The following is a 55,548-nucleotide window of genomic DNA, read 5'->3' as shown; positions in this document are numbered from 1 at the left end:
GAACTGGTACGCCGCCAACGCCGTCAATCACGCACTGCACAAACAACTTAAGGAATCCGTATGGCCGTCAAGAAACGGGGTCTCGGACGTGGGTTGGATGCACTGCTCAGTGGTCCTTCCGTCAGCGCGCTCGAAGAGCAGGCTGTGAAGATCGACCAGAAAGAACTGCAACACCTGCCGGTCGAGCTGATCCAGCGTGGCAAGTACCAGCCGCGCCGGGACATGGACCCGGAGGCGCTGGAAGAGCTTGCGCACTCGATTCGCAACCATGGCGTGATGCAGCCGATCGTGGTGCGCCCGATCGGCGACAACCGCTACGAGATCATCGCCGGTGAGCGCCGCTGGCGCGCCACGCAGCAGGCCGGCCTGGACACGATCCCGGCCATGGTCCGCGAAGTGGCCGATGAGGCGGCCATTGCCATGGCGCTGATCGAGAACATCCAGCGTGAAGACCTCAACCCGCTGGAAGAGGCCCTGGCCCTTCAGCGCCTGCAGCAGGAATTCGAGCTCACCCAGCAGCAGGTGGCCGACGCCGTAGGCAAGTCGCGGGTGACCGTGGCCAACCTGCTGCGTCTGATCACGCTGCCTGAGGCGATCAAGACCATGCTCGCCCACGGTGACCTGGAGATGGGTCACGCCCGCGCATTGCTCGGTCTGGAAGAAAACCGTCAGGAGGAGGGGGCGCGTCATGTTGTCGCACGTGGCCTCACCGTGCGCCAAACTGAGGCACTGGTGCGTCAGTGGCTCAGTGACAAGCCTGATCCGGTCGAACCGAGCAAACCTGATCCGGATATCGCACGCCTTGAACAGCGGCTCGCAGAGCGCCTGGGCTCGGCTGTCCAGATCCGTCATGGCAACAAGGGCAAAGGCCAGTTGGTTATTCGTTACAACTCCCTTGACGAGTTGCAAGGCGTGCTTGCTCACATCCGCTGAAACAATTCCTGTTGTAGCGCGCAGTCGGAAATCACTACCGAAGAGTTGAATAGGGGTTAATCCACCCCTATACTCTGCGCGCATTTTGTCGGCACAAATTATGCCAAGTCATAACTGACTTGTTGGTCGACTTCCGAGGAGCAGTTGTGATGGAAATCCGCACGCCAAACCGCCTGCCTTTCCATCGCTGGGCGGTTTTTCCGGTACTGCTGGCTCAATTCGTCGTACTACTGCTGGCAACCTTGGTGTTGTGGCAGTGGAAAGGGGTGGTCAGTGGATATTCAGGCCTTTGCGGAGGTTTGATTGCCTGGCTGCCCAATGTGTATTTCGCCTGGAAGGCTTTTCGCTTCAGCGGAGCTCGGGCGGCACAAGCCATCGTCAAGTCGTTTTACGCTGGCGAGGCAGGCAAGATGATTTTGACGGCAGTGCTTTTTGCACTGACCTTTGCAGGAGTGAAGCCATTGGCGCCGTTAGCAGTATTCGGCGTCTTCGTGCTGACCCTTTTGGTCAGCTGGTTCGCGCCCCTGCTGATGAATAAAAGACTTTCGAGACCTTAGGGCGTTTGAGGCAACCATGGCAGCAGAAACCGCTTCGGGCTATATCCAGCACCACTTGCAGAACCTGACCTACGGTCAACTACCAGACGGCAGCTGGGGCTTCGCCCATTCGGCTGCAGAAGCCAAGGCAATGGGCTTCTGGGCGTTCCACCTGGACACCCTGGGTTGGTCCGTCGCGCTGGGTCTGATCTTCCTGTTCATCTTCCGCATGGCGGCCAAGAAGGCGACTTCCGGCCAACCTGGCGGTCTGCAGAACTTCGTTGAAGTGATGGTCGACTTCGTCAACGGCAGCGTGAAGGACTCCTTCCACGGCCGTAGCCCGGTAATCGCTCCGCTGGCGCTGACCATTTTCGTCTGGGTATTCCTGATGAACGCCGTCGACCTGGTTCCGGTCGACTGGATTCCTCAGCTGGCCATCCTGATTTCCGGTGACCCGCACATTCCGTTCCGCGCCGTGTCGACCACCGACCCGAACGCGACCCTGGCCATGGCCTTCTGCGTGTTCGCTCTGATCATCTTCTACAGCATCAAGGTCAAGGGCCTGGGCGGCTTCATCGGTGAGCTGACCCTGCACCCGTTTGGCAGCAAGAACATCTTCGTTCAGATCCTGCTGATTCCGGTCAACTTCCTGCTGGAATTCGTCACCCTGATCGCCAAGCCGATCTCGCTGGCACTGCGTCTGTTCGGCAACATGTATGCCGGCGAACTGGTGTTCATCCTGATCGCTGTCATGTTCGGCTCCGGCCTGCTGTGGCTCAGCGGCCTGGGTGTGGTGCTGCAATGGGCGTGGGCTGTGTTCCACATCCTGATCATCACCCTGCAAGCTTTCATCTTCATGATGCTGACCATCGTCTACCTGTCGATGGCGCACGAAGATAACCATTAAGACCGCCTGGCGTGTCTGATAGCCTTCCTCGCCTGTTCGGGGGGAGGGCTTAAAAAGTCCGCAAGGGCAGCTGTACTCACGATTTGTTTTACCGCTTCAAACTAAAAACCTAACCAATACGACGTAAAAGTCGGGAGGAAAGATGGAAACTGTAGTTGGTCTGACCGCTATCGCTGTTGCTCTGCTGATCGGCCTGGGTGCTCTGGGTACCGCCATTGGTTTCGGCCTGCTGGGCGGCAAATTCCTGGAAGGCGCTGCTCGTCAACCAGAAATGGTTCCGATGCTGCAGGTTAAAATGTTCATCGTTGCCGGTCTGCTCGACGCCGTAACCATGATCGGTGTTGGTATCGCTCTGTTCTTCACCTTCGCGAATCCGTTCGTTGGTCAGATCGCCGGCTAATCACTCGTCACCACGAGTTGATGGCTGTATGAATTAAGACCGAGCGAGGTGTTGGCGTGAACATTAATGCAACCCTGATTGGCCAATCCGTTGCTTTTCTGATTTTTGTACTCTTCTGCATGAAGTACGTATGGCCTCCGGTCATCACTGCCCTGCAAGAGCGCCAAAAGAAGATTGCCGACGGCTTGGACGCTGCCAACCGCGCAGCTCGCGACCTGGAGCTGGCCCAAGAGAAAGCGGGTCAGCAACTGCGTGAAGCTAAAGCACAGGCAGCCGAAATCATTGAGCAAAGCAAGAAACGCGCTGCTCAGCTTGTCGAGGAAGCCCGTGAACAGGCCCGCGTCGAAGCTGACCGTGTGAAGGCTCAGGCTCTGGCCGAGATCGAACAGGAACTGAACAGCGCTAAAGACGCCCTGCGTGCCCAAGTGGGTGCCCTGGCCGTTGGCGGTGCCGAAAAGATCCTTGGCGCCACAATCGATCAAAACGCGCATGCGGAGCTGGTTAACAAACTGGCCGCTGAAATTTAAGCGAGGGCGATCATGGCAGAACTGACCACGTTGGCCCGACCTTACGCTAAGGCTGCCTTTGAGCATGCCCAGGCCCATCAGCAACTGGCCAATTGGTCAGCCATGCTCGGCCTGGCTGCTGCGGTGTCGCAAGACGACACCATGCAGCGCCTGCTCAAGGCCCCGCGACTGACGAGCGCAGAAAAGGCCGCCACGTTCATTGACGTGTGCGGTGACAAGTTCAATGCACAGGCACAGAATTTCATTCATGTTGCCGCGGAAAACGACCGTCTCCTGCTTCTGCCGGAGATTGCCGCCCTGTTCGACCTGTACAAGGCCGAGCAAGAAAAATCCGTGGACGTGGAAGTCACCAGTGCCTTCGCGTTGAACCAAGAACAGCAAGACAAACTCGCCAAGGTTCTCAGTGCACGGTTAGGCCAGGAAGTGCGCCTGCACGCGTCGGAGGATGCCAGCCTGATTGGCGGCGTCGTCATCCGCGCTGGTGACCTGGTAATCGATGGCTCTGTTCGCGGCAAAATCGCGAAACTGGCCGAAGCATTGAAATCTTGAGTTTGAAGGGGCAGCAGAGCAATGCAGCAACTCAATCCTTCCGAAATTAGTGAAATCATCAAGGGCCGCATCGACAACCTCGATGTGAGCTCCCAAGCCCGTAACGAAGGTACCGTTGTTTCGGTATCCGACGGTATCGTGCGGATCCACGGTCTGGCCGACGTCATGTACGGCGAAATGATCGAGTTCCCTGGCAGCGTATTCGGCATGGCCCTGAACCTGGAGCAAGACTCCGTAGGTGCAGTGATCCTGGGTGCATACGACACCCTCGCCGAAGGCATGAGCGCCAAGTGCACCGGCCGCATCCTGGAAGTTCCGGTTGGTAAGGAACTGCTGGGTCGCGTCGTTGACGCACTGGGCAACCCGATCGACGGCAAAGGTCCTCTGGGCAACACCCAGACCGACGCAGTCGAGAAAGTGGCTCCAGGCGTGATCTGGCGTAAGTCGGTAGACCAGCCTGTACAGACTGGCTACAAGTCCGTCGACGCCATGATCCCTGTCGGCCGTGGCCAGCGCGAGCTGATCATCGGTGACCGTCAGATCGGTAAGACCGCCATGGCCATCGACGCCATCATCAACCAGAAAGACTCCGGTATTTTCTGTGTTTATGTTGCTGTCGGCCAGAAGCGTTCCACCGTTGCCAACATCGTTCGCAAGCTGGAAGAAGCCGGCGCCCTGGCCAACACCATCGTGGTCGTTGCCAGTGCTTCGGAATCCGCCGCACTGCAGTTCCTGGCGCCATACGCCGGCTGCACCATGGGCGAGTTCTTCCGTGACCGCGGTGAAGACGCCCTGATCGTTTACGATGACCTGTCCAAGCAGGCCGTTGCTTACCGTCAGATCTCCCTGCTGCTGCGCCGTCCACCAGGACGTGAAGCGTACCCAGGCGACGTGTTCTATCTCCACTCCCGTCTGCTGGAGCGTGCTTCGCGCGTTTCGGAAGAGTACGTCGAGAAGTTCACCAACGGCGCAGTCACTGGCAAAACCGGTTCCCTGACCGCTCTGCCGATCATCGAAACCCAGGCTGGCGACGTTTCCGCGTTCGTTCCGACCAACGTGATTTCCATCACCGACGGTCAGATCTTCCTGGAATCGGCCATGTTCAACTCGGGCATCCGCCCTGCAGTGAACGCCGGTGTTTCGGTATCCCGCGTAGGTGGTGCCGCTCAGACCAAGATCATCAAGAAGCTGTCCGGTGGTATTCGTACCGCGCTGGCTCAGTACCGTGAACTGGCTGCATTCGCCCAGTTCGCGTCCGATCTGGACGAAGCGACCCGCAAGCAGCTGGAGCATGGTCAGCGCGTTACCGAGCTGATGAAGCAGAAGCAGTACGCGCCAATGTCCATCGCAGACATGGCCCTGTCGCTGTACGCCGCTGAGCGTGGCTTCCTGACTGACGTAGAAGTCTCCAAGATCGGCAGCTTCGAGCAAGCACTGATCGCCTTCTTCAACCGTGATCACGCCGAACTGATGGCGAAGATCAACGTGAAGGGTGACTTCAACGACGAAATCGACGCTGGCCTGAAAGCCGGTATCGAGAAGTTCAAGGCCACCCAGACCTGGTAAGCCGCAGCGGGGGCCGTGGCCCCCGCTTGCTAACCTGATAGGTGATACATGGCAGGCGCAAAAGAGATTCGCAGTAAGATTGCGAGCATCAAAAGCACGCAAAAAATTACCAGCGCCATGGAGAAAGTGGCGGTCAGCAAAATGCGCAAGGCACAAATGCGCATGGCTGCTAGCCGTCCTTACGCGGAGCGTATCCGCCAGGTGATCGGTCATCTGGCCAACGCCAACCCGGAATACCGCCACCCGTTCATGATCGAGCGCCCTGTAAAGCGCGCCGGTTATATCGTGGTGAGCAGTGACCGTGGTCTGTGCGGTGGCTTGAACACCAACCTGTTCAAGGCCCTGGTCAAGGACATGAGCGCAAACCGCGAACAGGGCGTGGAAATCGACCTGTGCGTGATCGGCAGCAAGGGTGCGACTTTCTTCCGCATCTTTGGCGGCAACGTCGTAGCCGCGATCAGCCACTTGGGCGAAGAGCCATCGATCAACGATCTGATCGGCTCCGTCAAAGTGATGCTGGACGCCTACCTGGACGGCCGTATCGATCGCCTCTCGGTGGTTTCGAACAAGTTCATCAACACCATGACCCAGAAGCCAACGGTCGAGCAATTGGTACCGTTGGTGGCAACCCCGGATCAGGATCTCAAGCACCACTGGGACTACCTGTACGAACCCGACGCAAAAGAGCTGCTGGACGGCTTGATGGTGCGTTACGTGGAGTCGCAGGTGTACCAGGCGGTGGTCGAGAACAACGCTGCTGAACAAGCGGCCCGGATGATCGCCATGAAGAACGCCACAGACAACGCCGGTGATTTGATCAAAGAGCTTCAGTTGATCTACAACAAGGCGCGTCAGGCTGCGATCACCCAGGAGATCTCGGAAATCGTCGGCGGCGCTGCCGCGGTTTAACGGTTCACATATTCAGAGGATCCAGCTATGAGTAGCGGACGTATCGTTCAAATCATCGGCGCCGTCATCGACGTGGAATTCCCACGTGACGTCGTGCCGAGTGTTTACAACGCGCTGAAAGTACAAGGCGCGGAAACCACCCTGGAAGTTCAGCAGCAGCTGGGCGACGGCGTGGTTCGTACCATTGCGATGGGCTCGACCGAAGGCCTGAAGCGCGGTCTGGAAGTCGTTGACTCCGGCGCTGCCATTTCCGTTCCTGTTGGTAAGGCCACCCTGGGCCGTATCATGGACGTACTGGGCAACCCGATCGACGAAGCCGGCCCGATCGGCGAAGAAGAGCGTCGCGGTATCCACCAGCCAGCGCCATCGTTCGCTGACCAGGCAGGCGGCAACGACCTGCTGGAAACCGGCATCAAGGTTATCGACCTGGTTTGCCCGTTCGCCAAGGGTGGTAAGGTTGGTCTGTTCGGTGGTGCCGGTGTTGGCAAGACCGTAAACATGATGGAACTGATCCGTAACATCGCCATGGAACACAGCGGTTACTCCGTGTTCGCTGGTGTGGGTGAGCGTACTCGTGAGGGTAACGACTTCTACCACGAGATGAAGGACTCCAACGTTCTCGACAAGGTAGCGCTGGTCTACGGTCAGATGAACGAGCCACCAGGAAACCGTCTGCGCGTAGCGCTGACTGGCCTGACCATGGCTGAGAAGTTCCGTGACGAAGGTAACGACGTTCTGCTGTTCGTCGACAACATCTATCGTTACACCCTGGCCGGTACCGAAGTATCCGCACTGCTGGGCCGTATGCCTTCGGCAGTAGGTTACCAGCCGACCCTGGCTGAAGAGATGGGCGTTCTGCAAGAGCGCATCACCTCCACCAAGGAAGGTTCGATCACCTCCGTTCAGGCCGTATACGTACCTGCGGACGACTTGACCGACCCGTCGCCAGCGACCACCTTCGCCCACTTGGACGCCACCGTCGTTCTGTCCCGTGACATCGCCTCCCTGGGTATCTACCCAGCGGTCGACCCACTGGACTCGACTTCGCGCCAGCTGGACCCGAACGTGATCGGCAACGAGCACTACGAGACCGCTCGTGGCGTTCAGTATGTTCTGCAGCGCTACAAAGAGCTGAAAGACATCATCGCGATCCTGGGTATGGACGAACTGTCCGAGACCGACAAGCAACTGGTAGCCCGCGCTCGTAAGATCCAGCGCTTCCTGTCGCAGCCGTTCTTCGTGGCCGAAGTCTTCACCGGTTCGCCAGGCAAGTACGTTTCCCTGAAAGACACCATCGCTGGCTTCAGCGGCATCCTCAAAGGTGACTACGACCACCTGCCAGAACAAGCGTTCTACATGGTCGGCAGCATCGACGAAGCGATCGAGAAAGCCAAGAAACTGTAATTCCTGCGCCCCGCAAGGGGCGCTATCAGGTTGAGGCAAGCAGATGGCTATGACAGTCCATTGCGATATCGTCAGCGCGGAAGGAGAGATTTTCTCCGGCCTGGTCGAGATGGTAGTTGCGCACGGTAACCTGGGTGATCTTGGTATCGCTCCAGGCCACGCGCCGCTGATCACCAATCTCAAGCCTGGTCCGATCACGCTGACCAAGCAGGGTGGCGCCCATGAGGTGTTCTACATCTCTGGTGGCTTCCTCGAGGTTCAGCCAAACATGGTCAAGGTGCTTGCCGATACCGTGCAACGTGCTGCAGACCTGGATGAAGCTCAGGCTCAGGAAGCCCTCAAGGCTGCTGAGAACGCCCTGAATCTGAAAGGCGCGGACTTCGACTACGGTGCCGCCGCCGCACGTCTGGCCGAGGCCGCAGCCCAGCTGCGTACCGTCCAGCAAATGCGCAAAGGCAAGTAATCGGCCTTTGGCTGATAACTTCTGTTGCGATTGAGTAAAAGGGTAGCCTCGGCTACCCTTTTTCTTTTTCTGATTTTTCCCCCCGGTCATTTCACTGACCGCCCAGGATTGGTAGCCAGTAATGTCACTCGATATCGTTATTCTCGCCGCCGGCCAAGGCACCCGCATGCGCTCGGCGCTGCCCAAGGTGCTGCACCCGGTAGCCGGCAACTCCATGCTCGGCCATGTTATCCACAGTGCGCGCCAACTGCAGCCGCAAGGTATTCATGTTGTGATTGGCCATGGTGCCGAGCTGGTTCGCGAGCGCCTGGCCGCTGACGACCTGAACTTCGTCATGCAGGATAAGCAGCTGGGTACCGGCCATGCTGTTGCCCAGGCTCTGCCGGCGCTGACTGCCGACACCGTGCTGGTGTTGTACGGTGACGTGCCATTGATCGAAGTGGAGACCCTGCAGCGCCTGTTGGCCAAGGCCAACGACCAGCAGCTGGGCCTGCTCACTGTTACCCTGGACGACCCGACAGGTTATGGCCGTATCGTCCGTGACGAGCAGGGCAAGGTAACTGCCATCGTTGAGCACAAGGACGCCAACGACGTGCAGAAAGCGATCAAGGAAGGCAACACCGGTATCTTGGCATTGCCAGCTGCGCGCCTGGCTGACTGGATGGGCCGTCTGTCGAACAACAACGCCCAGGGCGAGTATTACCTGACCGACGTCATCGCCATGGCAGTGGCCGATGGCCTGGTAGTGGCTACCGAACAGCCGCACGACCCGATGGAAGTGCAGGGCGCCAATGACCGCCGCCAGCTGTCCGAGCTGGAGCGTCACTACCAGCTGCGTGAAGGCCGCCGCCTGATGGCCCAAGGTGTAACCCTGCGCGACCCGGCACGTTTCGATGTACGAGGCGAAGTGACCGTTGGCCGTGACGTGCTGATCGACATCAACGTGATTCTCGAAGGCAAGGTGGTCATTGAGGACGATGTGCAGATCGGCCCTAACTGCGTGATCAAGAACACCACCCTGCGCAAAGGCGCGGTGGTCAAGGCTAACAGCCACCTTGAAGGCGCCGTGATGGGCGAGGGTAGCGATGCTGGCCCGTTCGCCCGCCTGCGCCCAGGTAGCGTGCTGGATGCCAAAGCCCATGTGGGTAACTTCGTGGAACTGAAAAACGCCCACTTGGGCGAAGGCGCCAAGGCCGGTCACCTGACCTACCTGGGCGATGCCGAAATCGGTGCGCGCACCAATATTGGCGCCGGTACTATCACCTGCAACTACGATGGCGCGAACAAGTTCAAGACCGTGATGGGGGAGGACGTGTTCATCGGTTCGAACAACTCGCTGGTAGCGCCTGTGGAAATTCAGGCTGGCGCGACCACCGCAGCCGGTTCGACCATTACTCAGGCCGTCGAAGCCGGTGACCTGGCGGTGGCCCGTGCGCGCCAGCGCAACATCTCGGGCTGGAAGCGCCCGGAGAAGATCAAGAAGAGCTGATTTGTTCACAGCTGTTTCGATAGAAAGCCGACTTATGTGAGTAAGTCGGCTTTTTTATTGGCTTTTTGCGGTGCCTGTAGGGCTGCAGCGAACCGGTAAAAACTATCCACAGGGCAGCGACAGCTTGACGAATCGTTCATCTTAGGTTTTGATTGCAACCATTATCTTTCGAAACGAAACTTAAGCACTCATGTCGAAACGAAATACCCCGCAGCGGCGGCACAACATCCTGGCGTTGCTCAGTGAGCAGGGCGAGGTGAGCGTGGACGCTTTGGCTAAACGTTTCGAGACTTCGGAAGTAACCATTCGCAAAGATCTCGCCGCCCTCGAAACCAACGGCCTGCTGCTCCGCCGCTACGGTGGTGCGGTACCCGTGCCTCAAGAACTGCTCGGTGAGCCGGCCCAGCCTGTGTCTTCCTACAAGAAGGCCATCGCCCGTGCCGCTGTTGGTCGAATCCGCGAACATGCGCGCATCATCATCGACAGCGGCAGCACCACGGCAGCCATGATCCCCGAGCTGGGGCGTCAGCCTGGCCTGGTGGTGATGACCAATTCGCTGAATGTGGCCCGTGCCATCAGCGACCTTGAACACGAGCCGGTGCTGCTGATGACCGGCGGTACCTGGGACCCGCATTCCGAGTCGTTCCAGGGCCAGGTGGCCGAGCAGGTTTTGCGCTCTTACGATTTCGACCAGCTGTTCATCGGTGCTGATGGCATTGACCTCGGCCGGGGTACCACCACCTTCAACGAACTGCTCGGGCTTAGCCGGGTCATGGCTGAAGTTGCCCGCGAAGTGATCGTGATGGTCGAGTCGGACAAGGTGGGGCGCAAGATCCCCAACCTTGAGCTGCCCTGGAGCAGCGTGCACACCCTTATTACAGACGAACGACTGCCCGCAGCGGCACGTGAACAAATTCAAGCCCGCGGCATCAATCTGATCTGCGCCGCGATCAGCCAGGAGCAATAAAACATGTGTGGAATCGTTGGTGCCATCGCCGAGCGCAATATCACTGCCATCCTGATCGAAGGCCTCAAGCGTCTGGAGTACCGCGGGTACGACAGCGCAGGCCTGGCCGTCCTTACCCAAAGCGGTGAATTGCAGCGCCGTCGCCGCATCGGCAAGGTCAGTGAGCTGCAAGCCGCTGTAGCGGCTGACCCACTGGCTGGCCAGCTGGGTATCGCCCATACCCGTTGGGCTACCCACGGTGCGCCGACCGAAGGCAACGCCCACCCGCACTTCTCGGGCAATGAAGTGGCGGTGGTGCACAACGGTATCATCGAGAACCACGAAGAGCTGCGTGAAGAGCTGAAAGGCCTGGGCTACACCTTCACTTCGCAGACCGACACCGAAGTGATCGTCCACCTTATCCACAACACCCTGAAGAGCACTCCAGACCTGGCCGATGCGCTGAAAGCCGCCGTCAAGCGTCTGCATGGCGCTTATGGCCTGGCACTGGTCAGCGCCAAGCAGCCCGACCGACTGGTAGCAGCACGCAGCGGCAGCCCTCTGGTCATCGGTCTGGGCCTTGGCGAAAACTTCCTGGCGTCCGACCAGTTGGCCCTGCGCCAGGTCACTGACCGCTTCATGTACCTGGAAGAAGGCGACATCGCTGAAATTCGCCGTGATCAGGTCACCATCTGGGACGAGAACGGCCACAAGGTCCAGCGCGAAACCGTGCAGTACCATGAAGGTGCCGAGGCTGCTGACAAGGGCAACTATCGCCACTTCATGCTCAAGGAAATCCACGAGCAGCCAAGCGTCGTTCAGCGCACCCTGGAAGGCCGCCTGGGTAAGGACAACGTGATGGTCCAGGCTTTCGGTCCGAAGGCTGCCGAACTGTTCGCCAAGGTGCGCAATGTGCAGATCGTTGCCTGCGGCACCAGCTACCACGCAGGCATGGTCGCCCGTTACTGGCTGGAAAGCCTGGCCGGCATCCCGTGCCAGGTGGAAGTGGCCAGCGAGTTCCGTTACCGCAAGGTGGTGGTGCAACCGGATACCCTGTTCGTCTCGATCTCGCAGTCCGGTGAAACCGCCGATACCTTGGCCGCACTGCGCAACGCCAAAGAGCTGGGTTTCCTCGGCAGCCTGGCAATTTGCAACGTGGGCATCAGCTCGCTGGTGCGTGAGTCGGACCTGACCCTGTTGACCTTGGCCGGCCCGGAAATCGGCGTGGCCTCGACCAAAGCCTTCACCACCCAGCTGGTGTCACTGATGCTGCTGACTTTGGCCCTTGGCCAGGTGCGCGGTACTTTGGAAGCGGGTGTCGAAGCCGAGCTGGTTGAAGAACTGCGTCGCTTGCCGACCCGTCTGGGCGAAGCGCTGGCCATGGATGCCACGGTCGAAAAAATCGCTGAGTTGTTCGCCGACAAGCACCACACCCTGTTCCTCGGCCGTGGTGCACAGTACCCGGTGGCGATGGAAGGTGCGCTGAAGCTCAAGGAGATTTCCTACATCCACGCCGAAGCCTACCCGGCAGGCGAGCTGAAGCACGGCCCGCTGGCACTGGTGGACAACGACATGCCGGTGGTTACCGTTGCGCCGAACAACGAACTGCTGGAGAAGTTGAAGTCCAACCTGCAGGAAGTGCGTGCCCGTGGTGGCGAGTTGGTGGTGTTCGCCGACGAGCAGGCTGGCATGACCAATGGTGAAGGCACTCATGTGATCAAGGTGCCGCACATCGCCGATGCGCTGGCGCCGATCCTGTACACCATTCCACTGCAGCTGCTGTCGTACTATGTGGCCGTGCTCAAGGGCACCGACGTAGACCAGCCGCGTAACTTGGCCAAGTCGGTGACGGTCGAGTAAGTAGCCGTCATTTGCTGGTTAAAAGCCCTCCACATGGAGGGCTTTTTTCTTTCTGAATATTAGGAAATAGCTCACCAGAACATCCGATCCAGATCATGTTTCACAGTCGATGGCTGCACTAACTTGACCGCTCTGATCCTGATCTTGAGTGGTATGAGTGATGCAAGAACATCAACGCAAATACGACATCCAGCCCATCGCGCAAGGGCAACTGACCCTGTATCTGAATGACCGGGCTGTCGCTGCTGCTGCTGGCGAAACTGTCCTGAGTGTGATGAACGCCGTGGGGCTGCGCCAGCTTGCCCGCAATGATCACGGCCAGCTTTCTGGCTCGTACTGCGGCATGGGGGTTTGTCATTGTTGCCTGGTTGCCATCGACGGTAAGCCTAAGCGACGTGCCTGCCAGACACTGGTGCGCGACGGCATGCGTATCGAGACCGAGGTCAACCGGGTCTGTCAGGGGCAACCGTCATGAGCCAACGCCCGATCATTGTCGGAGGTGGGCCCGCCGGGATGGCGGCGGCCATTGAACTGGCCAAGTATCGTGTACCCAGCGTGTTGTTCGATGAGGCGTCCCGTACAGGTGGCGTTGTCTACAGAGGGCCGCTGCGTGACGGGGTGAACCTGGACTACCTGGGCAGCCGATACCGAAATGCTCTCCACCAGTTGCATGAGGATTTTGCCGGCTGCGCGCAATGGATAGAGACGCGTTTGCACAGCCGTATTGTCGGAGGCGATGACAGCCGATTGATGGCGCTCGATGCCGATGACAAGTTGCACGAAGTCGAATACAAGCATTTGCTGCTAGCGGCCGGGTGCCATGAGCGCAGTGTACCTTTCCCGGGGTGGACCCTGCCCGGCGTGATCCTGCTGGGTGGCCTGCAACTGCAAATAAAGAGTGGTGTTGTGAAACCGCTGGGCAGGACCTTGATTGCGGGTACCGGTCCTTTGCTGCCCCTGGTCGCCTGCCAGTTACATGCTGCAGGTGCCGAGGTCGCCGGCGTTTACGAGGCATGTGGCTTCAACCGGATGGCCAAGGAAAGCCTGGCCCTGATGAACAAGCCGCAACTGTTTCTCCAGGGCTTGAGCCTGCTTGCCTACATGAAGCTGCACGGTATTGCCATGCACTACGGCTGGGGTGTGGTAAGGGCCGCAGGAGGGGCAGAGCTGGGCCAAGTGCAACTGGCGCCTTACGACCAGCAATGGCAAGCCGACCTGGGCCGCGTACGCTGCGAGACCGTAGAGATACTCGCCGTCGGCTATGGGTTCATCCCGCGCACCCAGCTCAGCCAACAGCTGGGGCTGGCGCATACCTACAGTGAGGACGGCTACCTGCGCGCTGAATGCAATACCTGGCAGCAGAGCAGTGTCCCCCATATCCATGTAGCCGGCGACATGGCTGGCATTTGCGGGGGAGAAGCCGGGTTACTGACCGGGCGCATTGCTGCATTGTCCATTTTGCAGCAGATGGGTGTGCTCGATAGCAAACAAGCCCAGCGCAAGCGGGAATGCTACGAGGGCAAGCTGGCGACTATTCGACGATTCAGGGCCGGCGTGGAACGTTACACCGCCCGTGGCACGCTGCAACTCGAATTGCCTGAAGCCGACACCGTTATCTGCCGTTGCGAACATGTGACGCGCAGTGCCATCGACCTGGCCCTGGAGCAAGGCGTGCCTGATATGGCCAGCCTGAAGATGCGCACCCGGGTGAGCATGGGCGACTGCCAAGGGCGCATGTGTGTCGGTTATTGCAGCGATCGCCTGCGGGCCTCCACTGGCCGGCAGGATGTGGGTTGGCTACGCCCACGCTTTCCCATCGACCCGATCCCGTTCTCAGCGTTCGAGAACCTGCACAAGGAGGCTGAACATGAACAGGACTTATGACATCGTCATTGCTGGCGGCGGCGTTATCGGCGCTTCCTGTGCTTATCAATTGTCCAGGCGCGGCAATTTGCGGATTGCCCTGATCGATGCCAAACGCCCGGGCAATGCAACCCGTGCTTCCGCGGGTGGTTTATGGGCCATCGGCGAGTCGGTGGGGCTGGGCTGTGGGGTGATCTTCTTCCGCATGATGTCCTCACGCGCCAAGCGTGAAGCAAAGGGCGCTGCGGTCGCGGTTGATGCCTCTACGCCGCATATCCTGCCGCAGTGTTTCTTCGACTTTGCCTTGCAGTCCAACGCACTTTATCCACAGCTGCACCAGGAACTGATCGAGCGTCACGGGATGGATTTCAAGTTCGAGCGGACCGGCTTGAAGTACATCATCCAGGATGAAGAGGACCAGCTGTATGCCGAGCACATCGTTTCGCACATTCCACATCTGGCCGACCAGGTGCGCTGGCTGGGGCAGCAGGAACTGCGAGAGACGGAGCCGGCGGTAACTGCAAAAGCCAAAGGGGCGCTGGAGTTTCTTTGCGATCATCAGGTAAGCCCGTTCCGGCTGGGCGACGCGTACCTGGAAGCGGCGCGGCAAAACGGTGTAGATCTTTACCTGAACACCAATGTCACGGGTGTGATGCATGTTGGTGATCGCATCAAAGGCGTGAACACCGACACGGCGGGGGATATTCACTGCCACAGCCTGATCAATGCTGCTGGCGCCTGGGCCGCCGACCTGAGCCAGTGGGCGACCGGCAAAACCATCCCGGTGACGCCGGTGAAAGGGCAGATCGTACTGACCGAGCGCTTGCCCAAACTGCTCAACGGTTGCCTGACCACCAGTGACTGCTACCTGGCGCAGAAGGACAACGGCGAGATCCTGATTGGTAGCACCACCGAGGATAAAGGGTTCGATGTCAGCAACACCTTCCCGGAGATCAGCACGCTGGTGCAAGGTGCGGTGCGCTGTTTACCCGAGCTTGCCGAGGTGAACCTCAAGCGAACCTGGGCAGGCTTGCGCCCAGGTTCCCCCGATGAACTGCCGATCCTTGGCCCGGTGAGCGGAGTCGAGGGGTACTTCAATGCCTGTGGGCATTTCCGTACCGGGATACTGACGTCGGCAATCACCGGTGTGATGCTGGACAAGGTCATTCACAACGAAACCCTGCCGCTGGATATCTCGCCATTCCTGGCATCCAGGTTTGCCTGACAGGTAAAGTCGCAGGCGTTTGAAATGCCCGTTTCGCAGCTTGAGGCCCATCCTGGTGAATGGCCTTTGGCTGCGAAGGGGTGCTGTCAGATCTGCATCGCCATGCCGTCCACATTCATCGCTGCCTGGCGCAATGCCTCGGAGCGGGTAGGGTGGGGGTGGCAGGTGAGGGCGATATCTTCTGCCGAGGCCGAGAACTCCATGGCCACGCAGAACTCACCGATCATCTCGCTGACGCTTGGGCCCACCAGGTGCACACCCAGTACTTCATCGGTTTGGGCATCGGCGATGACTTTGGCGAAGCCTTCGGTCTCGTGGTTGATCTTGGCGCGGCTGTTGGCGGTGAAGGGGAACTTGCCGACCTTGTAGGCACGCCCTTCGGCTTTGAGCTGCTCTTCGGTCTTGCCCACTGTCGCCAGTTCCGGCTTGGTATAGATCACGCCAGGGATGAGGTTATAGTTCACCTCGTGGGGCTTGCCGGCGATACGTTCGATACAGGCCACGGCTTCATCTTCGGCCTTGTGTGCGAGCATCGGGCCGGAAGTGACGTCGCCGATTACCCAGATACCCGGCACTGAGGTGAGGTGATGCTGGTTTTCGAGCATGCCGCGCTTGTCGGTTTCCAGGCCTACGCTTTCCAGGTTCAGCCCTTTGGTATAAGGGCGGCGGCCGATAGCCACCAGCACATAGTCGGCCTGCAATGATTCTGCCGTGCCACCGGCGGCAGGTTCCAGCATCAGGCTCACGCCGTCGGCACTGGCGGTGGCCTGGGTCACTTTGCTGCCCAGCTTGAACACCATGCCTTGCTTGGCCAGTGCTTTCTGCAGGGTCTTGGCGGTTTCCGTGTCGGTGCCCGGGCAAATACGGTCGAGGTACTCGATGACCGTGACCTGGCTTCCCAGGCGGCGCCAGACCGAACCCAGCTCAAGGCCGATCACACCGGCACCGATCACGACCAGGTGCTTGGGCACTTGCGGCAGGGACAGCGCACCGGTCGAGTCGATGATGCGCTGGTTGTCGATGGTCACGCCCGGCAGCGGGGTGGGTTCGGAGCCGGTGGCAATGACAATGTCCTTGGCCTGCAGCACAGTTTCGCTGCCGTCTTCGGCCTTGACCACAACCTTGCCAACGCCATCCAGGCGGCCCCAGCCCTTGATCCAGTCCACCTTGTTTTTGCGGAACAGGTACTCAATGCCTTTGGTCAGCCCGGTTACGCTCTCGTCCTTCTGTTTCATCATCTGGGCGAGGTTGAGGGTGGGTTTCACTTCGATACCGAGGTGGGCGAACTCGTCGCCACTGGCGGCCTCATACAGTTCGGAAGCGTGCAGCAACGCCTTGGACGGCATGCAGCCCACGTTCAGGCAGGTACCGCCCAAGGTCGAGCGGCCTTCCACACAGGCAACGGTCAGGCCCAGCTGGCCGGCGCGGATGGCTGCGTTGTAGCCACCAGGGCCACCGCCGATGATCACCACGTCATAGGATTTCATGGGTTCAACTCCAGGATGAAGAAGCGCGAGAGGGGCACAAGGTTAAGCTGAGACGTTAAAATTGTATACAATCCTCTGTGTGGATAAGATCAGTTGGTTCTAGACCATGGTCTCGTATAGAGGAAACCTCCCACGAATGAACTACTCTGATCCGGCGACGTTCGAAATATCAGGCGTCGTGGCCATATACGGACAGGAGGGTCGTTCATGCTTGCGCAACTTCCACCGGCACTGCAGAGCTTGCATCTGCCGCTGCGGCTGAAACTGTGGGACGGAAACCAGTTCGATCTGGGGCCTAGCCCGCAGGTCACGATCCTGGTCAAGGAGCCTCAGCTTATTGGCCAGTTGACCCACCCAAGCATGGAACAGCTGGGCACAGCATTCGTTGAAGGCAAGCTGGAACTGGAAGGCGATATCGGTGAAGCCATTCGTGTGTGCGATGAGCTGAGCGAAGCGCTGTTCACGGACGAGGATGAACAGCTGCCGCAACGCCGGTCTCATGACAAGCACACCGACGCCGAAGCCATCTCTTACCACTACGACGTATCCAACGCCTTCTACCAGTTGTGGCTGGATCAGGATATGGCCTATTCCTGTGCCTACTTCCGTGAACCGGACAACACGCTCGACCAGGCGCAGCAGGATAAATTCGATCACTTGTGCCGCAAGCTGCGGCTGAATGCCGGTGACTACCTGCTAGACGTCGGGTGTGGTTGGGGTGGGCTTGCGCGTTTTGCAGCACGCGAATATGACGCCAAGGTGTTCGGTATCACCCTGAGCAAGGAGCAGCTCAAGCTCGGCCGGCAGCGTGTCAAAGCCGAGGGCTTGGCCGACAAAGTGGAGCTGCAGATTCTCGATTATCGCGATTTGCCCCAAGATGGTCGCTTCGACAAAGTGGTCAGCGTGGGCATGTTCGAGCATGTCGGGCATGCCAACCTGGCGCTGTATTGCCAGAAACTGTTCGGTGCTGTCAGGGAAGGCGGGCTGGTGATGAACCACGGCATCACCGCCAAACACGTCGATGGCCGTCCGGTGGGGCGGGGTGCAGGTGAGTTCATCGACCGTTATGTGTTCCCTCACGGTGAGCTCCCTCATTTGTCGATGATCAGCGCCAGTATCTGTGAAGCGGGGCTGGAGGTCGTAGACGTGGAAAGCCTGCGTCTGCACTACGCCAAGACCTTGCACCACTGGAGCGAAAACCTGGAGAACCAGTTGCACAAAGCCGCGGCGCTGGTGCCGGAAAAAACCCTGCGTATCTGGCGCCTCTACCTTGCAGGCTGTGCCTATGCGTTTGAGAAAGGCTGGATCAACCTGCACCAGATTTTGGCAGTGAAGCCTTATGCGGATGGCCACCACGACTTGCCATGGACGCGTGAGGACATGTATCGCTGAACCCCATGGCCGCCTCTGCAAGGGAGGCGGCCTTTCTCACAGAATGGGTGAAATCAGCCGCGCAATCCGCATCCCCAATTGCTGTAGCCGATGTGTATCGCGGCTGTCCTCCGCAGTAATCTCCCGCGCCTGTTCAAAGTCATTGATCAGCATGTGTTCGACCTGGTCGGCGAAGCTGCGGTCGACCGTCAGGAGGGTGATCTCGAAGTTCAGCCTGAACGAACGGTTGTCCAGGTTGGCACTGCCGATCGCGCTGACCTCATCATCTACCAGCACCACCTTCTGATGCAGGAAGCCCGGTTGGTAGCGGAACATGCGCACACCCGCGCGCACGGCTTCGAAGGCGAACAGGCTGGAGGCTGCATAGACGATGCGGTGGTCTGGCCGTGACGGGATCAGTACCCGCACATCGACGCCCCGTAGTACCGCCAGGCGCAGTGCAGCAAAGACCGCTTCGTCCGGGATGAAGTAAGGGCTGGTGATCCATACCCGCCGGGTAGCGGAATGGATCGCCTCGAGGAAGAACAACGAGCAGGTTTCCTGCGGGTCGGCGGGGCCGCTGGCCAACGCCTGGCACAGCACGCCGTTATCGGGGTAGGCATCCGGCAGAATCAGCGGCGGTAGCTGGCGCGTGGCCCAATACCAATCCTCGGCGAACGATTCCTGCAAGCAGGCCAGCACCGGCCCGCTGATCTGCACATGGGTGTCGCGCCAGGGCGACAGCTGAGGATGCTCTCCGATGTATTCGTCCCCCACGTTGTGGCCGCCGATAAAACCGAGCAGGCCATCCACCACCACAATCTTGCGATGGTTACGGAAGTTCACCTGGAAGCGGTTGAACCAGCCCCGGCGGGTGGCGAAGGCATGAATCTGCACACCGCCGTCGCGCAGTTGCTGGCTGTAGCTGGCCGGCAAGGCATGGCTTCCGACGCGGTCATACAGTACGAACACCTGCACCCCCTCGGCGGCCTTGCGCAACAGCAGTTGCTGCAGTGCCTTGCCGAGGGTGTCGTCATGAATGATGAAGAACTGCACCAGCACCACATCGCGTGCCTTTTCGATAGCCGCGAAGATGGCATCGAATGTGGCTTTGCCATTGACCAGTAGCTTCACCTGGTTGTTCGCAAGGCAAGGCATGCGCCCCAGCTTGGGCATTGCGCGCAAGGCTGCGTAGCTTTCCGACTCGCGGGCGGTGAGGGCTTCTTCCACCCAAGGCCGCCAGTTGAGGTTGGCCATGGCCACGTGCATTTCCTGGTTGGCCTGGCGCCGGGCCTTGATGTAGGCATAGAACGAGCGGGCGCCGAAGATCAGGTAGGGGATCAAGGTGAGGTAAGGGATGAAGAACAGGGGCATGGCCCAGGCAATTGCGCCTTGGGCGGTGCGTACAGTGAACAGTGCGTGGAGCGCGGCGACGATACCCAACAGGTGGATAAGGCCGAGTAGGTAACCAAAAAAGTAGGGGCTGTGGTAATCCATATGCATCCTGCTTGCCGAGTACACTAGGGGTAACAGAACACGTTCCCGGCCCGCCTTGCAACCCGCAGGTGGATTTGGCGTCTAAGGCTCAGCCCGGCCCGCTTGGCCGGCTTTTCTCAGGAGCGTTCATCCATGAAGATTCGTCTGCCACTGTTGGCGTTGGCCCTAGGTATGAGCAGCCCGCTGGTGCATGCCCAGATGCTGCAACCCGGTTTGTGGGAGCTGACCACCAGCAACATGCAGGTCGATGGCAAGCCGTTACCTGACATGGCGTTCATGCTCGGCCAGCTGAAAAACCTGCCGCCCGAGCAGCGTGCCATGATGGAAGGTGTGTTGGCCAAACAGGGGGTGACCGTTGGAGGAAATGGCGTGCGTTCGTGCCTGACGCCAGAGCAGGTGGCAACCAATGACATCCCGCTGCAAGACCCGAAATCCGGCTGCACTCAGAAGATCACCGACCGTACCGGTAATGTGTGGAAGTTCCAGTTCAGCTGCCCGAAGGCTCAGGGCAGTGGCCAGGCTACTTTCCTCAGTGATCGTGAATTCACCACCCAGGTCAGTGGTACGTTCAACGCTTCAGGTGTGCAGCAGCAAGGCAGCATGAACACCCGTGCGGTGTGGTTAGGCAATGACTGCGGCGCGGTTAAACCGCGCAGCTGATATCCCATTGCCACTGGCTGGTGGCAACCGCGTCGTGGGCATGCAGGCTTTCTGCATGTTCCACACGCAGCTTGAAAGCGGTACTCCATTCAACTTGCCGTAGTGCCTTATGCAGGCGTCGGGCGGCATCCTCACAGAACATCAAGTTTTGCCCGTTGGCCAAGGCGAAGGCTTGTTCGTCTGCGCGCTTCACTGCTGTCTGCACTGCTGTACCCAAGCTCGCCTCTATACGATCGATCAGTTCGGTAATTGGCAGCACCTGCTGATTGCTGTGCAGGCGCACCTGAATCTGAGCATTGCTTCGCTGGCTATGGGGTGTAGCCACAATTCCTTCGGCACTGCCAAGCCATTGCAGAACGGCAGATTGATCAACCTGCTGCTCGCTGAAGTTCGCCTGAAACTGCTGTTGAATCAGCTGCCTTGCAAGCGCTGCCGAGCATGGGCAGGTCGAGGAGTAAGGCACGGAAACCGATAGTTCCACGTGGAACATTTCATTTTCAATGCGTGCATTGACGGTTACGGCATAGCTTTTCCAACCTGCCAAGGGGCTGACCAAGGCAGGTCTTTTCAGCAGATGCTCGAAGCTGATTCGCAAGTAGGCAGCGGAAGACAGGCCGTCATGGCTGGATAAAAAATCTGCCAGGAGCTGCCTCATTGCCAGCGGTGTGAGTGGCTGGTGTTCCAATGACTCCAGTGCGAGGTAAAGCCGCGACATGTGGATGCCGCGTGAACTACCATCCACCAGGCTTACCCCTGCATCGACTTTGGCAGCTGCAGTGCGCCCTTCGAACTGCACAGGCAGGGCAATTCCGCACATGCCAACCCAGCTCAACGGCAAGGTGTACTTCTGGGTTTGTGCGGCGATGTCGGGGAGCTTGAGCTGGGTCATTTGGCTTTCCAGATAAAAAGAGGCATCAACGGCAACCGCCGATCAAGCTGCAATGCAGGCTGAAGCGCTGCCCGCTGGAGCTGGATACGCGGTTCAAGGTGGTCCAGCCAACGCGGCGGCTGTAGCCCACCCAGGCCTCACCATCGCTGGCCAGGCCGGTGAAAAAGGTCAACGTGCCGTAGCGGCTGTTGGTTTGTGCCCATAGTCGCCGGGTGCCGTGGTCGTACCCGCGCAGGTAGAACGTACTGCCGTCGGTGCGCACGCTGTAGTAACTACCTTTGCTGTCCTGGCAGGCGAGCAGTGTGGCGCTTCGCGTACAAAGCGCCAGCGTACTGGCTTGTGGCATGGCCAACAGCACGTTGGGCACAGCGAGCAGCAGCAACGCCATGGCGCGTGACAGATACATGTTTTATCCCCGGTAAGCACTCGTCCGTCGAGAACGGCTTGGCGAAATTGTATTGTTACTTTATAACATTGTGCAATGCATCGTTTCGAATGCGTCCGCCTGAAGAGGTTCGCCATGCCCAATCGTCTCCCCGTCACCGTGCTGTCCGGCTTTCTTGGCGCCGGCAAGAGCACTTTGCTCAACTATGTATTGCGTAACCGCGAGAACCTGCGGGTCGCGGTTATCGTCAACGACATGAGTGAAATCAACATTGATGCCAGCGAGGTGCAGCGCAATGTGAGCCTCAACCGCGCTGAAGAGAAACTGGTCGAAATGAGCAACGGCTGCATCTGCTGCACATTGCGTGAAGACTTGCTTGAGGAGGTGGCGCGGCTGGCTGAAGAAGGGCGTTTCGATTATTTGCTGATCGAGTCCACTGGTATCTCGGAGCCACTGCCGGTGGCAGAGACATTCACCTTTCGTGACGAGCAGGGCCGTAGCCTGTCCGACATGGCGCGCCTGGACACCATGGTTACGGTGGTCGATGGCTTGAACTTCTTGCGCGACTACCAGGCAGCAGACAGCCTGGCCAGCCGTGGCGAAACGTTGGGTGAAGAAGACGAGCGGTCGATCAGTGACCTGCTGATCGAACAGGTCGAGTTCGCCGATGTACTGTTGCTGAGCAAGATCGACTTGATCAGCCAGCATGAGCGTGAAGAGCTCATCGCCATTTTGCGCAGCCTCAATGCACGGGCGCAGATCGTGCCCATGGTCATGGGCCAGGTACCGCTGGCGCGTATCCTCGACACTGGCCTGTTCGATTTTGACCAGGCAGCCCAGGCGCCGGGCTGGCTGCAGGAGCTGCGCGGTGAGCATGTGCCGGAAACCGAAGAGTACGGTATCGCGGCCATGACCTGGCAGGCCCGACGTCCGCTCCATCCACAACGCTTTTTCGACTTTATCCACACGCACTGGAGCAATGGGCGGCTGTTGCGTTCCAAAGGTTTTTTCTGGCTGGCCAGCAAGTACCAGGAAGCCGGTAGCTGGTCGCAGGCGGGCGGAATGATGCGCCACGGTCTGGCTGGCCGCTGGTGGCGTTTCGTGCCGCGCGAGCAGTGGCCGCAGGATGTGGATAACACTAGCGCGATCTTGAAACACTGGACGGCTGAGACCGGTGATTGCCGCCAAGAGTTGGTGTTCATCGGGCAGAACATCGACTTCGAAAAATTATCCACAACCCTTGATGCCTGCCTGTTGACGGACCAGGAAATGGACTTGGGCCACATGGGCTGGCTGCGTTTGCCCGACCCGTTCGGCCCATGGCACGAGGAGGTGGCAGCATGAACTTGGCACACCGGCCTGTGGATATCTTTCAGGTATTCGGCGAAACCCCCCAAGTGCTGACTGAAGTACTGCAGGATGGTGTGAACCTGGCCGTTTGGCGCCGACGCTTGCCGGCACAGCTGGAAGACTTTGCTGACCTGTTGATAAGTCTGGGTCAGCCCTTGGCTGATCAAAGGGTAATCGATGTGGATGACCAGCAAACACCGGTATTGCCCGATCTGATGCGTGAAGCGGCAGATTTACACGGCTATGAGGCGTTCGTTGCTGATGTGACCTGGCTGGTGGCGGCTTACACCTGCCTGGTCGGCGCTCGACGGGTTGGTTTGCGTCTGCGGGTACTGGCTGGCCCGATGTGCCCGCGTTTCCATGTGGATAACGTGCCGTTGCGGTTGCTCACCACTTACGTAGGCCCAGGCAGCGAGTGGTTGCGAGAGCAGGAAAGCCCCCGTGGGGAGTTACACACAGCTCAAATTGCTGTGGATAACATTCAGCATCTGCACGCTGGCGAAGTGGCCCTACTCAAAGGTGAGAAGTGGCAAGGTAACGAAGGCGCAGGGCTGGTGCATCGTTCACCTTCGGGCCAGCAGGGGCGTCTGTTGCTCAGCCTTGACTGGCTTGCCTGACAGCGCATAGTGAGGCATCGCCACCGCTTGAAGCCATGCCATGCTGCAGAACATACCCACCCACGTGATTGCCGGCCCGCTGGGTGCCGGCAAAACCACCCTGATCCGTCATCTGCTGGCTCAGCGCCCAGCCCACGAGCGCTGGGCTGTTTTAATCAATGAGTTCGGCCTGGTAGGCCTGGATGCGGCCTTGCTCAGCCGTGACGAAGATGGCATCGCCATCGGGGAAGTCGCAGGCGGCTGCCTGTGCTGCGTCAATGGCATGCCGTTCCAGGTGGGCTTGGGTCGGTTACTGCGCAAATCCCGGCCTGATCGGCTGTTTATCGAGCCTTCCGGGCTGGGTCACCCATTGCAGTTGCTTGCTCAACTGCAACAGGCTCCTTGGGCCGGAGTGCTGACAATCAACCCCTTCGTGATGGTTGTGGATGCGCAGTCCATGGCACGTGACGAGCCGCTTCCAGAGGCTCAACAGCAGGCTTTCGATGTGGCTGAAAGGGTGGTTTTCAACAAATCTGAAGCTGTGGACGAAATATGTAAGTTGTTGATAACTAATAAATTTAAAGACAAGAAAATAATCTGGGCCGTGCAGGGGCAGGTGCCATTCTCAAGCCTTCCCGGCAGCCCTGAGCAGATTGTCGACAGCCCATTTGAGGAAAACCGGATTGTCGACAATCTTGAAAGTGGCCCAGCAATATTGTGGACAGACCCAAGTCAGCCTATCTGTCTTGCCCAGCAGGGGGAGGGAGGTTGGAGTATTGGCTGGCGCTGGCACCCGGGCCAACAGTTTTATCCACAGCGGGTACAGGCGTTCTTGCGCGCATGGCCCTGGCGTCGCGCCAAGGGTGTTATCCACAGCGTGGATGGCTGGCAATCATTCAATGGGCTGAGGGGAGACATGCCCGCCTGGCAGCCTAGCGACTGGCGCAGGGATACCCGTATCGAGCTGATTTTCGACCAGCCGCAATCGCAACCCGCACTGCAAGCCGGGTTGAGCGATTGCCGCGTCAGTTGATCAGTTGCGCCAGCGGTTGTGCTCCTGGCGCCACTGCTGCATTTCGATGACGTTGTCGGTGCGCGGTGGTGTCTTGATTTCGAACGGATAGGGTGCGAGTTCGATCTGCACACTGTGGGCGCCGAACTGGGTCACCGTGCCGGGATGGCGCTGCTCGCCGGTAACGGTGAACTCGAAGGCGTAGATGCGCGCCAGGCGCTTGCGGCCGTTGGCATCGCGCACAAAGGCGATACGCTTGAGCGCGACAGCGTCGTCGAGCAATTCGAGGTCAAGCTTGGCGCAATGCTGTTTCACCCGCTCCAGGGCTTTTTCGCGCAACCCATGGTTGTGCCACAACCAGGCGCCTGCCGTGGCTACCAGCATCAGGACGAAGAGGTTCTCCAGGGTCAACATTTGCATATGCTCCAAACAGGTAGATCCAGCTTAACTGCGTCCCTGGCCTGTCGTACAGGTGGCAATCGAGTTCATACTGCGCTGCGCACAATCCTTGAAACAGCTTTGGAAACCTCCCGCATGAAACGTACCCCGCACCTGCTCGCCATTCAGTCCCATGTGGTGTTCGGCCACGCCGGCAACAGCGCCGCGGTATTTCCCATGCAGCGTATCGGGGTCAATGTCTGGCCGCTCAATACCGTGCAGTTCTCCAATCACACTCAGTATGGCCAGTGGGCCGGTGAAGTGCTTGCCCCGGCGCAAATTCCTGCGCTGGTGGAAGGCATTTCCAACATCGGCGAACTGGGTCACTGCGATGCGGTGCTTTCCGGCTACCTGGGCAGTGCCGAACAAGGGCGAGCGATACTGGCCGGTGTCGAGCGGATCAAGGCAGTAAATCCCAAAGCGTTGTACGTGTGCGACCCGGTCATGGGGCACCCGGAGAAGGGCTGCATCGTGCCGCCGGAAGTCAGCGAATTCCTGCTCGAGGAGGCGGCCGCCCGAGCGGATATCCTGTGCCCGAACCAGCTGGAGCTGGACAGCTTCTGTGGGCGCCGTGCGCAGTCGCTGGAAGATTGCGTGAATATGGCGCGCAGCCTGCTGCAGCGGGGGCCGCAGGTGGTGGTGGTCAAGCACCTGGCTTATCCCGGGCGTGCCGAGGACCAGTTCGAGATGCTGCTGGTGACTGCCGAGCACAGCTGGCTCCTGCGCCGCCCGCTGCTGGCGTTTCCACGGCAGCCGGTGGGGGTGGGCGACCTGACCTCGGGCTTGTTCCTGGCCCGCGTGCTGCTCGGCGACAGCTGGGTACAGGCATTCGAGTTCACCGCGGCGGCGGTGCATGAAGTGCTGCTGGAAACCCAGGCCTGCGCCAGCTACGAACTGCAACTGGTGCGGGCCCAGGACCGCATCGCCCACCCGCGGGTGCGCTTCGAGGCGCAATTGCTGGCGCTTTAAATGGCGTCGGTCTTCAGGTCCTGGTAGCGCTTTTCCAGCTCCTGGCGGATCTGCCGGCGCTGCTGGCCCTGCAGGAAGCGGCGTTTTTCTTCACTGCTCTGCGGCTGGCGCGGCGGCACCGCTACCGGGCGACGGTTGTCGTCGACCGCGACCATGGTAAAGAAGCAACTGTTGGAATGGCGCACCGAGCGCTCGCGGATGTTCTCGGTCACCACTTTGATGCCGACCTCCATCGACGTGTTGCCGGTGTAGTTGACCGACGCCAGGAAGGTCACCAGTTCACCCACGTGTACGGGTTCACGGAAGATTACCTGGTCGACCGACAGCGTCACCACATAGCTGCCGGCATAGCGGCTGGCGCACGCATAGGCCACTTCGTCGAGGTACTTGAGCAGGGTGCCGCCATGTACGTTGCCAGAAAAGTTGGCCATGTCCGGGGTCATCAGGACGGTCATGCTCAGCTGGGCGTTTCCAGGTTCCATAGTGTGCTCACGGTGAGGTTGCGCTGAATCGGGCGAATGGGGGGCGTTATCTGCTGACACTTCTGTTCCCCTCTTTTGAATTTGCCTTGCTGATACGGGACGTTGGCTGACGCCCCGCCGTCACGCTGATCATGCCATCAGCGGCGCTTTTCCAGCCGATCTGTTTCTGCATATTGCACCGGCTTTTTGCGGCGGGGTGCGATGTTAACCTGAGTACGCCCATGCAATATGGGCGTTCCTGCATTCAATACAGTATGTACTTGCTGCTCGCTCGGGTTTGCCTTGGCAGAGGAGCGGTCTGCCCAGGCATCCAGAAAAAGACGAGAAAAGGAGTATCACGCCATGCATGCCATCAGCTTCATCCAGGACCTGGCAGTCATCATGCTGGTCGCTGGCGTGGTCACCATTCTTTTTCATCGTCTCAAGCAGCCGGTGGTGCTGGGTTACATCGTCGCCGGCTTCATCATTGGCCCGCACACGCCGCCGTTCGGCCTGATCCATGATGAAGACACCATCAAGACCCTCGCCGAGCTGGGGGTGATCTTCCTGATGTTCTGCCTGGGCCTCGAGTTCAGCCTGCGCAAGCTGTTCAAGGTCGGCGCCACGGCGTTTATCGCGGCGTTTCTGGAAATCGTGCTGATGATCTGGATCGGCTTCGAGATCGGCCGCTGGTTCGGCTGGAGCACCATGGATTCGCTATTCCTTGGCGCCATCCTGGCCATTTCCTCGACCACCATCATCGTCAAGGCGCTCAACGACCTGAAGATGAAAAACGAGCGTTTCGCACAGCTGATCTTCGGTGTGCTGATTGTGGAAGACATCCTCGGTATCGGCATCATCGCCCTGCTGTCGGGCATCGCTGTCAGTGGCACGGTCAGCTCCGGTGAAGTGTTCTCCACCGTCGGCAAACTGTCGCTGTTCATGATCGTTGCCTTGGTCATCGGCATCCTGCTGGTGCCACGGCTGCTGGCCTATGTGGCCAAGTTCGAAAGCAACGAGATGTTGCTGATTACCGTGCTGGGCCTGTGCTTTGGCTTCTGCCTGCTGGTGGTAAAGCTGGAATACAGCATGGTGCTGGGCGCCTTCCTGATTGGCGCGATCATGGCTGAATCGCGCCAGTTGCTGAAGATCGAACGCTTGATCGAGCCGGTACGCGACCTGTTCAGCGCCATCTTCTTCGTAGCGATTGGCCTGATGATCGACCCGCAGGTGCTGATCGACTACGCCTGGCCAATCGTGGTCATTACCTTGGCGGTGGTATTGGGCAAGATGCTGTCCTGTGGCATGGGGGCGTTCATTGCCGGCAATGACGGGCGCACGTCATTGCGGGTGGGCATGGGGCTTTCGCAGATTGGCGAGTTCTCGTTCATCATCGCCGCGCTGGGCATGACCCTGCAGGTGACCAGCGATTTCCTGTACCCGGTAGCGGTCGCGGTATCGGCAATCACCACGCTGCTGACCCCGTACCTGATTCGCGCGGCCGATCCCTTGTCGCAGAAGCTGGGCAATGTGGTGCCTGGCCGTCTGGCGCGGGTACTTTCGTTGTATGGCGAGTGGTTACGCAACATCCAGCCGCAGGGCGAGGGCGCCATGCTGGCGGCGATGATTCGGCGCATCCTGTTGCAGGTGGGGGTGAATCTGGCACTGGTGATCGCAATTTTCTTCAGCGGTGGTTACTTCGCAGGACGTATTGGCAACTGGCTCAGCGAGTGGGTCAGCGATGCCAGCCAACAGAAGGCGCTTATCTGGGGGGCGGCGTTGTTGCTGTCGCTGCCCTTCCTGATCGCGGCCTATCGCAAGCTCAAGGCACTGTCGATGCTGCTGGCAGAGATGGGCGTTAAACCGGAAATGGCCGGGCGGCATACCCAGCGGGTGCGGCGAGTGATCGCCGAGGTGATCCCGCTATTGTCGCTGTTGGTGATTTTCCTGCTGCTGTCGGCGCTTTCGGCAAGCATTCTGCCAACCAGCGAGTTGCTGCTGGTGATTGCCGTGGTGGCTGCGGTGGTGGTGGCCCTGCTGTGGCGCTGGTTCATTCGCGTGCACACGCGCATGCAGATTGCCTTGCTGGAGACACTGGAGAACAGCCGCGAGAATTCACATTGAGGGGGCTATGCTCCCTGCGCAAGATTTCACCGTCGTCCGAGGGGATGGAGCGGTAGCGATGTCGCCAGGCGCAGAAAGCCTGGCGATTTTAACTGCATTGATGGCGCTATGCCATTATTTTTCCTGTGCAGGTAGTATTCAAGCAACGGCTGGAATCAGCTCTCCAGCCAGACATCCCGCGCCCAGTGCCACACCGATTCCCAGCTGTCTTCGCCGACAATTTCGTCTTCCGCTTCCCACAACACCACGGTGCCGTCTTCTTCGACGCAGTAGTAGTTGTCGCCGTCCTGGCACAGCGGAATCAGGTCGCGCGGCACGCCGGCATCCCAAGCGTTGGCGGCGACGTCGGGCAGGTAGGTATGCGACTGTGGATCGGTGACAGTCACCGGTTCCAGCGAGCCATACACCACGTCACTGACAGTCAGTAGAAACTCTTTGAACACGAACGGAATGTTGATGAACAGCTCTTCTTCGATTTCGACCAACTGGTCCTCGTCGGGAAGCTCAAGGGGCACCGGTACTGGCTGGTTGGCTTCACGGAGTTGTTCGATCACTTCTTCCACGGTTCACTTCCTCTGACCTAGATGACAACGCTGCGCGTTATACCCTAGTAGGCCACTCTGGCAAAAGCAAAAACCCCAGGACAGGGCCTGGGGTTTTTTGTGCAGCACGCAGCGGTTAGGCGTTTTGACGGATACCGGCAACCAGCCAAGGCTGGTTTTCGCCCTGGGCGCGAACCATGTGCCAGCTTTCGCTGAACACTTCGCCCTGGTCGAAGCGCGAGTTCTTCGACACGCCACGGAAGGTCAGGGTGGCATCGGTGCGATCGCTGCGATCGTCTACACCGTCCAGCTGCACTTCGAGGTTATCGATGTAGGTGGACTGGAAGCCATCACCCAGCTCAGCACGTTCACGCTTGAGGAACTCGAGCATTTGCGGGGTGACGAATTCGGCGATCTTGTCCATCTCGTTGGCATCCCAGTGCTGCTGCAGCGACTGGAAGTGGTTACGGGCAGCAGCCAGGAAGCTTTGCTCGTTGAACCAGGCCGGGGCATTGATCACTGGAGCGGCAGCGGCAGCAGGTGCGGCCGAACCACCGAAGATCGACGGCTGGGCAGGCTGAGCGTGAGCCTCACGCTGCATTGGCGCATGGCCTGGCATGGCCATTTGCGGCTGCTGCTGGCGGCGGCGAGCGGCGATGAAACGGAACACCAGGAAGGCGATAAGCGCCACGATCAGGAAGTCCATGATCTGGAAGCCTTCGAAACCGTCACCCATGAACATGGATGCCAGCAGACCACCGGCGGCCAGGCCTGCCAGTGGGCCCAACCAGCGCGAAGCACCGCTGGCGGCCGGGGCTGCACGGCCAGGTGCGGCGGTCGGCGCGGCGGCAGGCGTGGTTGGCGTAGCCTGACGGGTCTGGTGGATAGGCGCGGAGCCCGAGCTCTTGCCGCCGCCGAAACGCTTGGCGTTGGCGTCCAGGCTCAGCGTCAGGCCGACGCAGAGCGCCAGTGCGATGCTAAGAAAACGTTGCATAAGTGGGATATCCCCTGTTGTGGATTGCACGCGCGTCATGGTGCACAGGTTCCCGTGCACATGACCAGCGACAGAGTGTTTCGAGCTTTTGCCTGAATGTTACAAGGCTGCTACAGGGCCTCGAGCTTGGCATACCCCAGCATCAGCCACTTGCTGCCTTCGGCAAAGTTCACCTGTACCCGCGCCTGCGCGCCGGAACCCTCGAAGTTGAGGATCACGCCTTCCCCGAATACCGCATGTTGTACACGCTGGCCCAGGTTGAACGCGGTCTGCGGAATGCTGGCATTGGCGAACAGGTTGCTGTTGGTGGCCGTCTTGACCCCACCGAACGGGCGGCTGACGCTGTTGGACAGCCGCACTTCCTGGATCAGGCCCGCCGGAATTTCACGTACGAAACGCGACACCTTGTTGTAGGTCTCGCTGCCATACAGGCGACGTGTTTCAGCGTAGGTCATGACCAGTTGGCGCATGGCGCGGGTAATTCCCACATAGGCCAGGCGGCGTTCCTCTTCGAGGCGGCCGGGTTCTTCCAGGCTCATCTTGTGCGGGAACAGGCCTTCTTCCATGCCCACCAGGAACACGTAAGGGAACTCCAGGCCCTTGGCGCTGTGCAGGGTCATCAGCTGGATGCTGTCTTCGTGCTCGTCGGCCTGGGCATCGCCGGCTTCGAGCGAGGCATGGCCAAGGAAGGCCGACAATGGCGAAAGGTCGGCGTCTTCGTCGGTGGATTCGAAGTTGCGCGCCGCGCTGACCAGTTCCTCAAGGTTTTCTACCCGTGCCTGGCCCTTTTCACCTTTTTCTTCCTGGTGATAGATGATCAGCCCGGATTGCTCGATGGTGGTCTGGGTCATGGTATGCAGCGGCATGTCCACGACCTTGGCTGCCAACCCCTCGATCAGCTCGATGAAAGCCCCCAGCGCACTGGCGGCGCGGCCTTTGAGGGCCTTGGCGGCGAGCAGCTGGCACATGGCGTCCCACATCGATGCCTGGCTGTGGCGGGCGTGCTCGCGGATGGCTTCGACGGTTTTCTCGCCAATGCCGCGTGGCGGCACGTTGATTACCCGCTCCAGGGCAGCATCGTTGCCGCGCCCTTCGATCAGCCGCAGGTAAGCCATGGCGTTCTTGATTTCAGCGCGTTCGAAGAAGCGTTGGCCGCCATAGATACGGTAGGGAATGCGCTCGCGCAGCAGGGCTTCTTCCAGCACGCGCGACTGGGCGTTGGAGCGGTACAGGATGGCGATTTCGTTGCGCGCATTGCCCTGCTTGACCAGGCTCTCGATGGTTTCCACCACGTAGCGCGCTTCGTCGTGCTCGTTGTAGGCCGCGTACAGGGTCAGCGGTTCGCCTTCGCCCATGTCGGTCCACAGCTCTTTGCCCAGGCGCCCGCTGTTGTTGGCGATCAGGGCGTTGGCGGCCTTGAGGATGCCACCGGTGGAGCGGTAGTTCTGCTCCAGGCGGATCATTTCGGCGTCTGGGAAGTCGGCGGTGTACTGGTGAATGTTTTCGATCTTGGCACCGCGCCAGCCGTAGATCGACTGGTCGTCGTCGCCCACCGCCATCAGGCTGGCGCCGCCGCGTGCCAACAGGCGCAGCCAGGCGTACTGCACGGCGTTGGTGTCCTGGAACTCGTCGACCAGCACATGCTGGAAGCGCCGCTGGTAATGCTCCAGCAGGCCCGGGTGGTCGCGCCACAGGTCCAGGGCGCGCAGCAGCAGCTCGGAGAAGTCGATGACCCCGGCACGCTCACACGCCTGCTCGTAGGCGGTATAGACGTCACGCATGGTCGCCAGGAACAGGTCGCCACCGGCCTGGATATGCTGCGGGCGCAGGCCTTCGTCCTTCTGCCCGTTGATGAACCACTGTGCCTGGCGTGCCGGCCATTTCTGTTCGTCCAGGCCCAGCTCGCGCATCACCCGCTTGATCAGGCGCTGCTGGTCGTCACTGTCGAGAATCTGGAAGTTCTGCACCAGCCGCGCTTCCTGCCAGTGGGCCCGCAGCAAGCGATGGGCCAGGCCGTGGAAGGTGCCGACCCACATGCCTGCCGGGTTGATCCCCAGCAGTTGCTCGATCCGCTGGCGCATTTCGGCTGCAGCCTTGTTGGTGAAGGTCACCGACAGGATCGAGTGCGGCGATGCCTGCTCCACCTGGATCAGCCAGGCGATGCGGTGCACCAGCACGCGGGTTTTACCGGAACCGGCGCCGGCAAGCACCAGTTGACGCCCAAGCGTGGCCGCTACGGCCTGGCGTTGGGCATCGTTGAGGGAATTCAGCAGGAGGGAGAGGTCGTCTGTGTGCATCGGGCCATTCTAGGGCGCGGCAGGAAATGGGGCAAACCTCTACTGTATAAATGTTCACCTTGGCGCATGGCCGTTCATCGACCCGATGACAGTAGGTCAGCCATGCCAGTGCCTGCCATGACGCGCCAGCAGGCTGTTGGCTTGCTCTGGCCCGTTACTGCCCGCCGGATAAGGGCGTGGCGCCTGAAAGTGCTCTTCGCAACCCTTGATGATCGGGTCGGTCCAGGCCCAGGCTGCTTCCACTTCATCGCGGCGCATGAACAGCGTCGAGTCGCCCTCCAGTACATCCAGCAGCAGGCGTTCGTAGGCTTCCCAGCGGCGGGTCTGGCTGAACACCTGGGCCAGGTTCAGGTCCAGGTCGACCGGTTCCAGGCGCATGCCCTTGCCCGGGCTTTTGGTCATCATGCGCAGGCTGATGCGTTCCTCCGGTTGCAGCTGGATCAGTAACTGGTTGACCTGGCCGCCGTTGAACAGCTCGTGGGGTACCGGTTTGAACTGAATGACGATTTGCGACGAGCGCCGTGCCATGCGCTTGCCGGTGCGCAGATAGAAAGGCACGCCCGCCCAGCGCCAATTGTCGATGTGGGCTTCGAGGGCAATGAAGGTTTCGGTGTCGCTGTCGTTGTCGACATCCTTTTCGAAGTAGTAGGCCGGCACTTCCTGGCCGCCGATGTGCCCGGCGCCATACTGGCCGCGCACGGTCTTGTCCTGCACATCCTGGCCGGTGATCGGCTTGAGGGCGCGCAGGATCTTCACTTTTTCGTCGCGTACCGCTTCGGCCTCGAACTGGGCGGGGGGCTCCATGGCTACCAGGCACAGCAGCTGCAGCAGGTGGTTCTGCAGCATGTCGCGGATGGCCCCGGCGCGGTCGTAGTAGGCGCCGCGGTTCTCTACACCCAGCGTCTCGCAAACGCTGATCTGTACGTGGTCGACCTGATTGTTGCGCCACACCGGCTCCAGCAGGGCATTGGCGAAGCGCAGGGCCATCAGGTTCTGCACGGTTTCCTTGCCCAGGTAGTGGTCGATGCGAAATACCTGGGTTTCCTCCAGCACTGCGCCAATCGCTTCGTTGATGGCGGTAGCCGATTCCAGCGAGTGGCCGATCGGCTTTTCCAGCACGATGCGCGCCTCGGCGTCGGCCAGGCCGGCGTTATGCAGGTGTTTGGCAATCGGTACGAACAGGTTGGGGGCGGTGGCCAGGTAGAAGATGCGCGTCAAGCCGCCTGGTTCGCCCAGGTAGCGCGCCAGGCGGCCGAAGTCGGCGCTTTGCGAAGCATCCATGGCGAAATAGTCGATCCGCGCGGAAAACCGCTGCCAGACCTCTTCTTCGAAGTCGTTGCGGGCGATCTGTGCCCGGCAATGGCGTTCGGCGAGCTTGAGATAATCGTTACGTGGCAAGTTGCGGCGCGCCAGCGCGATGATCCGCACGGCAGGGTCAAGACGGGCCTCGCGAAACAGGTGGTAGAGCGCCGGAAGCAACTTGTGCAGGGCCAGATCGCCGGTGCCGCCGAAGACCAGAATGTCGCAAGGAATAGTCAAACCGCCACTCTCCACGTTCGTTTAACTGGGCGGGTTGGCGTCCATGTAGTATAACTACAAGAAAGCTACAACCCGGCCAGCCGATCATAACCGAGTCCAGCCTGTGAATCTGTTGCAACATATCGCCCAATCGCGCCACCTGCTGCGCAAATCGGAACTCAAAGTGGCCGACCACGTGCTGCTCGACCCGGCTGCCGTCATGCACAGCTCCATGGCCGACCTGGCACACAGCGTGGGTATCAGCGAACCGACCATCGTGCGGTTCTGCCGGGCGATCGGTTGCTCGGGCTTTCAGGACTTGAAGCTGAAGCTGGCGCAGAGCCTGGCAGCGGGGGCCAGTTTCGGGCAGTTCGCTATCCATGAAGACGACTCGGTTGCCGACTACAGCCTGAAGATCTTCGACACCACCCTGCATACCCTGATGGAGGTGCGTGAGCACCTCGACCCGCAGGCGCTGCAGCAGGCGGTGAGTGCTATGGCCCAGGCGCAACGTGTGGAGTTCTATGGCTTTGGCGCGTCCGGTGCGGTGGCGGCCGATGCCCAGCACAAGTTCTTCCGCCTGCTGCTCAGCGCCGCCGCGTATTCCGACCCGCACATGCAGGCGATGTCGGCGGTCACCCTGAAGCCGGGTGATGTCGCGGTGTGCATTTCCCAGTCGGGCCGCTCCAAGGACTTGCTGATCACCGCTAACCTGGTGCGTGAGAGCGGTGCCAACCTGATTACCCTGTGCCCCAGCCAGACACCTCTTGCCGAGCTGTCGACGGTCAACCTGGCGATCGACGTGCATGAAGACACCGAAATCTACACGCCGCTGACCTCGCGTATCGCTCACCTGGTCGTGATCGACGTGCTGGCCATGGGCGTGGCGATGGCGCGCGGGCCGAGCCTGGTCAACCACCTGAAAAGTGTGAAGCGCAGCTTGCGCAGCCTGCGTTTGTCGCCCAAGTCGATCAAGGCTACAGACGACTGATCTGCGTTGCCTGTGCTGGCCCTATCGCTGGCACAGGCAGTAAAAGTTCACTGTTTTGTCACCGTTCCACAGCTAAACGGTAAACAGTTCAGGCCAGTCTGAAACTCCCGCATCCTATCTGGGAGACAGGCAATGGCACGTGACCACGAAGGTACTTACCAACCCAACGCCAAGGCTCGCAAGCAGCAGGAAAAGGATCAGCGCCGTATGGAGTACCGCCGCGCGATCGAGGTCTATTGCGACCAACGCCAATTGCTCCGCGACCTGGCAGACTACCCCGAGCTGCAAGCGCTCACGGTCTGGCAGGCGTCGTCGGCAGCTTCCCCGAAAAACGCTCAACAAGCGCGCTGATCAACGCACGTTCGCTGCGGATGAACGCCAGAAACGCCAAGGCCACCGGCGACTGCCGCTTGGCCTTGGACTGCACCACGCACCAGCTGCGGTACAGCGGCAGTTCCTCCACCGGTAGCTCCTTCAGCACACCGGTGGCCAGCTCCAGGTTGACTGCATGGCGGGTCAGCAGGGCGATACCCAGGCCGGCGATCACGCACTCGCGTTGGGCATCGGCCGATGCCACTTCCAGCGTCTGGGTGAAGTGCACGCGCTTGTCCTTGAAGTATTCCTCGCATGCCTTGCGCGTGCCCGAACCTTGCTCGCGGACCAGCAGGGTATGGGGCTCCAGGTCCTGCAGGCGCAACTGCTCCAGCTTGCACAACGGGTGCTCGGGCGGTGCCACTGCCACGATCGGGTTGTTGAGAAACGGCAGAAACTCCAGGCCCATGTCCTGCGGCACCATCGACATGATGATCAGGTCGTCGCGGTTATCCGAAAGGCGGCGAATGGCCTGGGCGCGGTTGACCACCGTCAGGGTCAGGTTGACCTCCGGGTGACGCTGCTTGAAGGCGGCGAACAGGTGTGGCACGAAGTACTTGGCACTGGACTCGATCGCCAGTTTCAACTGCCCCTGCAGTGAGCCCTGCATGTCCGACAGCTGCATGTCCAGGCTCTCCAGCCGCCCGAAGATGTCGCGGCTGGCGCGTTGCAAGGCTTCGGCCGCCTCGGTCAGGTACAGCTTCTTGCCCACGTACTCGAACAGTGGCTGGCCGATCAGCTCTTCGAGCTGGCGGATCTGTAGACTAACGGCGGGTTGCGTCAGCGCCATCTCCTCCGCCGCACGGCTGTACGAGCGCAAATCGCACACCTCGTTGAAGATCTGCAATTGACGCAAAGTCATACGCATCAAGGACTTACGCATTTTTTTCGGCTCGTCGGCAACACCTTGTTACCGAACTATAAGCTTTTGCTAATACAGCCTCTAACAAATATTGATTTTTGTTTATCGACCTACAGCGCTAGGGTGAATACGCGACTGGCCAGCAACGTCTGGTCACGCGCCGACCGGTAGAACCGGCTCGACTGTTCCTACGGCTTTGGGAAGACTCCAGTGATAAAAAAAATCCTGATCGCCAACCGAGGTGAAATCGCAGTTCGGATCGTGCGTGCCTGCGCCGAGATGGGCATTCGCTCGGTAGCGATCTATTCCGACGCCGACCGTCACGCCTTGCACGTCAAGCGCGCCGATGAGGCACACAGCATTGGTGCCGAGCCGCTGGCTGGCTACCTGAACCCGCGCAAGCTGGTGAACCTGGCTGTGGAAACCGGCTGCGATGCCCTGCACCCAGGCTATGGTTTCCTGTCGGAAAACGCCGAACTGGCAGAGATCTGCGCAGAGCGCGGGATCAAGTTCATCGGCCCGGCTGCCGACGTGATTCGCCGCATGGGCGACAAGACCGAAGCGCGCCGCACCATGATCGCCGCCGGTGTGCCGGTAACCCCGGGTACCGAAGGCAACGTTGCCGATATTCATGAAGCCCTGAGCGAAGGTGACCGCATCGGTTACCCGGTGATGCTCAAGGCCACTTCCGGTGGTGGCGGCCGTGGTATCCGCCGCTGCAACAGCCGTGAAGAACTGGAGCAGAACTTCCCACGGGTCATTTCCGAGGCCACCAAGGCCTTTGGCTCGGCCGAAGTGTTCCTGGAAAAGTGCATCGTCAACCCCAAGCACATCGAGGCGCAGATCCTTGGTGACAGCTTTGGCAACGTGGTGCACCTGTTCGAGCGCGACTGCTCGATCCAGCGCCGTAACCAGAAGCTCATCGAAATTGCCCCAAGCCCGCAGCTCACCCCCGAGCAGCGCGCCTACATCGGCGACCTGGCGGTGCGTGCGGCCAAGGCCGTGAACTACGAGAACGCAGGTACCGTGGAGTTCCTGCTCGCCGATGGCGAGGTGTACTTCATGGAAATGAACACCCGGGTGCAGGTGGAGCACACCATCACCGAGGAAATCACCGGTATCGACATCGTCCGTGAGCAGATCCGCATTGCTTCGGGCCTGCCGCTGTCGGTCAAGCAGGAAGATATCCAGCACCGCGGATACGCGCTGCAGTTCCGCATCAACGCCGAAGACCCGAAAAACAACTTCCTGCCCAGCTTCGGCAAGATCACCCGTTACTACGCCCCCGGCGGCCCGGGCGTGCGTACCGACACGGCAATCTATACCGGCTACACCATTCCGCCGTTCTACGACTCCATGTGCCTGAAGCTGGTGGTGTGGGCGTTGACCTGGGAAGAAGCCATGGACCGCGGCCTGCGGGCCCTGGACGACATGCGCGTACAAGGGGTGAAGACCACTGCCGCGTACTACCAGGAAATCCTGCGCAACCCGGAATTCCGTAGCGGCCAGTTCAATACCAGCTTCGTCGAAAGCCACCCTGAACTGACCAACTACTCGATCAAGCGCAAACCCGAAGAGCTGGCCCTGGCCATCGCCGCCGCCATCGCCGCCCACGCAGGCCTGTGAGGAACCCCATAATGTCCAAGAAAATCCACGTTACCGACACGATCCTGCGCGACGCCCACCAGTCCTTGCTGGCCACCCGCATGCGCACCGAAGACATGCTGCCGATCTGCGACAAGCTCGACAAAGTCGGCTACTGGTCGCTGGAAGTCTGGGGTGGCGCCACCTTCGACGCCTGCGTGCGCTTCCTGAAAGAAGACCCGTGGGAGCGCCTGCGCAAGCTGCGTGCCGCGCTGCCCAACACCCGCCTGCAAATGCTGCTGCGCGGCCAGAACCTGCTGGGCTACCGCCATTACAGCGACGACGTGGTCAAGGCCTTCGTCGCCAAGGCAGCGGTCAATGGCATCGACGTGTTCCGTATCTTCGACGCCATGAACGACGTGCGTAACCTGCGCGTGGCCATTGAAGCGGTCAAGGCCGCTGGCAAACACGCCCAGGGCACCATCGCCTACACCGTCAGCCCCGTGCACACCATCGACGCCTTTGTAGCCCAGGCCAAACAGATGGAAGCCATGGGTTGCGATTCGATCGCGATCAAGGACATGGCCGGCCTGCTGACGCCGTTCGCTACCGGCGAGCTGGTCAGGGCGCTGAAGGCCGAGCAATCCCTGCCGGTATTCATCCACTCCCACGACACTGCCGGCCTGGCCGCCATGTGCCAGCTGAAAGCGGTTGAGAACGGCGCCGACCACATCGACACCGCCATCTCCAGCTTCGCCTGGGGCACCAGCCACCCAGGCACCGAGTCGATGGTTGCTGCACTCAAAGGCAGTGAATTCGACACCGGCCTGGACCTGGAGCTGCTGCAGGAAATCGGCCTGTACTTCTACGCCGTGCGCAAGAAGTACCACCAGTTCGAAAGCGAGTTCACCGCCGTGGACACCCGCGTGCAGGTCAACCAGGTGCCGGGCGGCATGATCTCCAACCTGGCCAACCAGCTGAAAGAGCAGGGCGCGCTTAACCGTATGAACGAAGTGCTGGCCGAGATCCCGCGTGTACGTGAAGACCTTGGCTTCCCGCCGCTGGTAACCCCGACCTCGCAGATCGTTGGCACCCAGGCATTCTTCAACGTGTTGGCTGGCGAGCGCTACAAGACCATCACCAACGAGGTGAAGCTGTACCTGCAAGGCGGTTACGGCAAGGCCCCGGGCGTGGTCAACGAGCAGCTGCGCCGCCAGGCAATCGGCAGCGAAGAAGTGATCGACGTACGCCCGGCCGACCTGCTCAAGCCGGAAATGGCCAAGCTGCGTGCCGACATCGGCGCCCTGGCTCGTTGTGAAGAAGACGTGCTGACGTTCGCCATGTTCCCGGACATTGGCCGCAAGTTCCTCGAAGAACGCGAAGCCGGCACCTTGACGCCAGAAGCCCTGCTGCCGATTCCGGAAGCCGGCGCCGTGGCTGCCCCGGGCGGGGAAGGTGTACCGACCGAGTTCGTCATCGACGTGCACGGCGAAACCTACCGCGTCGATATCACCGGCGTAGGCGTGAAGGCCGAAGGCAAGCGTCACTTCTACCTGTCGATCGACGGCATGCCGGAAGAAGTGGTGTTCGAGCCACTGAACGAGTTCGTTGGCGGCGGCGGCAGCAAGCGCAAGCAAGCCACCGACCCAGGCCACGTCAGCACCACCATGCCAGGCAACATCGTCGATGTGCTGGTCAAGGAAGGCGACATGGTCAAGGCCGGCCAGGCCGTGCTGATCACCGAAGCCATGAAGATGGAAACCGAAGTGCAGGCGGCCATCGCCGGCAAGGTCGTCGCCATCCATGTGGCCAAGGGCGACCGTGTAACGCCGGGTGAAATCCTGATCGAGATCGAGGGCTGATTTAAGCCCGCATCTACAAGCGGTTTACCTCTGGGGAGCGGATGCTCCCCTTTTTTTGTGCTGTATTTGATGGCCCAATCGCCGGCAATATTCAGCCTTTGCGGCATGCCTCAAGTGTCTGTAGTTGCCCATCAGGCTGCTGGTTTTCCTCTCCCAGCCACCGTTCGAACCCGGCAGCCACCGCCGGCCACTCTTCATCGGTAATCGAATACCAGGCCGTATCGCGGTTATGGTCCTTCACCACCAAGTGCTTGCGGAACACGCCTTCGTAAGTGAAGCCAAACCGCTCCGCCGCCCGCTTGGAGCGGGCGTTGGCGTTGTTGCACTTCCACTCCAGCCGGCGGTTGCCCAGTTCGAAGCCCAGTTTGCCCAGCAGGTACACCGCCTCGGTTCCTTTGGGTGTGCGCTGCATGGCGGCGCCGAAGGCGATATGGCCGATTTCGATGCGACCGTGGTCGGGCACGATCGACATCAGGCTGAGAATGCCCTGGGCCTGGCCGCTGGGGCGGTCGATGACGGTGTAGAACAGCGGATCGCGGCCTGCGGCGTTGCCCTCCAGCCAGCGGTCGAAGGCGGCACGCTCGTTGAACGGCCCATAAGGCAGGTAGTCCCATAGCACCGGGTCGGATGCCGGGCCTTGCAGCACGTCCCAAAGGTCGTCGCCATGGCGCGTGGGGTCGAGTTTTTCCAGGCGGATGAAGCGGCCTTCAATGGGCTGGGCCTGGGGCGTTGCGGCGGGTTTCCAGTTCAATGCGTCGGTCATGTTCGGCTTAGAACTCTTTGCGGAATTGGATGAAGCCCGAGCGCTCGGCAACCTGTTGATACAGGCTGATGGCGGTGGCGTTGGTCTCGTGGGTCAGCCAGTGCACTTTGCTGCAGTTGTCAGCCTTGGCAGTGGTGTAGACGTACTCGATAAGCTGGCGGCCAATGCCCAGGCCACGCTGCGTGCCGTTCACGTACAAGTCCTGCAGGTAGCAGGCGTTCCCGATACTCCAATTGGTACGATGGTAGATGAAGTTGACCATGCCCACCGCCTTGCCATCGACCCAGGCCAGTGCCGAATGGGTGGGCTCCTTCGGATCGAGCAGGCGTTGCCAGGTGCTCAGGCTGACTTCATCGGCCAGTTCGGTTTCGTAGAAGTGCAGGTAGGCCTGCCACAGGGCGAGCCAGGCCGCGTGATCTTGGGCAGTGACAGGGCGCAGGGTAACGCTAGACATGGGGCTATTCCTTCAGAGTTGGCGCATGTGCGCCGCGAGTTGGTTGTCCAGCTGATCGGCGCTGGCGCTCAGGCCTTCGCGCACGCCAGCGATGTCTTGATCGGAACGGTTCTGGCTGAGCTTGCGTGCCCCTTGCAGACGGGCGACGGGCAGGCGGATGCCGACGATGGCGCGGAGCATGCCATCGAGGTAGTCGGCAGGGGCGTCAGTGACTTTCCACGGTTCACTGCGGCCCTGTTCATGGCGGTCGGTCAGGCGGCTGACGATCGCCAGCAGCGGCTCCGCGTCGTGGATCACCTCGGCTGTGCCATAGGCGTGTACGGCCAGATAGTTCCAGGTAGGCACGACTTTGGGGTTATCAGCCTTGCTCGGATAGTAGCCGGGGCTGACATAGGCATCGGCGCCGGGGAATACCAGCAAGGCTTCGACACCCTGTGCCAGGTCCTGCCATTGGCGGTTGGCCCGGGCCAGGTGCGCATAGACAGTACCGAATTCGCCTTCGGTGGTATCGACCAGCACGGGCAGGTGCGTGGCCAGCAGCCCCTGATCGCCGTGGCTGACCAGGACAGCCAGGCGGGTGTCGAGCATGTGCTGGTGCAGGCGGCCGAGGTCGTGTTCCTGATGCGGCTTGCTGTTGTACATAGGGCTTGGTCCTTGTCGAATGGCTCCATCCTAGGCAGGCTATTGGTTCTGGGTAAGAGCCATTACTGCCTGATTCGATAGGTCCAATGCCATGAGCGAGCGCCCCTTAACACTGCCATTCGACCCTGCCGGGATCGCCCTTGATCGACGCCGTGGGCTGAGCCAGCAGCTGTATCAGGCATTGCGTGCGCGGGTGCTGGATGGGCGCCTGAGCAGTGGTACACGGCTACCAGCCACTCGCGACCTGGCCGTCATGCTGGCGCTGTCACGCAACAGTGTGGTGCGCGCCTATGACCAACTGTATGCCGAGGGCTACATCGAAAGCCGAGTTGGAGATGGTACTTACGTAAGTCGGCTGCCAAAAATATCCACACAAATATCCACAGGGTTATCCCGGGGTTTATCAACAGGGTTATCCACATTTCCCGCAGAAAACACTGAGGATTTATCCAGCGAGCGGCATTTATCAGCGCCTTTACAGCGCCTGAAAAGTAACCACTTACCTTCCCCAAGAAGTGGTGCGCCCCGTGCTTTTCGGGTCGGCATTCCGGCATTCGACTTGTTCCCTTTTGACGTCTGGGCCAAGCTGCAGGCGGGTTTTTGGCGTAAACCATCCCCTGCGCAGCTGGGTTACGGTGACCCGCCAGGCGAGCCGGCTTTGCGCGAGTTGATCGCGGCCTACTTGCGCCGTTCGCGTGGGCTGAGTTGTATAGCTGAACAAATTGTGATCACCAGTGGTGCACAGCAAGCCATCAGCCTTTGTGCACAGCTGTTGTTACAGCCGGGTGACGGTGTGGCTGTGGAAAACCCCGGCTACCGTGCAGCCGGGCATGCCTTTGCGCTGGCTGGCGCCACGTTGCATGGCGTGCCTGTGGACGAAGAGGGCATGGACTGCCGCCTGCTCGGTCGGCAGGCGAACTGCCGGCTGGCATATGTCACGCCGGCCCATCAATACCCGACCGGGGTCACCATGAGCCTGGCACGGCGCCTGGCGGTGCTGGCGTGGGCCGAACGCAACGACGGCTGGATCATCGAGGACGACTATGACGGCGAGTACCGCTACAGCGGTGCGCCCTTGGCCCCGTTGGCGGCGCTCGACCGGCACGGTCGGGTGCTGTACGTCGGCACCTTCGGCAAGATTGCGTTCCCCGCGTTGCGCCTGGGTTACCTGGTGCTGCCGCCGCAACTGGTGCAGGGATTCAGTCAGGGCAAGGCGTTGGCCGTGCGGCATTCGGAAGTCAGCAGCCAGTGCGTGATGGCCGAATTCATGGCACGCGGGCATTTCCAGCGGCATATCCGCCGTATGCGCAAGGCCGCTTTGAGTCGACGTAACGTACTCAAAGCTGGCTGGCCTGTGGATATTCCCGGGTTGGGCGAGATGCCGGAAGTGGCGGCCGGGCTGCATGTGAAGGTGGATGTGGATAACTTTGCGCGGGAGCAGGAACTGGTGGCAAAGGCAGAAGCAGTGGGGGTAGAGGTGACGCCCCTGAGCAATTTCTGGCTGTCGGACAGCGACGTGCCTGTGGATAAGCGGGCAGGGCTGGTGTTGGGGTTTGCGGCGGTGCCGGAGGGGGAGATCGCCGAAGCCTTGATGAAATTGCGCAAGGCCTGGAGAAAGTGAATGGGGGCTGCAAAGCAGCCCCCGACTCTACATCAAGTGCCGGATTTGATCCGCGTCCAGGCCCGGGTTCTGGCCCGCTCTGCGTCCCGCGCCAAGGGCTTGAGGGTATAAAGCTTGGCCATCGCCTCCGCTGTCGGATACAGGTTAGGGTTGTTGCGAATCGCCGGACTCACCTTTTCAGTCGCATCCTTGTTCGGGTTCGGGTAACCGACAAAGTCGCTGATCGGCGCAATCACCTCAGGCCGTAGCAAGTAATTGATGAACGTGTGGGCATCTTCCGGGTTGGCCGCATTCTTTGGAATCGCCAGCATATCGAACCAGATCGGCGCGCCTTCCTTGGGCAGGCGCATGTCTACCACCACGCCGTTCTTGGCATCGCGCGCCCGGTTGGCGGCCTGCGAGAAACTGCCGCTGTAGCCCACCGCCACGCAGATGTCGCCATTGGCGATGTCTGCCATGTACTTCGAAGAGTGGAAGTAGGTGATGTGTGGGCGGATCTTCAGCATCAACGCTTCGGCCTTCTTGTAGTCGGCCGGTTTGTCGCTGTTCGGCGGCAAGCCCAGGTACTGCAGGGCCAGCGGCAGAATCTCTGAAGGCGAATCGAGCAGCGCCACGCCGCACTGCTTGAGCTTGGCGATGTTCTCTTCCTTGAAGATCAGGTCCCAGCTGTCCACCGGGGCGTTGTCGCCGAGCACTGCCTTGACCTTGGCCGGGTTGAAGCCGATCAGCACGGTGCCGTACATGTAGGGCACCGCGTACTTGTTACCCGGGTCGTTGGCCTCGATCAGCTTCATCAGCGCCGGGTCCAGGTGTTGCCAGTTCGGCAGTTTGCTGCGGTCCAGCGGCTGAAACACCCCGGCTTCGATCTGCTTGGCGAGGAACACGTTGGACGGCACCACCACGTCATAGCCGGAGTTGCCGGTGAGCAGCTTGGCCTCCAGCGCCTCGTTGGTGTCGAAGATGTCGTAGATCAGCTTGACCCCGCTGTCCTGCTTGAAATCGGTCAAGGTCTGCGGGGTGATGTAGTCGAACCAGTTATACACACGCAGCGTGCGCTGCTCGGCTTGAGCGTGCAGGGCACCGGTGAACAAGGTGGCAGCGATGAACGGGGCGAGCAGACGCTTGAGTCGGACCATTACCGGGCTCCTGGCTGGGCGCGCTGGAAGCCTTCCAGCACATTGACCGCGTTGATACCGATTTCTTCCACAGCGTAGCCGCCCTCCATCACGAACAGGGTCGGCTTGCCGAGCTGGCCGATACGTTTGCCCATTTCCAGGTAGTCCGGGCTGTCCAGCTTGAACTGCGAGATCGGGTCGTCCTTGAAGGTGTCCACACCCAGCGAAATCACCAGTACGTCGGCGTCATAGCGGGCAATGCGCTGGCAGGCATCCTCCAGGGCTGCGCTCCAGGCCGCCCAGTCGCTGCCGGCCGGAAGCGGGTAGTTGATGTTGCAGCCCTCACCGGCACCTTCGCCGGTTTCGTCGGCATAGCCCAGGAAGAACGGGAATTCGTCCTGCGGGTCGCCATGGATCGAAGCGAAGTACACGTCGTCGCGGCTGTAGAAGATGTCCTGGGTGCCGTTGCCGTGGTGGTAGTCGACGTCGAGGATGGCGACCTTGCGCTTGCCTTGGTCCAGGAAGGCCTGGGCGGCGATGGCGGCGTTGTTCAGGTAGCAATAACCGCCCATGACTTCGCCGGCGGCGTGGTGCCCCGGTGGGCGGCACAGGGCAAAGGCCGAATGGGCGCCCTGCTGGATTGCCGCCTGGGCCGTGAGGGCGACCTGGGCGGCGCTGTAGGCGGCCTGCCAGGTACCGGCGGTGATCGGCGCGCCGGCATCGAAGCTGTAGTAGCCCAACTCGCCATGCAGGCCGGTGGGTTTTACCTGGCGCAAGGTGCGAGCAGGCCAGGTGAACGGCAGCAGGTCGCCTTCCTGGCCCAGTGCGGCCCAGCGCGCCCAGGCGCCTTCGAAGAAGTCGAGATAGTCGGCGCTGTGGATGCGCAGCAACGGCGCGCGGCCGAAGTCGGTAGGGCCCTGGATGTCGCCAAGGTTGCGTTTTTTTACCTGGTCGAGCACATGGTCAGCGCGCGAAGGCATTTCGAAGCAGGGCATCAGCTTGCCGTCGATCAGCTCGCAGCGGCCGTGGTGCAGGCGGTGATCATCGGAATAGATCGTCAGCATTGTTGTTCTCCGTTGGATACTGGCGTGGGTCCATTGTCATGGGCAGCTCAGTAGCGGAGAACGACGCAAACGGCCAAAAGGGGATCGATGTGGCCAAGCTCTTTGGCCGGCGCTGGTCAACCGCGGAAGTGGCTGGGCGCTACACCACTCCAACGCTGGAACGCATGCCGAAAACTGGCGGTCTCGCTGAACCCCAAGGTTTCCGCAATGCGATAGATCGGCATCTGTTCATCAGCCAGCAACTGCTTGGCCCGCTCGAACCTCAGTTCATCCAGCAACTGTTGATAACTGCTGCCCAACGCCTGCAAATGCCGGCGCAGGGTGCGCGACGAGCAATTCATCTGCCGCGCCAACCCTTCCAGCCCAGGCGCGGCGTCCAGTTGCTGTGCCAGCAGCTGACGAATCCGCCCCAGCCAGGCCTGCCGGCCCGTGAACTCCAGGTTCAGGCGCCGGCAGCGTTCGCTCATGGCCTTGTGGGTAATCGAGTCGGCCAGCGGCAGCGGCATGTCCAGCCAGCGCCGTTCAAAAGCCAAGGCATTGTCCTGAGCGTCGAAACCCACCGGGGACTGGAATGCACCGGCATAGAGCGCGTGGTAACCGGGCCGTGAGTGTTCGAAACGGGCGCCTAGCAGAGGCAGTGGGCGCCCAAGCAAGTCGTCGCAGATGACTTTCAGCGACACCAGGCAGAACTCCGCGTTGAATGCGCTCAGCGCCGGGCTGTCGTGGTAGTCGCTGGCACTTAACCAGACCCGCTGGCCGTCCTCGATCAAACGTAGCTTGAACACTGTTCCCAGCAGTGCCGGATATGCCAGCGCCAGGCGCAAGGCGTCACCCAAAGTGGCACTGGAGAGCAATGCGTAACCGAGCATGCCGTAGCACGACACATGCATGCGCCGGCCCAGTTCAAGGCCGATGTCCTCGCGCCGGGCCACAGCGTTGGCGCACACCTGCAGTTCCTGCTGGGTGGTGATGCGCGCATCGGCATGCCCCAGGTCTGACGGGCCAATGCCGCTGCCGGCCAGCAGCGCTGATGCCTCGCAACCGTCTGCCTGGAAGACGTTGAGGATCAGCGAAACCGCGTTGAGGGTGGTGAGGTGGCTGTGCAGCATGCTGGGTAATCCCGTTGGGCTGGGACGCATTATCGAGCAAGTAGTGTGCCGATATCGGCAAGCGGTCTGCGCGCCGCCTGTTTTGCGGGCAAAAAAAAGGCCCGAAGCATAGGCTCGGGCCTTGAAAGGTTGAGAGGTGTCTAGTCCCTTAACCTGGTGAGACTGTTTGCAGCAGCCGGGTTACGCCTTCAGCGGAACCAGGCGGGGAGCGATCATGTTTTCCGGACGCAGGATGTCGTTGAGCATCTCTTCGTCCAGCAGCTTCTCTTCGCGCACCAGTTCCAGTACGCCACGGCCTGTTTCCAGGGCAACGCGGGCGATACGGGTGGCGTTTTCGTAGCCGATGTACGGGTTCAGGGCGGTGACCAGGCCGATCGAGTGCTCGACCAGCTCACGGCAGCGCTGTTCGTTGGCGGTGATGCCGACGATGCAGTGTTCGCGCAGCATGTCCATGGCGCGTTGCAGCAGGCGGATCGAGTCGAAGATCTTGTAGGCGATCAGCGGCTCCATCACGTTCAGCTGCAGCTGGCCACCTTCGGCGGCGACGGTCAGGGCCAGGTCGTTGCCCATGATGGCGAAGGCCACCTGGTTGACGGCTTCCGGGATAACCGGGTTGACCTTGCCTGGCATGATCGAGCTGCCTGGCTGACGTGCTGGCAGGTTGATCTCGTTGATGCCGGTGCGCGGGCCGCTGGACAGCAGGCGCAGGTCGTTGCAGATCTTCGACAGCTTGACGGCGGTACGCTTGAGCATGCCGGAGAACAGCACGAAGGCGCCCATGTCGGAAGTGGCTTCGATCAGGTCGGCAGCCGGCACCAGCGGCTGGCCGCTGATGATTGCCAGGCGCTGCACGGCCAGGGCCTGGTAGCCAGGGTCGGCGTTGATGCCGGTACCGATGGCAGTACCACCCAGGTTGATTTCGGTCAGCAGTTCCGGAGCCAGCGAGCGCAGGCGCTGCAGGTCTTCGGTCATGGTGGTGGCGAAGGCGCGGAATTCCTGGCCCAGGGTCATCGGCACGGCGTCCTGCAGCTGGGTACGGCCCATCTTCAGTACGTGGTCGAATTCTTTACCCTTGGCAGCGAAGGCCTGGATCAGGCTGTCGAGGCTGGCCAGCAGCGCGTCGTGACCCAGCAGCAGGCCCAGACGGATAGCGGTCGGGTAGGCGTCGTTGGTCGACTGCGCCATGTTCACATCGTTGTTCGGGTGCAGGTACTGGTACTCACCCTTCTGGTGGCCCATGGCCTCCAGCGCGATGTTGGCGATGACTTCGTTGGCGTTCATGTTGGTGGAAGTACCAGCACCGCCTTGAATCATGTCCACCACGAACTGCTCGTGGTAGTCGCCCTTGATCAGTCGTGCGCAGGCTGCGCTGATCGCGGCGTGCTTGGCATCGCTCAGGTGCCCCAGCTCACGGTTGGCGTCAGCAGCTGCCTGCTTGACCATCGCCAGGCCGACTACCAGTTTCGGGTAGTGCGACAGCGGAACGCCGGAGAGGTGGAAGTTGTTGGCAGCGCGCAGGGTCTGGATGCCGTAGTAGGCATCAGCAGGAACTTCAAGGGTACCCAACAGATCTTTTTCGACGCGGAACGATGCAGCGGAGGACATGATGTATATCATCTCGATTTTGACCCGGCACATGCCGGAATGGCGCCAATCCTAGGCCTGAAGGTGATTTTGCGGCCAATGCTGTTGCACGCTAACCTATGCACAAACGGCATAGTGTTTCATGTGACGCCAATTGACATTCGAGCGTGTTCCATTTTGGTGCATGCCGGGAGATGTGCTTCGTGAACCTTGAAAGCAAATGGCTGGAAGATTTCAGCGCGCTGGCTGCCACCCGCAGTTTTTCCCAGGCTGCAGAGCGGCGTTTCGTGACCCAACCGGCCTTCAGCCGACGCATTCGGAGCCTGGAGGCAGCGTTGGGCCTGCAGTTGGTGAATCGTTCCCGCACACCGATCGAACTGACTGAGGCCGGGCAGCTTTTTCTTGTCACGGCGCGTACGGTTGTCGACCAGTTGAGCGAAATTCTCCGCCATTTGCATCACCTTGAAGGTGGGCAGGGCGAGGTCGTCCAGGTGGCGGCGGCGCACTCCCTTGCATCGGGCTTTTTCCCCCGCTGGGTGGCCCAGTTGCGCAACGACGGTTTGAACATCGCCACCCGCCTGGTTGCGACTAACGTCGGAGATGCCGTGCATGCATTACGCGAAGGGGGCTGCGACCTGATGCTGGCGTTCTATGACCCGGACGCGGCCTTGCAGATGGATGCCGAGATTTTCCCGTCGCTGCACATGGGCACCACCGAAATGTTGCCGGTGTGCGCCGTGGACGCCGAAGGCAAGCCGTTGTTCGACCTGGAAGGCGAGGGCAGCGTGCCGCTGCTGGCCTATACCGCAGGCGCGTTCCTGGGGCGTTCGGTCAATTTGCTGCTGCGCCAGCGTAACCTGCGCTATACCACCGTCTACGAAACCGCCATGGCCGACAGTCTCAAGAGCATGGCGCTGGAAGGCATGGGCATCGCCTGGGTGCCGCGCCTGTCGATGCGCGGTGAGCTGGAGCGAGGCGAACTGGCCATCTGCGGCGGCAGCCAGTGGCATGTGCCGCTGGAGATCCGCCTGTACCGCTGCGCCCTGGTACGCAAGGCCAACGTACGGCTGTTGTGGCGCAAGCTGGAAGGTGCGGCCGCGGTTGACCCAAAAGTCAGCCAAAGCCCCGAAAAATAAGGGGCGACAGTTGGTCGCCGGGGTGCCTTAAACGCACCACCTTACGGTATACTGCGCGGCCTTTCGACCGGATGCGTCCGGTCCTGATCAGCAAACAAGCCACGCCGGTCGTCCCGCGTGGCTTGTTGTTTTTTGACGCGCCCAAGGGCGCACAAGCGAAGAGGCTCGACGATGAGTGCACTGGTTGGCGTGATCATGGGCTCCAAGTCCGATTGGTCCACCCTTAGCCACACCGCCGATATGCTGGAAAAACTCGGCATTCCCTACGAAGTGAAGGTGGTTTCCGCCCACCGCACCCCGGATCTGCTGTTCCAGTATGCCGAGGAGGCCGAAGGCCGTGGCATCGAGGTGATCATCGCCGGTGCCGGTGGCGCAGCCCACCTGCCAGGCATGTGCGCCGCCAAGACCCACCTGCCAGTGCTGGGCGTACCCGTCCAGTCGTCGATGCTGTCGGGCGTCGATTCGCTGCTGTCGATCGTGCAGATGCCAGCCGGCGTACCGGTTGCCACCCTGGCCATCGGCCGTGCCGGTGCCGTCAACGCTGCACTGCTGTCGGCCAGCATCCTGGGCGCCAAGTACCCGCAGTTCCACGCGGCGTTGAAGCAGTTCCGCACGGAACAGACCGACACCGTGCTGGACAACCCAGACCCGCGCCAGGCTTGAGGCTCAACCCATGAAGATCGGTGTAATCGGTGGCGGCCAGCTGGGCCGCATGCTGGCCCTGGCGGGCACCCCGCTGGGCATGAACTTCGCCTTCCTCGACCCGGCGCCGGACGCTTGCGCCGCGCCCCTGGGCGAGCACCTGCGTGCCGACTATGGCGACCAGGATCACCTGCGCCAGCTGGCCGATGAAGTCGACCTGGTCACCTTCGAGTTCGAAAGCGTCCCGGCCGAGACCGTGGCCTTCCTCTCGCAGTTCGTGCCGGTTTACCCAAGCGCCGAAGCGCTGCGCATCGCCCGCGACCGCCTGTTCGAAAAAAGCATGTTCCGCGACCTGGGTATCCCGACCCCGGCCTTCGCCGACATCCTCTCGCAGGCAGACCTGGACGCCGCAGTGGCCAGCATCGGCCTGCCGGCCGTGCTGAAAACCCGCACCCTGGGTTACGACGGCAAGGGCCAGAAGGTACTGCGCACGCCTGAAGACGTGGTAGGCACCTTCGCCGAGCTGGGCAGCGTGCCGTGCCTGCTGGAAGGTTTCGTGCCGTTCACCGGCGAAGTGTCGCTGGTGGCCGTGCGTGCCCGCGATGGCGAAACCCGCTTCTACCCGCTGGTGCACAACACCCACGAAAGCGGCATCCTGCGCCTTTCGGTGGCCAGCCAGGCGCACCCGCTGCAGGCTCTGGCCGAAGACTATGTGGGCCGCGTGCTGCAAAAACTGGACTATGTAGGTGTGATGGCCTTCGAGTTCTTCGAAGTCGACGGTGGCCTCAAGGCCAACGAAATCGCCCCGCGCGTGCACAACTCCGGGCACTGGACCATCGAAGGCGCCGAATGCAGCCAGTTCGAGAACCACCTGCGCGCCGTTGCCGGCCTGCCGCTGGGCTCGACTGCCAAGGTGGGCGAGAGTGCGATGCTCAACTTCATTGGCGAAGTGCCGGCTGTAGATAAAGTGGTCGCCATCGGTGACTGCCACCTGCACCACTACGGCAAGGCCTTCAAGGTCGGCCGCAAGGTTGGCCACGCCACCCTGCGCTGCCACGACATGGCTACCCTCGAGCGCAAGATTGCCGAAGTAGAAGCCCTGATCAGCAACTGATCGAACTTCTACCACCGGCTTGCCCTCTGAAAATGGCAACAAGCCAAAGCGCTGTCTAGGCTTTGGCTTGTTCCATCTTCGAACTGCAGAGGGATTGCCATGGGCATCATTGGAACCATCTTCATCGGCCTCATCGTCGGCCTGCTGGCCCGCTTCATCAAACCGGGCGACGACAGCATGGGCTGGATCATGACCATCCTGCTGGGTATTGCCGGCTCCCTGCTGGCCACCTACGGCGGCCAGGCGCTGGGCATCTACCAGGCCGGGCAGGCAGCGGGCTTCTTTGGTGCGCTGGTCGGTGCCGTGGTCCTTCTGGTGATCTACGGATTCATCAAGAAACGCTGAATACTGGTTAGAATGCCCGGCAATTCTTCCGAGTTGCCGAGCATTTCCATGCGTGCCTTTTTCCTTGTCCCCCTGCTGTTGGCCAGCGCCCTGGCCCATGCCGAACTGCCTGAAACCGACTGGCTGGAGTTGATGCCCAAGTCGGACCAGAAGGCGCTCGAGCAAATGCCCGAAATCGACCATAACTCACCGGAAGCCATGGGCACCTTTACCGACAAGGGGGGCCTGAAACAGAGCAAGGGCCTGCCGGCGGTGATGTACTCGACCAAGACCGTGGCAGCCATGAACGGCAAGGACATCCGCCTGGGCGGCTACCCCGTGCCGCTGGAAAGCGATGCCAAGGGCAACAGCACGCTGTTCTTCCTGGTGCCGTACCCGGGTGCGTGCATCCACGTGCCGCCGCCGCCGCCGAACCAGCTGGTGCTGGTGCGCTACCCGAAGGGGTTGAAGATCGATGACATCTACACACCGCTGTGGGTCAGCGGCACGTTGAAGGTGGAAAAGGTCAGCAATGACCTGGCCGATGCGGCCTATGCGCTGGATGCCGGGAAGGTGAGGGTGGTGGAGGATGCAGACCTCTGATTACCTGTACCGGCCTCATCGCCGGCAAGCCAGCTCCCACAGGTATTGCACACAGTTCAATGCCTGTGCCGGACCTGTGGGAGCTGGCTTGCCGGCGATGAGGCCAGATCAGGCAACAAGTCTGTTAGATCATTTCACAACCAATCCTGACCCCAAGCGAACTGCTGGCCCCTGGCTTCAGTTCCACCAGGTCATCCCAAACATTCGCCGTCTCGATGCACAGCATCCGCTGCCATCCATCATCAGCCATGTCTGCCAGCTCCTTGGCCCGCTCGGTCCACGGGTTCCAGATCACCGCCGAGCGCGACCCGCTGCTGGTCAAAGTAATTCGACGATTCCAGTGCGGGTCAACAATGCTCAGTGTTTGCGGGGTATCGAGGTAGATCCGGTCCGTCTCCCCGGCAAACTCAAGCGCCCCTTGCTGCTGGCGCTGTTCCCAGCCAGCCAGGGTCTCGATATAGCCCAGCCCCTCGACCCCTTCGACCCGCGCCTGACGCACATCGCTAACTGCAAAGTAACTGTGCAGCGCCTGGCTGATGGTAACCGGGGTATTGCCCATGTTGCGGCTGGTCAGGCTCAGCTTCAGCTCGTCACCCAACTCCACCACCAGCTTCAGCTCGACGTCATGGGGCCAGCCGGGCAGGTCGCCCTGCGCCTCAGGCAGCTCGAACTCGATACGCAGGCCGTCGCCTGCTTCCTCGATGCCCAGCAACTGCCAGTCACGTGAGCGCGCCAGCCCGTGAGCAGGTGCCTGCTCGCCGTGGTACATGGCCTGCACGGCCTGGGGGTTACGCTGCAAGTTGCCAAACCACGGCCAGCACACCGGCACCCCGGCGCGAACCGACTTGCCCTGGCGGAAAATGGCCTGGTCGCTCAGCCACAGCAGCGGCGGCTCGCCGACCTGCTGGTAGCTGAGGATCTGTGCGCCTTGCTGGGCGATCAGGAGTTCGGCGCGGTCGCTGCTGATACGCCAGCAGTTCAGTTCGCCATGTTGCTCGGTTACGACCTGGTAGGTAGCCATTGCATTCATCTCATTGGTTGCCAGTGGGCCTTGGACCCGGGCACATGCAATGAGTTTACCGCCGGCGAGGCTTAGCGACGAGGCACAGACCGGGTACGGCCACTGCCGTCGATGGCGACGAAGACGAATACCGCTTCGGTAACCTTGCGCCATTCGCTGGACAGCGGGTCGTCGCTCCACACTTCGACCATCATCCGGATCGAGCTGCGGCCGATCTCCAGAGTCTGGGTGTAGAACGACAGTTGCGCGCCGACCGCGACCGGTACCAGGAAGGCCATGCGGTCGATGGCCACGGTAGCCACACGGCCACCGGCGACACGGCTGGCCATGGCAGTGCCGGCCAGGTCCATCTGGGCAACCAGCCAGCCGCCGAAGATGTCGCCGAAGCCGTTGGTCTCGCGCGGCAATGCGGTGATCTGCAAGGCCAGGTCGCCTTGTGGGATTGGATCTTCTTGTTCGAGCTCAATCATGCGATGGGGCCTCTGACCCGTGACGCTTTTCGTTGGTGTGGCGCAAAGGCCGGGTAAACGATTCAGCTTGAAACATACTACGCCGATTTCGTTTCACTGGGCGGCCGTAGGGAAACTCTGCGAAACCGTCTGACAATACTGACCGGCGTTTTCGCACAACATCCCACGTTAGGGGCAACCTTTTCCTACGAACTGCCAGTATATAGAGCATAACGGCCAGCGACGACCGCGCATTCATGAATATGTGTAGGGATTTTGTATCGCTTTCAGCGCAGCTCGGCTATTTGCTATCTTCGCTTGTCCCCTAATCCAGAAGCCGCGTGCCAAGCGGCCTGCATGCCCTACAAAGAGAACAACGAGCGATGACTTCCGTGCCCAGCAGTATCGAGCAGCCCTCGCGGCCGCTGACCCGCAGTGACTACAAGACCCTTTCACTGTCCGCCCTGGGCGGTGCGCTGGAGTTCTACGACTTCATCATCTTCGTGTTCTTCGCCACAGTGGTCGGCAAGCTGTTCTTCCCGGCCGACATGCCCGAGTGGCTGCGCCTGATGCAAACCTTCGGCATTTTCGCCGCCGGCTACCTGGCGCGGCCGCTGGGCGGCATCATCATGGCGCACTTTGGCGACCTGCTCGGGCGCAAGAAGATGTTCACCTTGAGCATCTTCATGATGGCCCTGCCGACCCTGATCATGGGCCTGCTGCCAACCTATGCACAAATAGGCATGTGGGCGCCGATCCTGCTGCTGCTGATGCGCGTGATCCAGGGCGCGGCGATCGGCGGTGAGGTGCCGGGTGCCTGGGTGTTCGTGTCCGAGCACGTGCCGGCACGCAACACCGGCTACGCCTGCGGCACCCTGACCGCAGGCCTGACGGCGGGCATTTTGCTGGGTTCGCTGGTGGCGACCCTGATCAACAGCGTGTACAGCGCCGAAGAAGTGGCCGATTACGCCTGGCGTATTCCGTTCCTGCTGGGCGGTGTGTTCGGCCTGTTCTCGGTGTACCTGCGCCGCTGGCTGCACGAAACCCCGGTGTTCGCCGAGATGCAGCAGCGCAAGGCGCTGGCCGAAGAGCTGCCGTTGCGCGCCGTGCTGCGTGACCACCGTGGCCCGATCATCCTTTCGATGCTGCTGACCTGGATGCTGTCGGCCGGCATCGTGGTGGTCATCCTGATGACCCCGGCACTGCTGCAGAGCTTCTACCACATCAGCCCGACCGACTCGCTCAAGGCCAACAGCCTGGCGATCGTGCTGCTCAGCCTTGGCTGCATCGGCGCTGGCAGCCTGGCCGACCGCTTTGGTGCGGGCCGCGTGTTCGTGATCGGCAGCCTGCTGCTGCTGGCCAGTTCCTGGGCCTTCTACCACAGCCTGCCGACCCGGCCTGAGCTGTTGTTCCCGCTGTACGCGGTGACTGGCCTGTGCGTGGGCGTGATTGGCGCGGTGCCCTATGTGATGGTCAAGGCGTTCCCGGCGGCAGTGCGCTTCAGTGGGCTGTCGTTCTCGTACAACGTGGCCTACGCGATTTTCGGCGGGCTGACGCCGATGGTGGTGACAGCACTGCTGAAGGTGAGCCCGATGGCGCCGGCCTATTACGTGGCGGGGCTGTGTGCCGTGGGCCTGGCTGTCGGCCTGTATCTGCTTGCCAACAAGCGCTGATTTGCGCTGGGGCTGCTGGCCTCTTCGCGGGTAAACCCGCTCCCACAGGTGCGGCGCTGGCCTTGAGGTCTGTGCAAATCCCTGGACTGCCCCCAAGAAGTTGGACACCAATCCAACCCTTGGGGGATTTATGGGCAAATACTCAGAGCAGTTCAAGCTCACGGCGATCACGGCCTATCTGGAAGGCAGCAACGGCTTTCGCAAAGTGGCCCGACACTTGGGCATCGATTTCAGTTTGCTTCGGCGCTGGGTTGCCAGTTACCGATCCACCGCCAGCCTCAGTCCCCGCCCACATGGCCAGCGCTACACTGAGGACTTCAAACGGCAGGTACTCAAGCACATGCTTGAGCATCGACTCTCGCTGCGCCAAACAGCAGCGCACTTTGATCTTGGACA

The 55,548-nt window shown here is 60.7% G+C and carries 56 protein-coding genes (1 of these 56 only partly in view); 36 read left to right on the top strand and 20 right to left on the bottom strand.

From position 1 onward, the window contains the following. The 17 genes from N436_RS23115 to hcnC form a co-directional block, all read left to right on the top strand. Nucleotides 1-51, top strand: the 3' portion of a protein-coding gene (locus N436_RS23115; protein WP_012274913.1) for a ParA family protein. The gene continues 741 nt to the left of window position 1, outside the view; only the last 51 of its 792 coding nucleotides appear in the window; the start codon falls outside the window, past its left edge; its stop codon occupies nucleotides 49-51. Nucleotides 52-60: 9 nt separating this feature from the next. Then, nucleotides 61-933 (top strand): ParB/RepB/Spo0J family partition protein, encoded by an 873-nt coding sequence (locus N436_RS23110; RefSeq protein ID WP_060499721.1) that lies wholly within the window; start codon nucleotides 61-63, stop codon nucleotides 931-933. Between the two features lie 149 nt (nucleotides 934-1,082). After that, on the top strand, nucleotides 1,083-1,490 hold the full coding sequence (locus N436_RS23105) for a F0F1 ATP synthase subunit I (RefSeq protein ID WP_011536507.1): 408 nt from the start codon (nucleotides 1,083-1,085) through the stop codon (nucleotides 1,488-1,490). A gap of 16 nt (nucleotides 1,491-1,506) precedes the next feature. Continuing rightward, nucleotides 1,507-2,376, top strand: coding sequence for a F0F1 ATP synthase subunit A (gene atpB, locus N436_RS23100; protein WP_003260030.1), 870 nt, complete (start codon nucleotides 1,507-1,509; stop codon nucleotides 2,374-2,376). Between the two features lie 142 nt (nucleotides 2,377-2,518). Next, on the top strand, nucleotides 2,519-2,776 hold the full coding sequence (atpE, locus tag N436_RS23095; RefSeq protein ID WP_003097235.1) for a F0F1 ATP synthase subunit C: 258 nt from the start codon (nucleotides 2,519-2,521) through the stop codon (nucleotides 2,774-2,776). Nucleotides 2,777-2,832: 56 nt separating this feature from the next. Beyond that, complete coding sequence (locus N436_RS23090) at nucleotides 2,833-3,303, top strand: F0F1 ATP synthase subunit B (RefSeq protein ID WP_003253189.1); 471 nt, start codon at nucleotides 2,833-2,835, stop codon at nucleotides 3,301-3,303. A 12-nt stretch (nucleotides 3,304-3,315) separates the two neighbouring features. Next, nucleotides 3,316-3,852: a F0F1 ATP synthase subunit delta gene (locus tag N436_RS23085; RefSeq protein WP_003253191.1), complete on the top strand. Its 537-nt coding sequence runs from the start codon at nucleotides 3,316-3,318 to the stop codon at nucleotides 3,850-3,852. Between the two features lie 21 nt (nucleotides 3,853-3,873). After that, complete coding sequence (gene atpA / locus N436_RS23080; protein WP_016712768.1) at nucleotides 3,874-5,418, top strand: F0F1 ATP synthase subunit alpha; 1,545 nt, start codon at nucleotides 3,874-3,876, stop codon at nucleotides 5,416-5,418. A 48-nt stretch (nucleotides 5,419-5,466) separates the two neighbouring features. Beyond that, nucleotides 5,467-6,327, top strand: coding sequence for a F0F1 ATP synthase subunit gamma (gene atpG / locus N436_RS23075; protein WP_003253195.1), 861 nt, complete (start codon nucleotides 5,467-5,469; stop codon nucleotides 6,325-6,327). A 27-nt stretch (nucleotides 6,328-6,354) separates the two neighbouring features. After that, complete coding sequence (gene atpD / locus N436_RS23070; protein WP_027614801.1) at nucleotides 6,355-7,731, top strand: F0F1 ATP synthase subunit beta; 1,377 nt, start codon at nucleotides 6,355-6,357, stop codon at nucleotides 7,729-7,731. Nucleotides 7,732-7,774: 43 nt separating this feature from the next. Then, a complete protein-coding gene (locus N436_RS23065) occupies nucleotides 7,775-8,194 on the top strand; it encodes a F0F1 ATP synthase subunit epsilon (RefSeq protein ID WP_010955886.1) in 420 nt (139 codons plus the stop codon). 121 nt (nucleotides 8,195-8,315) lie between these two features. Further along, nucleotides 8,316-9,683 carry a bifunctional UDP-N-acetylglucosamine diphosphorylase/glucosamine-1-phosphate N-acetyltransferase GlmU gene (glmU, locus tag N436_RS23060; RefSeq protein ID WP_028700024.1) on the top strand — a complete coding sequence of 456 codons (1,368 nt, stop codon included), beginning with the start codon at nucleotides 8,316-8,318 and terminating at the stop codon, nucleotides 9,681-9,683. A gap of 190 nt (nucleotides 9,684-9,873) precedes the next feature. After that, nucleotides 9,874-10,650: a DeoR/GlpR family DNA-binding transcription regulator gene (locus tag N436_RS23055; protein WP_016712766.1), complete on the top strand. Its 777-nt coding sequence runs from the start codon at nucleotides 9,874-9,876 to the stop codon at nucleotides 10,648-10,650. A 3-nt stretch (nucleotides 10,651-10,653) separates the two neighbouring features. After that, the gene (gene glmS / locus N436_RS23050; protein ID WP_105947119.1) at nucleotides 10,654-12,489 is read left to right on the top strand and encodes a glutamine--fructose-6-phosphate transaminase (isomerizing); all 1,836 of its coding nucleotides are present in this window, start codon (nucleotides 10,654-10,656) and stop codon (nucleotides 12,487-12,489) included. Between the two features lie 160 nt (nucleotides 12,490-12,649). After that, a complete protein-coding gene (gene hcnA / locus N436_RS23045; protein ID WP_105947120.1) occupies nucleotides 12,650-12,964 on the top strand; it encodes a cyanide-forming glycine dehydrogenase subunit HcnA in 315 nt (104 codons plus the stop codon). After that, nucleotides 12,961-14,373: a cyanide-forming glycine dehydrogenase subunit HcnB gene (hcnB, locus tag N436_RS23040; RefSeq protein ID WP_110742046.1), complete on the top strand. Its 1,413-nt coding sequence runs from the start codon at nucleotides 12,961-12,963 to the stop codon at nucleotides 14,371-14,373. Before hcnA ends, hcnB begins: the two co-directional genes overlap by 4 nt. Next, on the top strand, nucleotides 14,357-15,577 hold the full coding sequence (gene hcnC, locus N436_RS23035; RefSeq protein WP_105947122.1) for a cyanide-forming glycine dehydrogenase subunit HcnC: 1,221 nt from the start codon (nucleotides 14,357-14,359) through the stop codon (nucleotides 15,575-15,577). Before hcnB ends, hcnC begins: the two co-directional genes overlap by 17 nt. 86 nt (nucleotides 15,578-15,663) lie before the next feature. On the opposite strand, the gene lpdA is transcribed toward hcnC, so the two are convergent. Then, nucleotides 15,664-17,064 (bottom strand): dihydrolipoyl dehydrogenase, encoded by a 1,401-nt coding sequence (lpdA, locus tag N436_RS23030; protein WP_105947123.1) that lies wholly within the window; start codon nucleotides 17,062-17,064, stop codon nucleotides 15,664-15,666. A 207-nt stretch (nucleotides 17,065-17,271) separates the two neighbouring features. Between lpdA and cfaB the strand changes: the two genes are divergently transcribed. Further along, nucleotides 17,272-18,456, top strand: a complete 1,185-nt coding sequence (gene cfaB, locus N436_RS23025) for a C17 cyclopropane fatty acid synthase CfaB (protein ID WP_105947124.1) — start codon at nucleotides 17,272-17,274, stop codon at nucleotides 18,454-18,456. 36 nt (nucleotides 18,457-18,492) lie between these two features. On the opposite strand, the gene cls is transcribed toward cfaB, so the two are convergent. Further along, nucleotides 18,493-19,932 (bottom strand): cardiolipin synthase, encoded by a 1,440-nt coding sequence (gene cls / locus N436_RS23020; protein WP_110742045.1) that lies wholly within the window; start codon nucleotides 19,930-19,932, stop codon nucleotides 18,493-18,495. Nucleotides 19,933-20,064: 132 nt separating this feature from the next. Here cls and N436_RS23015 point away from each other — a divergent pair, with 132 nt between their 5' ends. Then, nucleotides 20,065-20,592, top strand: coding sequence for a DUF3617 domain-containing protein (locus N436_RS23015; protein ID WP_016712761.1), 528 nt, complete (start codon nucleotides 20,065-20,067; stop codon nucleotides 20,590-20,592). On the opposite strand, the gene folE2 is transcribed toward N436_RS23015, so the two are convergent. Further along, nucleotides 20,576-21,481, bottom strand: a complete 906-nt coding sequence (folE2, locus tag N436_RS23010) for a GTP cyclohydrolase FolE2 (protein ID WP_105947126.1) — start codon at nucleotides 21,479-21,481, stop codon at nucleotides 20,576-20,578. The genes N436_RS23015 and folE2 overlap by 17 nt on opposite strands. A 25-nt stretch (nucleotides 21,482-21,506) precedes the next feature. After that, complete coding sequence (locus N436_RS23005; RefSeq protein WP_105947127.1) at nucleotides 21,507-21,887, bottom strand: glutamine synthetase; 381 nt, start codon at nucleotides 21,885-21,887, stop codon at nucleotides 21,507-21,509. 114 nt (nucleotides 21,888-22,001) lie between these two features. On the opposite strand from N436_RS23005, the gene zigA reads away from it, so the two are divergent. Genes zigA through N436_RS22990 form a run of 3 tightly spaced genes read left to right on the top strand, consistent with a single transcriptional unit; the run spans nucleotide 22,002 to nucleotide 24,845 of the window. After that, entirely contained in the window at nucleotides 22,002-23,210 is a 1,209-nt protein-coding gene (gene zigA / locus N436_RS23000) for a zinc metallochaperone GTPase ZigA (RefSeq protein WP_105947128.1), read from the top strand. Continuing rightward, entirely contained in the window at nucleotides 23,207-23,833 is a 627-nt protein-coding gene (locus N436_RS22995; RefSeq protein ID WP_105947129.1) for a DUF1826 domain-containing protein, read from the top strand. The genes zigA and N436_RS22995 overlap by 4 nt, the downstream gene beginning before the upstream one ends. A gap of 40 nt (nucleotides 23,834-23,873) precedes the next feature. Next, on the top strand, nucleotides 23,874-24,845 hold the full coding sequence (locus tag N436_RS22990; protein WP_110742044.1) for a GTP-binding protein: 972 nt from the start codon (nucleotides 23,874-23,876) through the stop codon (nucleotides 24,843-24,845). Here the strand turns inward: N436_RS22990 and N436_RS22985 are convergent, their stop codons facing one another. Beyond that, the gene (locus N436_RS22985) at nucleotides 24,846-25,238 is read right to left on the bottom strand and encodes a DUF3301 domain-containing protein (RefSeq protein WP_016712755.1); all 393 of its coding nucleotides are present in this window, start codon (nucleotides 25,236-25,238) and stop codon (nucleotides 24,846-24,848) included. Nucleotides 25,239-25,358: 120 nt separating this feature from the next. On the opposite strand from N436_RS22985, the gene pdxY reads away from it, so the two are divergent. After that, complete coding sequence (gene pdxY / locus N436_RS22980) at nucleotides 25,359-26,231, top strand: pyridoxal kinase PdxY (protein WP_016712754.1); 873 nt, start codon at nucleotides 25,359-25,361, stop codon at nucleotides 26,229-26,231. Here the strand turns inward: pdxY and N436_RS22975 are convergent. Next, nucleotides 26,228-26,713 carry an acyl-CoA thioesterase gene (locus N436_RS22975; RefSeq protein WP_016712753.1) on the bottom strand — a complete coding sequence of 162 codons (486 nt, stop codon included), beginning with the start codon at nucleotides 26,711-26,713 and terminating at the stop codon, nucleotides 26,228-26,230. The genes pdxY and N436_RS22975 overlap by 4 nt on opposite strands. Nucleotides 26,714-27,055: 342 nt before the next feature. Here N436_RS22975 and N436_RS22970 point away from each other — a divergent pair, with 342 nt between their 5' ends. Continuing rightward, nucleotides 27,056-28,816: a cation:proton antiporter gene (locus N436_RS22970; RefSeq protein ID WP_016712752.1), complete on the top strand. Its 1,761-nt coding sequence runs from the start codon at nucleotides 27,056-27,058 to the stop codon at nucleotides 28,814-28,816. Between the two features lie 155 nt (nucleotides 28,817-28,971). Here N436_RS22970 and N436_RS22965 read toward each other — a convergent pair whose 3' ends face one another. From N436_RS22965 to zwf, 4 genes are all read right to left on the bottom strand, one after another. Next, on the bottom strand, nucleotides 28,972-29,379 hold the full coding sequence (locus tag N436_RS22965; RefSeq protein ID WP_019099164.1) for an SMI1/KNR4 family protein: 408 nt from the start codon (nucleotides 29,377-29,379) through the stop codon (nucleotides 28,972-28,974). A gap of 115 nt (nucleotides 29,380-29,494) precedes the next feature. Beyond that, nucleotides 29,495-30,352: a Tim44 domain-containing protein gene (locus N436_RS22960; protein ID WP_110742043.1), complete on the bottom strand. Its 858-nt coding sequence runs from the start codon at nucleotides 30,350-30,352 to the stop codon at nucleotides 29,495-29,497. A 110-nt stretch (nucleotides 30,353-30,462) separates the two neighbouring features. After that, nucleotides 30,463-32,649, bottom strand: coding sequence for a DNA helicase II (gene uvrD, locus N436_RS22955; protein WP_110742042.1), 2,187 nt, complete (start codon nucleotides 32,647-32,649; stop codon nucleotides 30,463-30,465). A 96-nt stretch (nucleotides 32,650-32,745) separates the two neighbouring features. Next, nucleotides 32,746-34,188 (bottom strand): glucose-6-phosphate dehydrogenase, encoded by a 1,443-nt coding sequence (gene zwf / locus N436_RS22950; protein ID WP_060499704.1) that lies wholly within the window; start codon nucleotides 34,186-34,188, stop codon nucleotides 32,746-32,748. A gap of 103 nt (nucleotides 34,189-34,291) precedes the next feature. Here zwf and hexR point away from each other — a divergent pair, with 103 nt between their 5' ends. Together hexR and N436_RS22940 are read left to right on the top strand one after the other, a co-directional pair. Next, nucleotides 34,292-35,158, top strand: a complete 867-nt coding sequence (gene hexR, locus N436_RS22945) for a transcriptional regulator HexR (RefSeq protein ID WP_003253273.1) — start codon at nucleotides 34,292-34,294, stop codon at nucleotides 35,156-35,158. A gap of 132 nt (nucleotides 35,159-35,290) precedes the next feature. After that, on the top strand, nucleotides 35,291-35,509 hold the full coding sequence (locus tag N436_RS22940; RefSeq protein ID WP_082426415.1) for a PA3496 family putative envelope integrity protein: 219 nt from the start codon (nucleotides 35,291-35,293) through the stop codon (nucleotides 35,507-35,509). On the opposite strand, the gene N436_RS22935 is transcribed toward N436_RS22940, so the two are convergent. Continuing rightward, a complete protein-coding gene (locus N436_RS22935; RefSeq protein WP_060499703.1) occupies nucleotides 35,451-36,413 on the bottom strand; it encodes a LysR family transcriptional regulator in 963 nt (320 codons plus the stop codon). The genes N436_RS22940 and N436_RS22935 overlap by 59 nt on opposite strands. A gap of 189 nt (nucleotides 36,414-36,602) precedes the next feature. On the opposite strand from N436_RS22935, the gene N436_RS22930 reads away from it, so the two are divergent. Next, entirely contained in the window at nucleotides 36,603-38,018 is a 1,416-nt protein-coding gene (locus tag N436_RS22930) for an acetyl-CoA carboxylase biotin carboxylase subunit (protein ID WP_016712746.1), read from the top strand. Between the two features lie 11 nt (nucleotides 38,019-38,029). Next, the gene (gene oadA / locus N436_RS22925) at nucleotides 38,030-39,838 is read left to right on the top strand and encodes a sodium-extruding oxaloacetate decarboxylase subunit alpha (protein WP_105947134.1); all 1,809 of its coding nucleotides are present in this window, start codon (nucleotides 38,030-38,032) and stop codon (nucleotides 39,836-39,838) included. Between the two features lie 91 nt (nucleotides 39,839-39,929). Here the strand turns inward: oadA and N436_RS22920 are convergent, their stop codons facing one another. Genes N436_RS22920 through N436_RS22910 form a run of 3 tightly spaced genes read right to left on the bottom strand, consistent with a single transcriptional unit; the run spans nucleotide 39,930 to nucleotide 41,697 of the window. Beyond that, nucleotides 39,930-40,601 carry a GNAT family N-acetyltransferase gene (locus tag N436_RS22920; protein WP_110742041.1) on the bottom strand — a complete coding sequence of 224 codons (672 nt, stop codon included), beginning with the start codon at nucleotides 40,599-40,601 and terminating at the stop codon, nucleotides 39,930-39,932. Nucleotides 40,602-40,608: 7 nt separating this feature from the next. Further along, on the bottom strand, nucleotides 40,609-41,055 hold the full coding sequence (locus tag N436_RS22915) for a GNAT family N-acetyltransferase (RefSeq protein WP_105947136.1): 447 nt from the start codon (nucleotides 41,053-41,055) through the stop codon (nucleotides 40,609-40,611). 12 nt (nucleotides 41,056-41,067) lie between these two features. After that, a complete protein-coding gene (locus N436_RS22910; RefSeq protein WP_105947137.1) occupies nucleotides 41,068-41,697 on the bottom strand; it encodes an FMN-binding negative transcriptional regulator in 630 nt (209 codons plus the stop codon). Between the two features lie 91 nt (nucleotides 41,698-41,788). Between N436_RS22910 and N436_RS22905 the strand changes: the two genes are divergently transcribed. Next, nucleotides 41,789-43,318, top strand: a complete 1,530-nt coding sequence (locus N436_RS22905) for a PLP-dependent aminotransferase family protein (RefSeq protein ID WP_110742040.1) — start codon at nucleotides 41,789-41,791, stop codon at nucleotides 43,316-43,318. 32 nt (nucleotides 43,319-43,350) lie between these two features. On the opposite strand, the gene N436_RS22900 is transcribed toward N436_RS22905, so the two are convergent. The 4 genes from N436_RS22900 to aspA form a co-directional block, all read right to left on the bottom strand. Next, on the bottom strand, nucleotides 43,351-44,454 hold the full coding sequence (locus N436_RS22900) for a polyamine ABC transporter substrate-binding protein (RefSeq protein WP_105947139.1): 1,104 nt from the start codon (nucleotides 44,452-44,454) through the stop codon (nucleotides 43,351-43,353). Continuing rightward, nucleotides 44,454-45,497 carry a histone deacetylase family protein gene (locus N436_RS22895; protein WP_104833731.1) on the bottom strand — a complete coding sequence of 348 codons (1,044 nt, stop codon included), beginning with the start codon at nucleotides 45,495-45,497 and terminating at the stop codon, nucleotides 44,454-44,456. Before N436_RS22895 ends, N436_RS22900 begins: the two co-directional genes overlap by 1 nt. A gap of 116 nt (nucleotides 45,498-45,613) precedes the next feature. Further along, nucleotides 45,614-46,606, bottom strand: coding sequence for an AraC family transcriptional regulator (locus N436_RS22890; RefSeq protein WP_105947140.1), 993 nt, complete (start codon nucleotides 46,604-46,606; stop codon nucleotides 45,614-45,616). Between the two features lie 180 nt (nucleotides 46,607-46,786). Next, nucleotides 46,787-48,211, bottom strand: coding sequence for an aspartate ammonia-lyase (gene aspA, locus N436_RS22885; RefSeq protein ID WP_025754235.1), 1,425 nt, complete (start codon nucleotides 48,209-48,211; stop codon nucleotides 46,787-46,789). Nucleotides 48,212-48,393: 182 nt separating this feature from the next. On the opposite strand from aspA, the gene N436_RS22880 reads away from it, so the two are divergent. The 5 genes from N436_RS22880 (at nucleotide 48,394) to N436_RS22860 (ending at nucleotide 52,009) form a co-directional block, all read left to right on the top strand. Further along, nucleotides 48,394-49,326: a LysR substrate-binding domain-containing protein gene (locus N436_RS22880; RefSeq protein ID WP_161751324.1), complete on the top strand. Its 933-nt coding sequence runs from the start codon at nucleotides 48,394-48,396 to the stop codon at nucleotides 49,324-49,326. Between the two features lie 171 nt (nucleotides 49,327-49,497). Next, the gene (gene purE / locus N436_RS22875) at nucleotides 49,498-49,989 is read left to right on the top strand and encodes a 5-(carboxyamino)imidazole ribonucleotide mutase (protein ID WP_009684500.1); all 492 of its coding nucleotides are present in this window, start codon (nucleotides 49,498-49,500) and stop codon (nucleotides 49,987-49,989) included. Nucleotides 49,990-49,999: 10 nt separating this feature from the next. Continuing rightward, nucleotides 50,000-51,082: a 5-(carboxyamino)imidazole ribonucleotide synthase gene (locus tag N436_RS22870; protein WP_016502259.1), complete on the top strand. Its 1,083-nt coding sequence runs from the start codon at nucleotides 50,000-50,002 to the stop codon at nucleotides 51,080-51,082. A gap of 99 nt (nucleotides 51,083-51,181) precedes the next feature. Next, nucleotides 51,182-51,427 (top strand): GlsB/YeaQ/YmgE family stress response membrane protein, encoded by a 246-nt coding sequence (locus tag N436_RS22865; RefSeq protein ID WP_010955824.1) that lies wholly within the window; start codon nucleotides 51,182-51,184, stop codon nucleotides 51,425-51,427. Nucleotides 51,428-51,475: 48 nt separating this feature from the next. After that, on the top strand, nucleotides 51,476-52,009 hold the full coding sequence (locus N436_RS22860) for a DUF3299 domain-containing protein (RefSeq protein WP_161751323.1): 534 nt from the start codon (nucleotides 51,476-51,478) through the stop codon (nucleotides 52,007-52,009). Nucleotides 52,010-52,133: 124 nt separating this feature from the next. On the opposite strand, the gene N436_RS22855 is transcribed toward N436_RS22860, so the two are convergent. After that, on the bottom strand, nucleotides 52,134-53,030 hold the full coding sequence (locus tag N436_RS22855) for a D-hexose-6-phosphate mutarotase (protein ID WP_110742039.1): 897 nt from the start codon (nucleotides 53,028-53,030) through the stop codon (nucleotides 52,134-52,136). 71 nt (nucleotides 53,031-53,101) lie between these two features. Then, complete coding sequence (locus tag N436_RS22850) at nucleotides 53,102-53,500, bottom strand: acyl-CoA thioesterase (protein ID WP_016712731.1); 399 nt, start codon at nucleotides 53,498-53,500, stop codon at nucleotides 53,102-53,104. Between the two features lie 362 nt (nucleotides 53,501-53,862). Here N436_RS22850 and N436_RS22845 point away from each other — a divergent pair, with 362 nt between their 5' ends. Both N436_RS22845 and N436_RS22840 read left to right on the top strand, forming a co-directional pair. Next, complete coding sequence (locus N436_RS22845) at nucleotides 53,863-55,152, top strand: MFS transporter (protein ID WP_019096627.1); 1,290 nt, start codon at nucleotides 53,863-53,865, stop codon at nucleotides 55,150-55,152. A 130-nt stretch (nucleotides 55,153-55,282) separates the two neighbouring features. Continuing rightward, on the top strand, nucleotides 55,283-55,548 hold a 266-nt coding region (locus tag N436_RS22840; RefSeq protein WP_256589999.1), incomplete at its 3' end, for a transposase.

It is taken from the genome of Pseudomonas sp. RV120224-01b, from assembly GCF_003208145.1.
Taxonomy (GTDB): Bacteria; Pseudomonadota; Gammaproteobacteria; order Pseudomonadales; family Pseudomonadaceae; genus Aquipseudomonas; species Aquipseudomonas monteilii.
The sequence above is the reverse complement of the archived record's forward strand: the minus strand, read 5'-3'. Positions and strand labels throughout refer to the sequence as shown.

What these genes read in the sequence shown, in the direction of transcription:
- N436_RS23110 (WP_060499721.1), top strand. Translation starts at nt 61, where the DNA reads ATGGCCGTCAAGAAACGGGGTCTCGGACGTGGGTTGGATGCACTGCTC.
- N436_RS23105 (WP_011536507.1), top strand. Translation starts at nt 1,083, where the DNA reads ATGGAAATCCGCACGCCAAACCGCCTGCCTTTCCATCGCTGGGCGGTT.
- atpB (WP_003260030.1), top strand. Translation starts at nt 1,507, where the DNA reads ATGGCAGCAGAAACCGCTTCGGGCTATATCCAGCACCACTTGCAGAAC.
- atpE (WP_003097235.1), top strand. Translation starts at nt 2,519, where the DNA reads ATGGAAACTGTAGTTGGTCTGACCGCTATCGCTGTTGCTCTGCTGATC.
- N436_RS23085 (WP_003253191.1), top strand. Translation starts at nt 3,316, where the DNA reads ATGGCAGAACTGACCACGTTGGCCCGACCTTACGCTAAGGCTGCCTTT.
- atpA (WP_016712768.1), top strand. Translation starts at nt 3,874, where the DNA reads ATGCAGCAACTCAATCCTTCCGAAATTAGTGAAATCATCAAGGGCCGC.
- atpG (WP_003253195.1), top strand. Translation starts at nt 5,467, where the DNA reads ATGGCAGGCGCAAAAGAGATTCGCAGTAAGATTGCGAGCATCAAAAGC.
- atpD (WP_027614801.1), top strand. Translation starts at nt 6,355, where the DNA reads ATGAGTAGCGGACGTATCGTTCAAATCATCGGCGCCGTCATCGACGTG.
- N436_RS23065 (WP_010955886.1), top strand. Translation starts at nt 7,775, where the DNA reads ATGGCTATGACAGTCCATTGCGATATCGTCAGCGCGGAAGGAGAGATT.
- glmU (WP_028700024.1), top strand. Translation starts at nt 8,316, where the DNA reads ATGTCACTCGATATCGTTATTCTCGCCGCCGGCCAAGGCACCCGCATG.
- N436_RS23055 (WP_016712766.1), top strand. Translation starts at nt 9,874, where the DNA reads ATGTCGAAACGAAATACCCCGCAGCGGCGGCACAACATCCTGGCGTTG.
- glmS (WP_105947119.1), top strand. Translation starts at nt 10,654, where the DNA reads ATGTGTGGAATCGTTGGTGCCATCGCCGAGCGCAATATCACTGCCATC.
- hcnA (WP_105947120.1), top strand. Translation starts at nt 12,650, where the DNA reads ATGCAAGAACATCAACGCAAATACGACATCCAGCCCATCGCGCAAGGG.
- hcnB (WP_110742046.1), top strand. Translation starts at nt 12,961, where the DNA reads ATGAGCCAACGCCCGATCATTGTCGGAGGTGGGCCCGCCGGGATGGCG.
- hcnC (WP_105947122.1), top strand. Translation starts at nt 14,357, where the DNA reads ATGAACAGGACTTATGACATCGTCATTGCTGGCGGCGGCGTTATCGGC.
- lpdA (WP_105947123.1), bottom strand. Translation starts at nt 17,064, where the DNA reads ATGAAATCCTATGACGTGGTGATCATCGGCGGTGGCCCTGGTGGCTAC.
- cfaB (WP_105947124.1), top strand. Translation starts at nt 17,272, where the DNA reads ATGCTTGCGCAACTTCCACCGGCACTGCAGAGCTTGCATCTGCCGCTG.
- cls (WP_110742045.1), bottom strand. Translation starts at nt 19,932, where the DNA reads ATGGATTACCACAGCCCCTACTTTTTTGGTTACCTACTCGGCCTTATC.
- N436_RS23015 (WP_016712761.1), top strand. Translation starts at nt 20,065, where the DNA reads ATGAAGATTCGTCTGCCACTGTTGGCGTTGGCCCTAGGTATGAGCAGC.
- folE2 (WP_105947126.1), bottom strand. Translation starts at nt 21,481, where the DNA reads ATGACCCAGCTCAAGCTCCCCGACATCGCCGCACAAACCCAGAAGTAC.
- N436_RS23005 (WP_105947127.1), bottom strand. Translation starts at nt 21,887, where the DNA reads ATGTATCTGTCACGCGCCATGGCGTTGCTGCTGCTCGCTGTGCCCAAC.
- zigA (WP_105947128.1), top strand. Translation starts at nt 22,002, where the DNA reads ATGCCCAATCGTCTCCCCGTCACCGTGCTGTCCGGCTTTCTTGGCGCC.
- N436_RS22995 (WP_105947129.1), top strand. Translation starts at nt 23,207, where the DNA reads ATGAACTTGGCACACCGGCCTGTGGATATCTTTCAGGTATTCGGCGAA.
- N436_RS22990 (WP_110742044.1), top strand. Translation starts at nt 23,874, where the DNA reads ATGCTGCAGAACATACCCACCCACGTGATTGCCGGCCCGCTGGGTGCC.
- N436_RS22985 (WP_016712755.1), bottom strand. Translation starts at nt 25,238, where the DNA reads ATGTTGACCCTGGAGAACCTCTTCGTCCTGATGCTGGTAGCCACGGCA.
- pdxY (WP_016712754.1), top strand. Translation starts at nt 25,359, where the DNA reads ATGAAACGTACCCCGCACCTGCTCGCCATTCAGTCCCATGTGGTGTTC.
- N436_RS22975 (WP_016712753.1), bottom strand. Translation starts at nt 26,713, where the DNA reads ATGGAACCTGGAAACGCCCAGCTGAGCATGACCGTCCTGATGACCCCG.
- N436_RS22970 (WP_016712752.1), top strand. Translation starts at nt 27,056, where the DNA reads ATGCATGCCATCAGCTTCATCCAGGACCTGGCAGTCATCATGCTGGTC.
- N436_RS22960 (WP_110742043.1), bottom strand. Translation starts at nt 30,352, where the DNA reads ATGCAACGTTTTCTTAGCATCGCACTGGCGCTCTGCGTCGGCCTGACG.
- uvrD (WP_110742042.1), bottom strand. Translation starts at nt 32,649, where the DNA reads ATGCACACAGACGACCTCTCCCTCCTGCTGAATTCCCTCAACGATGCC.
- N436_RS22940 (WP_082426415.1), top strand. Translation starts at nt 35,291, where the DNA reads ATGGCACGTGACCACGAAGGTACTTACCAACCCAACGCCAAGGCTCGC.
- N436_RS22935 (WP_060499703.1), bottom strand. Translation starts at nt 36,413, where the DNA reads ATGCGTAAGTCCTTGATGCGTATGACTTTGCGTCAATTGCAGATCTTC.
- oadA (WP_105947134.1), top strand. Translation starts at nt 38,030, where the DNA reads ATGTCCAAGAAAATCCACGTTACCGACACGATCCTGCGCGACGCCCAC.
- N436_RS22920 (WP_110742041.1), bottom strand. Translation starts at nt 40,601, where the DNA reads ATGACCGACGCATTGAACTGGAAACCCGCCGCAACGCCCCAGGCCCAG.
- N436_RS22915 (WP_105947136.1), bottom strand. Translation starts at nt 41,055, where the DNA reads ATGTCTAGCGTTACCCTGCGCCCTGTCACTGCCCAAGATCACGCGGCC.
- N436_RS22910 (WP_105947137.1), bottom strand. Translation starts at nt 41,697, where the DNA reads ATGTACAACAGCAAGCCGCATCAGGAACACGACCTCGGCCGCCTGCAC.
- N436_RS22905 (WP_110742040.1), top strand. Translation starts at nt 41,789, where the DNA reads ATGAGCGAGCGCCCCTTAACACTGCCATTCGACCCTGCCGGGATCGCC.
- N436_RS22900 (WP_105947139.1), bottom strand. Translation starts at nt 44,454, where the DNA reads ATGGTCCGACTCAAGCGTCTGCTCGCCCCGTTCATCGCTGCCACCTTG.
- N436_RS22895 (WP_104833731.1), bottom strand. Translation starts at nt 45,497, where the DNA reads ATGCTGACGATCTATTCCGATGATCACCGCCTGCACCACGGCCGCTGC.
- N436_RS22890 (WP_105947140.1), bottom strand. Translation starts at nt 46,606, where the DNA reads ATGCTGCACAGCCACCTCACCACCCTCAACGCGGTTTCGCTGATCCTC.
- aspA (WP_025754235.1), bottom strand. Translation starts at nt 48,211, where the DNA reads ATGTCCTCCGCTGCATCGTTCCGCGTCGAAAAAGATCTGTTGGGTACC.
- purE (WP_009684500.1), top strand. Translation starts at nt 49,498, where the DNA reads ATGAGTGCACTGGTTGGCGTGATCATGGGCTCCAAGTCCGATTGGTCC.
- N436_RS22870 (WP_016502259.1), top strand. Translation starts at nt 50,000, where the DNA reads ATGAAGATCGGTGTAATCGGTGGCGGCCAGCTGGGCCGCATGCTGGCC.
- N436_RS22865 (WP_010955824.1), top strand. Translation starts at nt 51,182, where the DNA reads ATGGGCATCATTGGAACCATCTTCATCGGCCTCATCGTCGGCCTGCTG.
- N436_RS22860 (WP_161751323.1), top strand. Translation starts at nt 51,476, where the DNA reads ATGCGTGCCTTTTTCCTTGTCCCCCTGCTGTTGGCCAGCGCCCTGGCC.
- N436_RS22855 (WP_110742039.1), bottom strand. Translation starts at nt 53,030, where the DNA reads ATGGCTACCTACCAGGTCGTAACCGAGCAACATGGCGAACTGAACTGC.
- N436_RS22850 (WP_016712731.1), bottom strand. Translation starts at nt 53,500, where the DNA reads ATGATTGAGCTCGAACAAGAAGATCCAATCCCACAAGGCGACCTGGCC.
- N436_RS22845 (WP_019096627.1), top strand. Translation starts at nt 53,863, where the DNA reads ATGACTTCCGTGCCCAGCAGTATCGAGCAGCCCTCGCGGCCGCTGACC.